The sequence below is a fragment of the Burkholderia sp. MSMB1498 genome (assembly GCF_001526245.1).
Taxonomy (GTDB): Bacteria; Pseudomonadota; Gammaproteobacteria; order Burkholderiales; family Burkholderiaceae; genus Burkholderia; species Burkholderia savannae.
Map to the genome: position 1 here is coordinate 56,419 of NZ_LOYJ01000059.1, position 57,270 is coordinate 113,688.

At 68.9% G+C, this 57,270-nt stretch carries 45 protein-coding genes and 2 pseudogenes (1 of these 47 only partly in view); 25 read left to right on the forward strand and 22 right to left on the reverse strand.

Translation table 11 applies throughout. The annotated features are described in order from the left end of the window. Window positions 1–683, forward strand: partial view of an L-histidine N(alpha)-methyltransferase gene (egtD, locus tag WS91_RS11225; protein WP_038747627.1) — the 3' portion only. Its footprint begins 292 nt before the window's first position; 683 of the gene's 975 nt are visible here — the last part of the coding sequence; the start codon falls outside the window, past its left edge; the stop codon is at window positions 681–683. A gap of 215 nt (window positions 684–898) precedes the next feature. On the opposite strand, the gene WS91_RS11230 is transcribed toward egtD, so the two are convergent. The 4 genes from WS91_RS11230 to WS91_RS11245 all read right to left on the reverse strand — a co-directional run bounded on the left by WS91_RS11230 (window position 899) and on the right by WS91_RS11245 (window position 4,687). After that, window positions 899–1,375 (reverse strand): DUF3455 domain-containing protein, encoded by a 477-nt coding sequence (locus WS91_RS11230; RefSeq protein ID WP_038747630.1) that lies wholly within the window; start codon window positions 1,373–1,375, stop codon window positions 899–901. 286 nt (window positions 1,376–1,661) lie between these two features. Beyond that, window positions 1,662–2,408, reverse strand: a complete 747-nt coding sequence (locus WS91_RS11235) for an immunity protein Imm33 domain-containing protein (protein WP_059670286.1) — start codon at window positions 2,406–2,408, stop codon at window positions 1,662–1,664. Window positions 2,409–2,565: 157 nt separating this feature from the next. After that, complete coding sequence (locus WS91_RS11240; protein WP_038747636.1) at window positions 2,566–3,381, reverse strand: alpha/beta hydrolase; 816 nt, start codon at window positions 3,379–3,381, stop codon at window positions 2,566–2,568. Window positions 3,382–3,394: 13 nt separating this feature from the next. Further along, window positions 3,395–4,687, reverse strand: a complete 1,293-nt coding sequence (locus tag WS91_RS11245; RefSeq protein ID WP_059670287.1) for an MASE1 domain-containing protein — start codon at window positions 4,685–4,687, stop codon at window positions 3,395–3,397. 691 nt (window positions 4,688–5,378) lie between these two features. Between WS91_RS11245 and WS91_RS11250 the strand changes: the two genes are divergently transcribed. The 12 genes from WS91_RS11250 to WS91_RS11305 all read left to right on the forward strand — a co-directional run bounded on the left by WS91_RS11250 (window position 5,379) and on the right by WS91_RS11305 (window position 16,016). Continuing rightward, window positions 5,379–5,822, forward strand: a complete 444-nt coding sequence (locus WS91_RS11250) for a MarR family winged helix-turn-helix transcriptional regulator (protein ID WP_059578596.1) — start codon at window positions 5,379–5,381, stop codon at window positions 5,820–5,822. 87 nt (window positions 5,823–5,909) lie between these two features. Then, window positions 5,910–6,467, forward strand: a complete 558-nt coding sequence (locus WS91_RS11255) for an isochorismatase family protein (RefSeq protein WP_059578591.1) — start codon at window positions 5,910–5,912, stop codon at window positions 6,465–6,467. Continuing rightward, window positions 6,464–7,930, forward strand: coding sequence for a DHA2 family efflux MFS transporter permease subunit (locus WS91_RS11260; RefSeq protein ID WP_059670288.1), 1,467 nt, complete (start codon window positions 6,464–6,466; stop codon window positions 7,928–7,930). The genes WS91_RS11255 and WS91_RS11260 overlap by 4 nt, the downstream gene beginning before the upstream one ends. A gap of 22 nt (window positions 7,931–7,952) precedes the next feature. After that, window positions 7,953–8,165, forward strand: a complete 213-nt coding sequence (locus WS91_RS11265; protein ID WP_226383212.1) for a helix-turn-helix domain-containing protein — start codon at window positions 7,953–7,955, stop codon at window positions 8,163–8,165. 348 nt (window positions 8,166–8,513) lie between these two features. Then, window positions 8,514–9,119 carry a TetR/AcrR family transcriptional regulator gene (locus WS91_RS11270; RefSeq protein WP_059578577.1) on the forward strand — a complete coding sequence of 202 codons (606 nt, stop codon included), beginning with the start codon at window positions 8,514–8,516 and terminating at the stop codon, window positions 9,117–9,119. 106 nt (window positions 9,120–9,225) lie between these two features. Further along, entirely contained in the window at window positions 9,226–9,699 is a 474-nt protein-coding gene (locus tag WS91_RS35780) for a hypothetical protein (RefSeq protein ID WP_059670289.1), read from the forward strand. 28 nt (window positions 9,700–9,727) lie between these two features. Then, window positions 9,728–10,408, forward strand: coding sequence for a type 1 glutamine amidotransferase domain-containing protein (locus WS91_RS11280; protein WP_038747649.1), 681 nt, complete (start codon window positions 9,728–9,730; stop codon window positions 10,406–10,408). Window positions 10,409–10,777: 369 nt separating this feature from the next. After that, window positions 10,778–11,875: an NADH:flavin oxidoreductase/NADH oxidase gene (locus WS91_RS11285; RefSeq protein ID WP_038747652.1), complete on the forward strand. Its 1,098-nt coding sequence runs from the start codon at window positions 10,778–10,780 to the stop codon at window positions 11,873–11,875. A gap of 1,074 nt (window positions 11,876–12,949) precedes the next feature. After that, window positions 12,950–13,711: an enoyl-ACP reductase FabI gene (gene fabI / locus WS91_RS11290; RefSeq protein WP_059670290.1), complete on the forward strand. Its 762-nt coding sequence runs from the start codon at window positions 12,950–12,952 to the stop codon at window positions 13,709–13,711. Between the two features lie 199 nt (window positions 13,712–13,910). Continuing rightward, window positions 13,911–14,339, forward strand: coding sequence for a GNAT family N-acetyltransferase (locus WS91_RS11295; protein ID WP_059670291.1), 429 nt, complete (start codon window positions 13,911–13,913; stop codon window positions 14,337–14,339). Window positions 14,340–14,444: 105 nt separating this feature from the next. After that, the gene (locus WS91_RS11300) at window positions 14,445–15,512 is read left to right on the forward strand and encodes an AI-2E family transporter (protein ID WP_059578559.1); all 1,068 of its coding nucleotides are present in this window, start codon (window positions 14,445–14,447) and stop codon (window positions 15,510–15,512) included. Window positions 15,513–15,641: 129 nt separating this feature from the next. Beyond that, entirely contained in the window at window positions 15,642–16,016 is a 375-nt protein-coding gene (locus tag WS91_RS11305; protein ID WP_038747662.1) for an outer membrane protein assembly factor BamE, read from the forward strand. 155 nt (window positions 16,017–16,171) lie between these two features. Here WS91_RS11305 and WS91_RS11310 read toward each other — a convergent pair whose 3' ends face one another. After that, the gene (locus WS91_RS11310; protein WP_059670292.1) at window positions 16,172–17,902 is read right to left on the reverse strand and encodes an alpha/beta fold hydrolase; all 1,731 of its coding nucleotides are present in this window, start codon (window positions 17,900–17,902) and stop codon (window positions 16,172–16,174) included. 296 nt (window positions 17,903–18,198) lie between these two features. On the opposite strand from WS91_RS11310, the gene WS91_RS11315 reads away from it, so the two are divergent. Continuing rightward, window positions 18,199–20,178 (forward strand): carboxypeptidase-like regulatory domain-containing protein, encoded by a 1,980-nt coding sequence (locus WS91_RS11315; protein ID WP_156432358.1) that lies wholly within the window; start codon window positions 18,199–18,201, stop codon window positions 20,176–20,178. A gap of 45 nt (window positions 20,179–20,223) precedes the next feature. Here WS91_RS11315 and pdxR read toward each other — a convergent pair whose 3' ends face one another. Continuing rightward, the gene (gene pdxR / locus WS91_RS11320) at window positions 20,224–21,732 is read right to left on the reverse strand and encodes a MocR-like pyridoxine biosynthesis transcription factor PdxR (RefSeq protein ID WP_059670294.1); all 1,509 of its coding nucleotides are present in this window, start codon (window positions 21,730–21,732) and stop codon (window positions 20,224–20,226) included. Window positions 21,733–21,836: 104 nt separating this feature from the next. Here pdxR and WS91_RS11325 point away from each other — a divergent pair, with 104 nt between their 5' ends. Then, the gene (locus WS91_RS11325; RefSeq protein WP_038747670.1) at window positions 21,837–22,556 is read left to right on the forward strand and encodes a pyridoxamine 5'-phosphate oxidase family protein; all 720 of its coding nucleotides are present in this window, start codon (window positions 21,837–21,839) and stop codon (window positions 22,554–22,556) included. Window positions 22,557–22,703: 147 nt separating this feature from the next. On the opposite strand, the gene WS91_RS11330 is transcribed toward WS91_RS11325, so the two are convergent. From WS91_RS11330 to WS91_RS11340, 3 genes are read right to left on the reverse strand one after another with little or no spacing between them, the layout of a single operon-like run. Continuing rightward, window positions 22,704–24,140, reverse strand: coding sequence for a heavy metal sensor histidine kinase (locus WS91_RS11330; protein ID WP_038747672.1), 1,437 nt, complete (start codon window positions 24,138–24,140; stop codon window positions 22,704–22,706). After that, window positions 24,137–24,835: a heavy metal response regulator transcription factor gene (locus WS91_RS11335; RefSeq protein WP_059578543.1), complete on the reverse strand. Its 699-nt coding sequence runs from the start codon at window positions 24,833–24,835 to the stop codon at window positions 24,137–24,139. Before WS91_RS11335 ends, WS91_RS11330 begins: the two co-directional genes overlap by 4 nt. Before the next feature lie 30 nt (window positions 24,836–24,865). Beyond that, window positions 24,866–26,632, reverse strand: a complete 1,767-nt coding sequence (locus WS91_RS11340) for an efflux transporter outer membrane subunit (RefSeq protein WP_231752013.1) — start codon at window positions 26,630–26,632, stop codon at window positions 24,866–24,868. A 130-nt stretch (window positions 26,633–26,762) separates the two neighbouring features. On the opposite strand from WS91_RS11340, the gene WS91_RS36780 reads away from it, so the two are divergent. After that, window positions 26,763–27,407 (forward strand): hypothetical protein, encoded by a 645-nt coding sequence (locus WS91_RS36780; protein ID WP_197422236.1) that lies wholly within the window; start codon window positions 26,763–26,765, stop codon window positions 27,405–27,407. Here the strand turns inward: WS91_RS36780 and WS91_RS11345 are convergent. The 4 genes and pseudogenes from WS91_RS11345 to WS91_RS11355 form a co-directional block, all read right to left on the reverse strand. After that, window positions 27,337–28,587 carry an efflux RND transporter periplasmic adaptor subunit gene (locus WS91_RS11345; RefSeq protein WP_059670295.1) on the reverse strand — a complete coding sequence of 417 codons (1,251 nt, stop codon included), beginning with the start codon at window positions 28,585–28,587 and terminating at the stop codon, window positions 27,337–27,339. The genes WS91_RS36780 and WS91_RS11345 overlap by 71 nt on opposite strands. Window positions 28,588–28,602: 15 nt before the next feature. Beyond that, the gene (locus WS91_RS11350) at window positions 28,603–31,821 is read right to left on the reverse strand and encodes an efflux RND transporter permease subunit (RefSeq protein ID WP_059670296.1); all 3,219 of its coding nucleotides are present in this window, start codon (window positions 31,819–31,821) and stop codon (window positions 28,603–28,605) included. A 209-nt stretch (window positions 31,822–32,030) separates the two neighbouring features. Then, window positions 32,031–32,201, reverse strand: a pseudogene (locus WS91_RS37285) (helix-turn-helix domain-containing protein); the annotation flags it as partial. A 100-nt stretch (window positions 32,202–32,301) separates the two neighbouring features. Then, window positions 32,302–33,087: a Crp/Fnr family transcriptional regulator gene (locus tag WS91_RS11355; protein WP_059578531.1), complete on the reverse strand. Its 786-nt coding sequence runs from the start codon at window positions 33,085–33,087 to the stop codon at window positions 32,302–32,304. A 154-nt stretch (window positions 33,088–33,241) separates the two neighbouring features. On the opposite strand from WS91_RS11355, the gene WS91_RS11360 reads away from it, so the two are divergent. After that, entirely contained in the window at window positions 33,242–34,903 is a 1,662-nt protein-coding gene (locus WS91_RS11360) for an acyl-CoA synthetase (protein ID WP_038747697.1), read from the forward strand. Window positions 34,904–34,936: 33 nt separating this feature from the next. On the opposite strand, the gene WS91_RS11365 is transcribed toward WS91_RS11360, so the two are convergent. Together WS91_RS11365 and WS91_RS11370 are read right to left on the reverse strand one after the other, a co-directional pair. Next, window positions 34,937–36,910, reverse strand: coding sequence for an APC family permease (locus tag WS91_RS11365; protein WP_038747700.1), 1,974 nt, complete (start codon window positions 36,908–36,910; stop codon window positions 34,937–34,939). Between the two features lie 161 nt (window positions 36,911–37,071). Further along, window positions 37,072–39,126, reverse strand: coding sequence for a methyl-accepting chemotaxis protein (locus WS91_RS11370; RefSeq protein ID WP_059670297.1), 2,055 nt, complete (start codon window positions 39,124–39,126; stop codon window positions 37,072–37,074). 885 nt (window positions 39,127–40,011) lie between these two features. On the opposite strand from WS91_RS11370, the gene WS91_RS11375 reads away from it, so the two are divergent. Next, a complete protein-coding gene (locus WS91_RS11375; protein ID WP_038747703.1) occupies window positions 40,012–40,341 on the forward strand; it encodes a hypothetical protein in 330 nt (109 codons plus the stop codon). A 157-nt stretch (window positions 40,342–40,498) separates the two neighbouring features. On the opposite strand, the gene WS91_RS11380 is transcribed toward WS91_RS11375, so the two are convergent. Beyond that, complete coding sequence (locus tag WS91_RS11380) at window positions 40,499–40,993, reverse strand: 2,4'-dihydroxyacetophenone dioxygenase family protein (protein WP_059578520.1); 495 nt, start codon at window positions 40,991–40,993, stop codon at window positions 40,499–40,501. A gap of 540 nt (window positions 40,994–41,533) precedes the next feature. Then, entirely contained in the window at window positions 41,534–42,484 is a 951-nt protein-coding gene (locus tag WS91_RS11385) for a LysR family transcriptional regulator (protein WP_059578515.1), read from the reverse strand. A 58-nt stretch (window positions 42,485–42,542) separates the two neighbouring features. Here WS91_RS11385 and WS91_RS11390 point away from each other — a divergent pair, with 58 nt between their 5' ends. From WS91_RS11390 to WS91_RS35790, 4 genes and pseudogenes are all read left to right on the forward strand, one after another. Beyond that, the gene (locus tag WS91_RS11390) at window positions 42,543–43,946 is read left to right on the forward strand and encodes an aspartate aminotransferase family protein (RefSeq protein ID WP_059578510.1); all 1,404 of its coding nucleotides are present in this window, start codon (window positions 42,543–42,545) and stop codon (window positions 43,944–43,946) included. Window positions 43,947–44,136: 190 nt separating this feature from the next. After that, entirely contained in the window at window positions 44,137–45,654 is a 1,518-nt protein-coding gene (locus WS91_RS11395) for a CoA-acylating methylmalonate-semialdehyde dehydrogenase (protein ID WP_038747714.1), read from the forward strand. 636 nt (window positions 45,655–46,290) lie between these two features. Next, window positions 46,291–46,653, forward strand: a pseudogene (locus WS91_RS37290) (murein hydrolase activator EnvC family protein); the annotation flags it as partial. 500 nt (window positions 46,654–47,153) lie between these two features. Beyond that, window positions 47,154–47,369: a hypothetical protein gene (locus tag WS91_RS35790; protein ID WP_059670299.1), complete on the forward strand. Its 216-nt coding sequence runs from the start codon at window positions 47,154–47,156 to the stop codon at window positions 47,367–47,369. Here WS91_RS35790 and WS91_RS11415 read toward each other — a convergent pair. Both WS91_RS11415 and WS91_RS11420 read right to left on the reverse strand, forming a co-directional pair. After that, window positions 47,338–47,709 (reverse strand): COG4315 family predicted lipoprotein, encoded by a 372-nt coding sequence (locus WS91_RS11415; RefSeq protein ID WP_038747721.1) that lies wholly within the window; start codon window positions 47,707–47,709, stop codon window positions 47,338–47,340. The two genes, WS91_RS35790 and WS91_RS11415, sit on opposite strands and share 32 nt — an antisense overlap. Window positions 47,710–47,938: 229 nt before the next feature. Next, a complete protein-coding gene (locus tag WS91_RS11420) occupies window positions 47,939–48,739 on the reverse strand; it encodes a helix-turn-helix transcriptional regulator (protein WP_038747724.1) in 801 nt (266 codons plus the stop codon). 122 nt (window positions 48,740–48,861) lie between these two features. Between WS91_RS11420 and WS91_RS11425 the strand changes: the two genes are divergently transcribed. Next, complete coding sequence (locus tag WS91_RS11425) at window positions 48,862–50,268, forward strand: APC family permease (RefSeq protein WP_059670300.1); 1,407 nt, start codon at window positions 48,862–48,864, stop codon at window positions 50,266–50,268. Window positions 50,269–50,297: 29 nt separating this feature from the next. Next, the gene (locus tag WS91_RS11430; RefSeq protein WP_059670301.1) at window positions 50,298–51,428 is read left to right on the forward strand and encodes a DmpA family aminopeptidase; all 1,131 of its coding nucleotides are present in this window, start codon (window positions 50,298–50,300) and stop codon (window positions 51,426–51,428) included. On the opposite strand, the gene WS91_RS11435 is transcribed toward WS91_RS11430, so the two are convergent. The 3 genes from WS91_RS11435 to WS91_RS11445 form a co-directional block, all read right to left on the reverse strand. Continuing rightward, window positions 51,419–53,062 (reverse strand): histidine-type phosphatase, encoded by a 1,644-nt coding sequence (locus WS91_RS11435; RefSeq protein WP_059670302.1) that lies wholly within the window; start codon window positions 53,060–53,062, stop codon window positions 51,419–51,421. The two genes, WS91_RS11430 and WS91_RS11435, sit on opposite strands and share 10 nt — an antisense overlap. Window positions 53,063–53,235: 173 nt before the next feature. After that, the gene (locus WS91_RS11440; protein ID WP_038747735.1) at window positions 53,236–53,454 is read right to left on the reverse strand and encodes a hypothetical protein; all 219 of its coding nucleotides are present in this window, start codon (window positions 53,452–53,454) and stop codon (window positions 53,236–53,238) included. 126 nt (window positions 53,455–53,580) lie between these two features. After that, a complete protein-coding gene (locus tag WS91_RS11445; protein ID WP_059578499.1) occupies window positions 53,581–55,845 on the reverse strand; it encodes an FUSC family protein in 2,265 nt (754 codons plus the stop codon). Between the two features lie 211 nt (window positions 55,846–56,056). Between WS91_RS11445 and WS91_RS11450 the strand changes: the two genes are divergently transcribed. Further along, the gene (locus WS91_RS11450) at window positions 56,057–57,067 is read left to right on the forward strand and encodes a LysR family transcriptional regulator (protein ID WP_038747741.1); all 1,011 of its coding nucleotides are present in this window, start codon (window positions 56,057–56,059) and stop codon (window positions 57,065–57,067) included. Window positions 57,068–57,270 lie beyond the last annotated feature (203 nt).

Below are 57,270 nucleotides of genomic sequence, written 5' to 3' on the forward strand. Positions count from 1 at the left end.
TCGATGCGTGCGCGGCGTCGAATCCTCCGGCGCGCTATCTGCCCGTCGACATCTCGGCCGAGCATCTCGCGCAATCGGCCGCCGCGCTGCGCGACGCATATCCGTGGCTCGACGTGCAGCCCGTCGTCGCCGATTATCTGCAGTCCGAGCAAATGCACGCGATCGAGTGCGCGAAAGGGCGGCGCGTCGGGTGCTTTCTCGGCTCCACGATCGGCAACTTCTCGCCGGACGAGGCGCAGGCGTTCCTGCGGCGCGCGGCTTCGCTGCTGAAGGGCGGGGGGCTGTTGATCGGCGTCGATCTCGTGAAGGACGTGTCGATCCTCCACCGCGCATACAACGACGCGGCGGGCGTGACGGCCGCGTTCAATCTCAATCTGCTCGAGCGCGCGAACGCCGAGCTCGGCGCCGACTTCGCGCTCGACGCGTGGGCGCATCGCGCGTTCTACGACGTCGAGCATCAGCGCATCGAGATGCATCTCGTGAGCCGGCGCACGCAGACGGTGCGCGTCGCCGGGTACGCGTTCCGGTTCGAGGCGGGCGAGACGCTGCATACCGAGAACTCGCACAAGTTCACGGTCGACGGGTTCCGCGCGCTCGCGCGGGGGGCGGGGTTCACGCCGGGGACGGTGTGGATCGACGACGCGCGCTTGTTCAGCGTGCATTGGCTCGAGAGTCGCGCCTGACGCTTCGGCGGGCGGCGCGGCGATCCGGGCGTGCGCCCGCGTGCGGGGCGCGTGCGGTGGCGCCGATCGATCGCGTGCCCGTCTTCGATCGCGTGTCCGTCAACCGCGCGTGCATCGAGCGCGCACGTCCTCCCATCACATGCGCGTCGCTCGCATGTGCGCCGATGCCGACATCGCGTGAAGCGGGCGTCCGCTTGCTCGCCGCTTCGCTCGCGTTACTTCCAGAAGACGTATCGCGCGTAGTACGGCGAACTGCCGAGTTGATGCTCGGCCGTGCACGGCGTGGCGGGCGCGGCGCCGCCTTTCGTGTCGAGACGCTGCACGTAGCGCACGGACGCGAGCGAGCCGCTCGCGGTCGCGTGCGTCGACAGCAGCAACTGCGGAATGCTGTCCGCGTTTGGGCTGGGCGCATCGGCGATCTTCTCGCCGACGATGCGGCTGCCGTCGCGCGCTTCCCATGACGGGCCCGCGCCGTGCCGGATCGCGGCAGTGCCGGAGGCGTCGTAGAGCGTGGCTTCGGGGTGCTGGAAGGTCCATGCCAGACGGTGGTTGGCGTCGTACTCGCAGGCGTAGATCTGAACGCCGGCGGCGGTTGTGGTCTGGGCTTGGGCGGCGTCCTGGGGAATGAGGTTCGATGGAGGCGGGGCCGCGTGGGCGGCCAGGGGCGCCAATGTCAGCAGCGCCGTCGTCATTCGACGAGCGATGCGGTTCCGGATTTTCCTGTTGGCCTCGCGCGTTGCGCACCGGCCGGAACGGCGCATGGATTCGGCGTTTTTTCGCATGGTGTCGATCGTGGTAGGGATAGGGCAAATCAAGCGTAGCCGATGCGCTGTCGTATGCAAGCCGTTCCAACGCGGCGACGTCGGGCCATCAGCGGATCACGCGTGCCGGCGGGCGGCAGACCCGATGGGTAAACGCATCGAGCGATCGGGATGACGGAAATCGGCTTGCGGCGGGCGAAGCAGCTTTCGGTCGCGGTCATTCGACGTGACGTCGCGCACGGAGCTTGTTCAACGCATCCAGATACGAACCGGGTGCAGGTCGAATCTCGCCTTCAGGTCCCATCACATGGATCGTCGGATCGCCGCCGACCACTTGGAGGCCGGGCGGCAACGCAAGGAATCTGATCAGGTCGGGTCTGTCGATACCCAATTGATAGAGCGAAATCCTGACGAACCGCGCGGGATCTTGCGAACCGGCTTCGTCGGCCAGATCCGTGAGCGACCAGCCCGAGTCCGTATCGCAAGCAGCGGCGCGCGTCATCAGCACGCGGCCGGCACGCTTGTATTCGACGTGCGCCACGGCGCTTTGTCGTAGCGACGGAAAGTCCGGTTGCCGATCCGCGGCGATGCTTTCGGCGACGTCTTTCTGACTGCGCAGGTGCTTCAGCGTGTTGTCGGCCGAATCGACGAACTTGATCGGAATCGCCTTCATGTCGGGTTCCATGACGCGCAGAAAGCCGCACGCCCCGGCCTCGATCATGGTCAGCATCCAGCCGATTTGCCGCGTTTCTCCGGCGCGGAACCGCTCGCCTTCGGCGACGCGATGCTCGAAATGGCGTAGCAGCCAATTGACGTCCTGAGCCGGGATCGCGCGGTCGTCAACCTGAATCCGGAATTCCGGATGGCCGAACTGTTTGCAACCGACGGTTCGATGAACGGCGGCGTTTGAGCGCCGCGCAGCTTGTTGCGAGCCGGGCGCCCGGAACAGCGAGCGAAAGTCCATCGATCGTTTTCCTGGATGGCGAGCGGTGAATTGCCGACGATCCGGCTTGCGGCGTCGAGCGACTGCGTGCCGCCGGGTTCAGGCGCGCAAGGGGGCTCGACGCGGCGCCGCGGCCCGACCGGCACGTGCCGAGGAGAGGGCACGTTCGCGCTCACGTTCACGGTTCGACCCGCCGCATCCTGCGCGCCATCGCCGGGCTCGCCGCGTGCGACGGATCGAAGCCGAAAAACGTCAGAACCTGCCGGGCGACTTCATCGCGATCGTTGTCCGCGCAGATCATGTGGTAGCTGTTCTCCAGCACGATCCCGCGCGCGTCGGGCAAGTGCTTCAGCAGGAAGTCGGCCGAGCGCAGGCTCGTTAGCTCGTCCTCGCGCGCGTGCAGCACGAGCGTCGGGCATTGCGTGTCGGCTGCGGCCGCGTGCGCCCAGTTGCGCATCCGGTCGACCTGGCGAATGCACGCAAGCGGCACCCATGGGTAGTGGAAATTGTCCTGACGCTCGAACTTCTTCTTCACGATCGCGCGAATCGTCGGATTCTTGATGCCGAACGGCTCGCCCTCGTCGACGCGTAGCCGCTCCGACACGCCCGGCACGCGATACAGCAGATGTCTGAGCGATCGATACCAGGGCGTCGACCAGCCGTCGATGAACATCGGCGTAGCCAGCAACGCGAGCCGCCCGCGCGCATGCCGCACGCGCTGGCACAGCAGCAGCGCGACGAGCGCGCCCATGCACATGCCCGCGACATGCAGGGTCTCGTACTCGCCCTCGAGCGCGCGATACTGCTCGGCGACCGCGTCGAGCCACGCTTCCGCGCGCACGCCGACGAGATCCTCGGGGCGCGTGCCGTGCCCCGGCAGCGTGATCATGTGCGTGTCGCCGCCCGCCCGGCGCATCGCCTTGTGCAGCGAGCCGAGATCGTACTGCGTCCCGCCGAGCCCGTGGATCAGCAGAATGCCTGTCTGGCCGGTCATGTCGCCCGCTCGCTCATTCGTCCGCCGGCCACACGCGCTCGATTTGCCAGACGCCCGCGACGACCGTCACGTCGACGTTCGAGTCGAGCAGCGGCGCGCCGTGATCGGTGATCGTCTGCGTGCCGCCGTCGCGCCGCACAACGCGCAGCGACAGCGACGCGCGCTCCTCGCCCGCGATCTCGGCGCGCCAGTAGTCGCGCAGCGCGTCGCGGTCGCCGGGGTGCACGCGTTCGAGCACGCGCGACACGCTTGCGATCTGCGAGGCGTCGACGCCGACGCCGAATACGCGCTCGACGTCGCCGCTCCAGTCGATTCGCCCGGATTGCGGATCGAGCACGTACGCGATCTGGCCGGCGCTCGCGAGCGCGAGCTCCATGTTGTTCTGCAGTACCGCCGCGTGTTCGTGCACGCGTTCTCGGGTCGTTTTCAGCGTACTCACCGTCAGCACCAGCAGCGACGCAACCGCGAGATAGAGCTGCGCCTCGAGCAGCGAACGGCCGTGATGCGCGTCGAGCGACGCGAACGGGCCGTCGCCCTGCGCGGTCTGCATGATCACGATCAGCGCGAGCACGAGCACCGACGATGAGCCTGCGCGGCCGCCCAGCAGCAGCGCCACCGCGACGGTCAGGAACAGCGGGATGTAGGTCATCGCGAAGCCGGCGCCGATGCCGAATTTCGACGCGCTGTCGCCATCGAAGATCGCGAAGGCGCCGATCACGACCAGCGCGAACGCGACGAAGCCGAGCATCAGGTCGAAGCGTTCGTGATCGCCCGAGCGATGCGCGCGGAAGCGCGACCACGACGCGAGCACCGGCGTGACGAGCAGCACGCCGACGAAATCGGACGCGGCCCACACGAGGCCGACGTCGATGAACGACGCGCCGTTGACGAGCGCGTACCAGGCCGCTCCGCCGATCGCGCCGAGCACGCCCGCGATCACGCCGGCCAGGATCACCGAGCGCAGGAAATACAGGCCTTCGAGCGAGAAACGGATGCGCCGCACGAACCCTACCGCGAGCGCGGCCGCGCCGACCTCGTCGATCGTGAACAGCGCCGCGTTGAACAGGTTGCCGTGCTCGATGCCCGTCAGCGCGAGCTGCGCGGCCAGGAACGCGGCGGCCAGCGTCGGCCATTCGCGCACGGGGCGCAGCATGAACGCGCCGATCGTGACGCCGGCCGGCAGCCAGATGTAGCCCGTCTGCCGCACGGGGCCGTTGAACGCGTGCGAGATGTAGCCGGTCGCGAGATACAGCGCCGCCCAGAGCAGCGCGGCGACGAGTTCCGTCCGGTAACGCTTGTTGTTCATCGAGGATTCCTGTGTGCTGCGCCGCGCGGGCGAGCGCGCCGCCCCTTCCGTTGGAGGTGGCGCGCCGGCGGCCCTGCAAATGCGCGATGCGCGAATGATATGCGTCTGGCCCGCGGGTTGGAATACCTGGGCGAAGTTCGTGAGGCGTCGCGGCATCGGGCTTCGACGTGCGGATGACCGCCGGCGGACTCGCAGCCTGGTGCTCGCGGCCGTGAATGATATCGTGCTGACCGGATAGGTTTCTCGTTGCCTCTTGTCTCCATTCGGCAAGAGGGCGCTTTTCTCGCAACGACAAGGGGAGAAGAACACGCTGAATGATCGGTCCGCCGGCGTAGCGGATCATCCAGGCCTCGCCGCGCGCGCGAGACGGCGCGCCATCCGACTATTCAACGAGCGCGATCATGGCATGGGGCAGCGCGGCTGGATCAAGCGAAGGTGCGTGCGTCCACGGACGATCGACCTCGGGGCGTGCGATCGGCGCTTGCCGATCCGTCGCTGCCGCTCGGACTCACGCCGCAGGCTTGTCCGCTTACGCGCAGGGAACGGCCTTTTTGCCAACAAAGCCAATTCGCGATTGCAAGCTCGATGAAGAGCGTCTCGCCCATCCAACCTTTGGGCGGTCAATCTTTGCGGACCGGCAATTTAGGCAGTTTAACTTGCAAGTTTAGCTGTCGTATTCTATGCTCCTCTCATGACTCGTTCACCCATATCCGATCCTTCGCTGGAACTCACCGTCACTGACCTGACGTTGGCGATTGGCCAACTGGTGCGCAGGCTTCGCTCGGAAGCCAATCCCGGCGAACTCAACTTGTCCCAGTCGAGCGTGCTGGCGCGGCTGGAACGTGAAGGCCCGATGACGACGGCCGATCTTGCACGCGCGGAATCGATGAAGCCCCAGTCGATGAAGTCGATTCTGGCCGGCCTCGAAGAAGAGGGGAGCGTCGAGCGCCGGCCTCATCCGACCGACGGCCGCCAGATACTGTTCGCGGCCACTTTGAAGGGTCTTGAAGAGCGTCGGCGGCATACCGTGGCCAAGCGCGAATGGCTGATCGCGGCGCTTGCGGGCTTCGACCGGACGGAGATCCAGACGCTCGCCGCGGCTATTCCGCTTATCAGGCGGCTCGGCGACTCTTAACGTTCCGAACGGCGCGCAGTACGTCCGGCAGCGAAGTGCCGCCGGCATGCGGTTCCTCTCATCCGCATAAAATCAGGAGTGCATATTATGAGCGTAACGACCCTCGACCCGAGAACGGCACTGGTCGCCATCGATCTTCAGAAAGGCATCGCCGGGCTGCCGGTCGCCCATCCCATCGGCGGCGTCCTCGCGTGCGCCGCTGCCTTGACCGCCGCGTTCCGGAACCGCGGTTTGCCGGTCGTGCTGGTCAACGTCACGGGCGCCGCACCCGGCCGGACCGAACGAAGCTACAGCCTCGAAGGCTTGCCGGCGGATTGGGCGGATCTCGTGCCTGAGTTGAACGCGCAGCCTGACGACCTGCTGGTGACCAAGAGGACGTGGGGCGCTTTCACCAATACCGATCTCGAGGCACGGTTGAAGGCTCTTGGCGTTACCCAGTTGGTGCTGGCCGGGGTCGCCACCAGCATCGGCGTGGAATCGACCGCCCGCCACGCCTATGAACTCGGGTTCAACGTCACCCTGGCGCTGGACGCGATGACCGACATGAGCCTCGAGGCGCACGATAACAGCGTCGCCCGGATATTTCCGCGATTGGGCGAAACGGGCTCCACGCAGGCGATCGTCAGCCTTCTTGATCGCGTATGAGTTTGCCGCCGAAGGACAGCCCCCCGGTGTCGACTGCGGGCGACGGTCAAGCCGATCGCCTCGCTTCCGGCGTGTGGAAAGTGGTCTGTGTCGCGGCCATCGGCTCCTTCATGGCGCAACTCGACGCTACTGTCGTCAACGTATCGCTCGCGAGCCTTGCCGCCGATCTGCACGTCAGCCTTTCTGCGATCCAGTGGGTGACGAGCGGCTATCTGCTGGCGCTCGCGCTGACGCTTCCGCTCAATGGCTGGCTCGTCGATCGCATCGGCGCCAAGGCCCTCTATCTCTGGTGCTTCGCGGCCTTTACCCTCTCTTCGACACTGTGCGGGCTGGCATGGTCCGCGAATTCACTGGTGGCCTTCCGTATCGTCCAGGGCATGAGCGGCGGCCTGCTCGCGCCGATGGCGCAGATGATGATCGCCCGCGCCGCTGGCAAGCAGATGGCGCAGGTGATCAGCGTCGCCGCGTTGCCGGTCCTGCTCGCGCCTCTCTTGGGGCCCGTCGTCGCCGGCGCGATCGTCCAATTCGCCTCCTGGCGTTGGCTTTTCCTCATCAACCTGCCGGTCGGCGTCCTGGCGCTCGCACTGGCGGCGGCATTCCTGTCCGATGATCGGCAGGAGACGCGGCCGCGCGGCCTCGACCTGTTCGGGCTGACCCTGCTATCGCCGGGGCTGGTGCTGTTCCTTTACGGTTCGGATCATCTGGGCGAGCGCGTCGGTGTCGTCGCCCTGGCTGTCTCCGTCGTGATGTTCGCGCTGTTCTGCCGTATGGCGCAGGCCAAGGGTGACGCCGCGCTGATTGACCTTCGGCTGCTCAAGGGCAAGGTGTTTTCCACGTCGATCGCCACCATGTTCATGGTCAACGGCGTCTCCTTCGCAGGCCAGATGCTGATTCCGGTCTATCTGGTCCGCGCCTGCGGTCTGTCGCCAGGCCGAACCGGCTGCCTGCTTGCGCCTCTGGGATTGGGCATGATGTGCACCTATCCATTCATGGGCCGTCTCACGAAGCGGTTCGGCATTCGCAAGCTCGCGGCCTGCGGCGCGCTCACGGCTCTGGCAGGGACTCTGCCGCTCGTCTTCCTGTCCCGGCACGGCCTGGTCGTCTCCGTCCTGGCGGCGAGCCTCTTCATTCGGGGTGTCGGTGTCAGCGCCATTGGCATTCCGTCGATCGCGTCGGGCTATGCGTCAGTGGCGCGCCAGGATCTGCCGATGGCGACGACCGCCATGAACATCGTTCAGCGCCTGGGCGGCCCGACGTTGACGACACTCTGCGCGACCTTCCTGGGATGGCGTTTGTCGGGCGCGCCCGATACCGCGACGACGTCCGGCGCCTTCGTCGCGGCGTTCAGCCTGCTTTGCGCTCTGCACGCGCTGCTGTTCCTCGTCACTCTCCGGCTGCCCTGGATGGTTCCTCACTCGGGCGCGGCGCTCCAATCTTCCGCCGCGGATTCGCGGCCTGCCTGAAGAACCCGGTATCGATCGGTACCTGACGCGTTGGCGCATGGGCATTGCTGCACAGCTGCTGGAGGAAACCGAGCTACGGCTGGGTGAAATCGCGTCGCGCGTTGGTTATGGGTCGGAATTTTCTTTCAGCCGCGCATTCAAGTTGGCGCGCGGCGTCTCGCCGGTCCAATACCGTCGGGAACGGCAAGGCTACATGGCAACCGGCGAGCACGAGCTTGGATCGGTTGCGCCATAGTTGATCGGCGCAACGCATGAGCCTCGGTCGTTCATGCAAAATCAGCAGACGGTCCGCTGCTCGAGCGAGGCAGCCGCTTGATTGATCGTGCGCCGACCATGGCTAACGACGGAAACTGGCCGATCTCGGACAACGCACCGCACGACACGACAAAGTTGCGCCCGCCGCGCGATAGGCGAGCAGCCAACGGGCGACGGCGCGATCAAGAACGCGAAGCCCGGACCGCGCCGACGTCGCCGATTTGTCCCGCCGTTTTCAGCCGTGCGGCCAAGCGCATCCCGCGCCGGCCTCAGGGCCAATTTCCGGTTGCTAGACGACTGGTCTAATCTCGCGCTATCATCCACCCTCATGAACGCAGCAGCCACCACCGCCGACGTCCGGCAGCACATCCTCGACACCGCCAAGCCCATCATGCTCTGCAAGGGCTTCACGGGCGTCGGCCTGAACGAGATTCTGGCGGCGGCCGGCGTCCCGAAGGGGTCGTTCTACCACTATTTCGGGTCGAAAGAGGCATTCGGCGAGGCGATCCTCGAGTCCTACTTCGCCGACTACCTCGCGCACCTCGACGCGTTGCTCGTGCGCGGCTCCGGCCCCGCGGCAGACCGGCTGATGCGCTACTGGGGCCAGTGGCAGCAGATGCAGGCGGGCAACGACCCCGAAGGCAAGTGCCTCGTCGTGAAGCTCGGCGCGGAAGTCTGCGATCTGTCCGAAGCGATGCGCGTGGCGCTCGAGCGCGGCACGTCGCAGATCGTCGCGCGGCTCGCCGCGTGCATCGCGGCGGCGTTCGAAGACGGTTCGCTGAAGGTCGATCTCGACCCGCGGCAGACGGCCGCGATGCTGTACGAGCTGTGGGTCGGCGCGACGCTGATCGAAAAGATCTGGCGCAGCGGCGAGCCGCTCGCGATCGCGATGGCGACCACCCGGCGCATCCTCGGTTTGCCGGGAGCACGCTGAACGCGAATTGCGATGCGCGGCGGCGCGTACGATGAAAGTCGAAATCGCGCCGCCGCGTTTTTTGCGGTCATTTTATAGACGACTGGTCTATTAGAGGGCATGCAACATGCGACAGTTCGACGATCGCAACGCGATCCGAATCCGGTTCGACAAACGGATCGATGCACGATCGATCCACGCTTGCCGAGCGCCGAAAGCGCCCGACGCGAAGCCGCGTCCGTTCGACGATGACAGGCGGGGCGACGAACGCGCCGATGAACGCGCCGAGGAATGCGCCCGCGGGCGCGTCGACGAAGCCGTGCGGCGGGACATTCGGGCGGTGGGAAGCGCGCACGGTGCCGGCGTGCGATGCGCGCACGCCGCGTCGAGGCCCGATTGCTCCGATACGGACCGAAGCGATGCGGCGCACGACATGACGCACGACATCACGCGAGCCGCGCAACGCGACGTGGCCCGGCAGCGGGGCGGCACTCGATGCACGCCGCGGCGAAGCCCACGCTATCTCGCGGCGCGGGCAAGCAGGCGGCCGGCCGCCTCGGCGGCGCACGGCCGGCGGGCCCGCCTGGGCCGCGCCGCCTGATTCTCAAGACATCAAGGAGGGCATCCAAATGAAGATTCTCGTAGTCCTGACTTCGCACGACGAGCTCGGCGCGACCGGCAAGAAAACCGGCTTCTGGCTCGAGGAGCTGGCCGCGCCGTACTACGCGCTGAAGGACGCGGGCGCCGAGCTGACGCTCGCGTCGCCGCGCGGCGGGCTGCCGCCCGTCGATCCGAAGAGCAGCGATCCGGCGTCGCAGTCCGACGCGACGCGCCGTTTCGACAAGGACGCCGAAGCGCAGGCCGCGCTTGCGTCGACGCGCAAGCTCGCCGACGTGTCGATCGACGATTACGACGCCGTGTTCTACCCGGGCGGCCACGGCCCGTTGTGGGATCTCGCCGAGGACCGTCATTCGATCGCGCTGATCGAGCGCGCGATCGCGACGGACAAGCCGGTCGCGGCCGTTTGCCACGCGCCCGGCGTGCTGCGCAACGTGAAGGGCCCGTCGGGCGCGTCGCTCGTGAAGGGCCGCAACGTCACGGGCTTCTCGAACAGCGAGGAGGCGGCCGTCGAGCTCACCGAGGTCGTGCCGTTCCTCGTCGAAGACATGCTGAAGTCGAGCGGCGGCCATTACTCGCGCGCGGCCGACTGGGCGCCGCACGTGGTCGTCGACGGGCTGCTCGTCACCGGGCAGAACCCGGCGTCGTCGGAGCCCGTCGCCGAGGCGCTGCTCGAGCTGCTCGAGCAGTAATACGCGGCGCGGGCGGCCGCGTTGCGCGTCGCCCGCGGCGTTTTCGTCGAGTCGATTCAACTCGCGTCGAGGCATCGAGCCGGATCGAGTCGCGTCGATTTGCATCGCGGTGCGTGCGCATCGCCGGGCGAGGTCGTCGCGCCGCATCACCGGCATCACCTGCGTCACGGAATCACCGAATTACCGCGTTACCGCGTTACCGCGTTACCGTGTCACCGCGTCACCGCGTCACCGCGTCACCGCGTCACCGCGTCACCGAATCACCGAATCACCCGAATCACCCGAATCACCCGAATCACCCGAGTGGAGTCACCCGAGTCACTCGAGTCACCTCACCGACCCTAAACACGAACATCGAAGGAGTAGTAGATGGCTGCATTGTTCGAACCGTTTCAACTGAAGGACGTCAAGCTGCGCAACCGCATCGCGGTGCCGCCGATGTGCCAGTACGTCGCCGAGGAAGGCGTGCCCAACGAGTGGCATCACGTGCATCTCGCGGGCGTCGCGCGCGGCGGCGCGGGGCTCGTGATCGCCGAGGCGACCGCGGTGTCGCCGGAAGGCCGCATCACGCCGGGCTGCACCGGGCTCTGGAACGACGAGCAGGCCGCCGCGTTCGAGCGCTCGGTCGATGCGATCAAGGCGGCGGGCGCGGTGCCCGGCATCCAGCTCGCGCATGCGGGCCGCAAGGCGAGCGCGAACCGGCCGTGGGAAGGCGACGATCACATCGCCGCGGGCGACGCGCGCGGCTGGCAGACGATCGCGCCGTCCGCGGTGCCGTACGGAGCGCATCTGTCGAAGGTGCCGCACGAAATGACGCCGGACGACATCGCGCGCGTGAAGGCCGATTACGTCGCGGCCGCGAAGCGCGCGCGCGACGCCGGCTTCGAATGGCTCGAACTGCATTTCGCGCACGGCTATCTCGCACAGAGCTTCTTCTCGGTGCATTCGAATCGCCGCACCGACGCATACGGCGGCTCCGCGGAGAATCGCGGGCGCTTTCTCGTCGAGACGCTCGCGGCCGTGCGCGAGGTGTGGCCGGAGCGCCTGCCGCTCACCGCGCGCTTCGGCGTGATCGAATACGATGGCCGCGACGAGGAGACGCTCGCCGAATCGATCGGGCTCGCGAAGCGCTTCAAGCAGGAAGGGCTGGATCTGTTGAGCGTGACGGTCGGCTTCTCGACGCCCGACGCGCGCATTCCGTGGGGCCCCGCGTTTCTCGCGCCGGTGGCCGAACGCGTGCGCCGCGAAGCGCAACTGCCCGTCGCGTCCGCGTGGGGGATCGATACGCCGGCGCTCGCCGAGCGCGTCGTGAAGGACGGGCAGCTCGATCTCGTGATGGTCGGCCGCGCGCATCTCGCCGATCCGCACTGGCCGTATCGCGCGGCGCTCGAGCTCGGCGTCGAGCGCGCGTCGTGGACGCTGCCCGCGCCGTATGCGCATTGGCTCGAGCGTTATCGCGCGGCCTGACGGCGTGCCGCGCCGCGCTACCGGGCGGGGCGCGGGCGCGCAGGGACGGGCGGCGAGGCGTTCGGGGCGGCATGCGGGGCGGCGTTTTGCGCGGCGTTCGGGGCGGCGGATGCGGCCTCGATCGGTCGGTGCCTCGATGTCGCGTGCTTGAATGCGTGTTCGCTCGCGAAGCGGGCTCGCGCGAACGAGCTTTCGCCGCGCGACATCGTCACGGCGCGGATGACCTGATAGCGGGCGGACGGCGAGATGTCGTCCGCCCGTTTTTCGTTCGGCGCTCGCGATCGGCATCGGGTCGAGGCTGCGTGAAAATGAAAACGCACGCCGAACGCGCCAGTCGAGAGAGTCGACCGTTCAGATCGCGCGGTATTGGCTGCGTGACAGCGCGGGAAGGGTAAAGCGACACTCGACAACCGAGTGGATTTGCGTTTTCACGCCGCCTCGGTCGGCGGGAGGCGTTCAACGTCGACGCTTGCGCGGCGCGGCGTTCGTCATGTGTCGCGCGATAGGTTCCTTCGACGAAACGCGCGTTGTTTTTTGAGGCAGGAATGGACGGCTTCGGATCGGCGGGCGTCACTTGGCGTCGCCATTCGCCATTCGCCATTCGCCATTCGCCGCACGCTGCTCATCACGCACCCCGCACCCCGCACCCCGCACCCCGCACCCCGCACCCCGCACCCCGCACCCCCGGCTGCTCGCCGCTTGCCATTCGCCATTCATCGCTCGCCCATCGCCCATCGTGTGCGCACTCGTCGCGCGGCGTTCATCATGCGCCGCGCATGGCCGTCCCGCGATGAAGCGCGCGCCGATTTCAACAGGCGCAATGCGATTTGCGCTCCCGCATCCTGTTGACATCGATCAACACGCGAACCGCATCGATCCCCGACAGTCGACGGGCGGAGCGACGCGCATCCGCCCGCTCGGCCAGCATCGAAGGCGGCCGGGCATTCGCGGCGCGAATACGCCGGCCCGCATCCACCGGCCGCCGACGCGCCCGCGCCGCCGGCATACCGCTTCGCGCGGCGCGATCCGGCCCGTCGCTCGGCGGCTCATGCTCGACCGTCGAAGGAGATCCCTATGCGTCTTCCGAACAAGCGTGGCTTGATCATCGGCATTGCAAACGAAAGCAGCATCGCGTTCGGCTGCGCGCGCGTCATGCGCGAGCAGGGCGCCGAGCTCGCGATCACCTACCTGAACGACAAGGCCGAGCCTTATGTCCGGCCGCTCGCGGAGCGTCTCGGAAGCGGGCTCGTCGTGCCGTGCGACGTGCGCGAGCCCGGCCAGCTCGAAAGCGTGTTCGCGCGCATCGAGCGCGAATGGGGGCGGCTCGACTTCGTGCTGCATTCGATCGCGTACGCGCCGAAGGAGGACCTGCATCGCCGCGTGACGGACTGCTCGCAGGCGGGCTTCGCGATGGCGATGGACGTGTCGTGCCATTCGTTCATTCGCGTCGCGTATCTCGCCGAGCCGCTGATGGCGAACGGCGGCTGCCTGCTGACGGTCACGTTCTACGGCGCCGAACGGGCAGTCGAGGACTACAACCTGATGGGGCCCGTGAAGGCGGCGCTCGAAAGCTCGGTGCGCTACCTCGCCGCGGAACTCGGGCCGCGGCGCATTCGCGTGCACGCGTTGTCGCCGGGGCCGCTGAAGACGCGCGCAGCGTCCGGCATCGACCGCTTCGACGCGCTGCTCGAACGCGTGCGCGAGCGCACGCCCGGGCATCGCCTCGTCGACATCGACGATGTCGGCCATGTCGCCGCGTTCCTCGCGAGCGACGATGCAACTGCGCTGACAGGCAACGTCGAATATGTCGACGGCGGCTATCACGTCGTCGGCTGACGGCGCGGCGCGCAACTTGCAGCGGGCAGCTGCGTAACGGGCACCTGCGTAACGGGCGTGCGCGGCGGGCGCTCGCGCGCGTTTGCACGTATTCGAGCATGTTCGACGGTGTTTGAGCGCGTCGCGCCTGCGCGATAAGATGGCCGTCTCGATTCGACTCGCCATCCCGCTCGCCATCCGCCACGCCCGAAGGACTGCCATGCCGCCCGTCACGCTCGTCGTCACCGATCGCCCCGAACCCGCCCAGATCGATTTCATCGATGCGGGCCTCGCCGCGTACAACGTCGAGCGCGCCGGCGTGAACGACGAGCGTGCGCTCGCGGTGTTCGCGAAGGACCCGGACACGGGCGCGCTGCTCGGCGGCCTGACGGGCCGCACGTCGCTCGGCCTGATGTTCGTCGATCTGTTCTATCTCACCGACGCGCTGCGCGGCGACGGCATCGGCCGCGCGATCCTTCGGCTCGCCGAGGAGGAAGGGCGCGGGCGCGGCTGCGGCGCGGCCGTGCTGTACACGATCAGCTTCCAGGCGCCCGCGTTCTACGAGAAGCTCGGCTGGCGCCGCTTCGGCGAAGTGCCGTGCGATCCGCCCGGCACGAGCCGCGTGTTCATGACGAAAACGCTGCGCTGAGCAGGCGCGCGCGACGGTCGGCCGCCGCACCGGCATCGTCGTGCGCGTCCATTAAGATGGCGATGTCGCGGCGCGCCGCGCTTTCCCAATTCGCCAAGAGTCCTCATGGTCCAGAACGCACCTGTCTCGCCGGAGCCGTCCGGCCGCCCGAAGGCCCAGTCGATCGCGCTCGGCGCGCTGTATGCGGCGCTCGTCGCGCTCGCGTTGTGGGTGATTCGCGATTTCATTCCCGCGATCGCATGGGCATGCGTCGTCGCGATCGCGCTGTGGCCGGCGTTGCGCCGCATCGACGCGCATCCCGCCTTTCACGGCCGCGCGACGCTCGTCGCCGCCGCGTTGACGACGGCGATCGCGCTGCTCGTCGTCGTGCCGATCGCGGCGGGGCTCGTCGAGGCGGTCGACCAGAGCCACGAGTTGCTCGGCTGGCTGCATCGCGCCGAGCAGGCGGGCATTCCCGCGCCCGACGCGCTGTCGCGTCTGCCGTTCGGCTCGCAGCAGGCGAGCGCGTGGTGGCAGGCGAATCTCGCGAAGCCGCTGCATCCGGCGGCGGTGAAGGGCGTCGATAGCGGGACGGTCGTCACGTTCGGCCGCCACTTCGGTTCGCGCGTCGCGCACGCGGCGGTGCTGTTCGGCTTCATGCTCGTCACGCTGTTCGTGATCTTCCAGGCCGGCCCGCGCCTGTCGGGCGCGCTGCTGACCGGCGTGCGGCGCGCGTTCGGCGACAACGGCGCGGCGCTGCTGCAGCGGATGGCGGCCGCGGTGTACGGGACGGTCACGGGGCTTGTCGTCGTCGGCTTCGGCGAGGGCGTGCTGCTCGGCATCGCGTATGCGTTCGCCGGCTTGCCGCATGCGGCGCTCCTCGGCCTCGTCACGGCCGTGGCCGCGATGCTGCCGTTCTGCGCGCCGCTCGTGTTCTGCGGCGCCGCGCTGTGGCTGTTCGTGCAAGGAGCGGCCGGCTGGGCGATCGGGCTCGCGGCGTTCGGCTTCGTCGTCGTGTTCGTCGCCGAGCACTTCGTGCGGCCGGTGCTGATCGGCAGCTCGGCGCGGCTGCCGTTTCTGCTCGTGCTGTTCGGCATTCTCGGCGGCGCGGAGACGTTCGGGCTGCTCGGCCTGTTCGTCGGCCCGGCGCTGATGACGGTGCTGACCGTGCTGTGGGCGGAGTGGGTCGATTGACGGCGCACGTCGAACGAACGGTGCGTTGTTTTTCCGACTGTTTTAAGAAAATTCAACAAAAAGACAGCGAAACGTCGATTAGCATGCAGTTTTCCACTGCGACGGCATCGCGCCGCACGGTTGAGCCGCATGCCATTCCAGACGACGAACCGCACCGTTCCCGCCCTCGCTTTTCCGCTCGCCGCCGCGCTGCTGTTGAGCGGCTGTTCGTGGTTCAGCGGCTGGTTCGATTCGTTCTCGTACGCGAGGCTGCCGCTGCCGAAGGCGGCCGCGCAGCCGGGCGCGACGCAGACGCAGATCGTGGCGGCGGGCGGCAATCCGGCGAGCGTCTGGATGGTGCGCAACGGCTCGGGCGTCTGCTACAACTACGATTTACGCCACGGCAACGACCATCGTCCGTACTACGTCGTGTTCGATCGGCGCGGCGTCGTCTCGCGGCACGGCTTCGCGACCTGCTCGGAAGCCGACCGCGGCGGCTTGCTGCGCGGCTCCGCCGTTCGCTGACCGGCGCGGCGTCCGGGCGCGGCGGGCGGCTCTTGCGGTGGACCTACTGGCGGACCTATTCGTCCGCGCACGCATGACGCGCGACGGATTGCCGGATCGAACTCAGAATGTCCCGCCAGTGCGAATAGATCAGAAAGTGCCCGCCATCCGCGATTTCATGCAGACGGGCGCCCGGAATGCGCGCCGTCAGCCGACGCACGGCGTCGATCGAGATGTGCCAGTCCAGGCTGCCGTGAAAGAGCTCGACGGGCATCGGCGAAGCGCTCGCCGTCGATTTGCCAGCCATGGACGTTCAGCAGCGTTTCGGCGACGAAGTGCCGTGTGCCGTGCCTCACGCCGGCCAGCAATTCGCGCGCGTAGTTTTCGCGAAATTCCGCATGCTCGAACACCCGGCGATCCACTTCCGGCATCGATTGCAGGATGGATTCGATATAGCCGTACACGTCCTTGCGAATGCTGCGTATCACGACTTGCGGTAGCGGCGGCAGCAGGTTGGGCGTGTAGCGCGCCACCATCAGCGCCATGCGGAAATGGGCCGAGTATGCGCGGATATCCTCGAAGCGCTCGACGGGAGGCGTCGCGCCCACGACGAACAGCGCATCCACGCGGTCCGCCATCGCTCGCGCGGTGGCGAGCGCGTAGGGCGTGCCCGCCGAATAGCCGAGCACGGCGAAGCGCGTCAGATCGAGATGATTCGCCAGGGCCGCGACGTCCGCCGGCCAGTCCGACACTCGCCGCCCCGGCATCGGATCGGAATCGCCCGTGCCCGGACGCTCGGGAATGATGAGCCGGATGGATGCCTCGCGAAGCAAGGCGTCGTCCGGATGCCGCAGGTGCCGTGAGCACGACAGGCCGTGCATCAGGATCAGGGGAAGGCCGTCCGGATCGCCGCTGTCGGACCACGCTAGCCACCGGCCGTCGGGCAGGCGCAGGCGCCCGTCCTCTTGCGCGGGCGAACGCGCGGCGGCCGCGGGTGGCCGGCGCAGGCGAGACCATGGTTGCGCCGTTCCGGTTTGATCGAGCCAGAGAGGCGTCGACCAGATCGCCTGAACCAGTTCCGGTTGGCGCCGCACGCCCAGCTTCGCGAACACCGATTTCAGTTGGGTCTTGACCGTGTTCACGCTCGTACCGAGATCCTGCGCGGCGTTCTCCAGCGTCATCCCGCGCACGAGCCGCTGGGTGAGCCGCGCTTCCGCCGCGCTCAGGTCGAAGAGCGCGCTCAGGCCGGCTTCCGGCACGAGCGGCGCATCCGAGCTGGCGACCCAGACCATCGCGTGCGCGTTCGTTCCCGCTTCCCGCGCGACGCGGCTCACGAGCACGGACAGCGCCGCTTGCCCGCCGTCGAGCCGGAATGCGGCCTGCGTTTGCGCATGCTCGGGCGCGTCGCGCAACGCGTCGTCGAGAAGCCGCCGGGGCCGCGATTCCAGGCGGCCGGCGACGATCGCCAGGCCGCCGTGGCCATTCAGGATCGATCGCATCGCCCGGTTCATGTGGACGATCGCGCCGTTACGCGCCACCAGCGCGATGCCGACCGGCAGCCGATCGAGCACGCTTTCGCTCAGGCATCGCTGCCCGTCGGAATCGGTCAGCCGCTGGCGCATGTCGCAAGCCCGGACGAAGTGCGGCGCGAGAAGCGTGAAGATCTGGCGTTCGGCCGCCGTCGCGCTCGTCGGCAGCGGGTTGCCCATGCCGTCGAACCAGCTCGCGACCATGCGGTCAGTCTCGTGCCGCGGAATCGGCAGCGCGTCGTGAACGCGGGCGTCCGACAGGAAATCCGCCATCGCCTGCAGCAGATGCGGCCACAGGTCGTCGTCGTTCGCCGTCTCATAAATCAGGCCAATCAGGCTCGACAGCGGCCCGGCCGGAAATTCAGTGCGTTCGTTCATCCCGCCCCCCTCGACGCGGTGCCGCCTCGAGCCTCGATCATGACATGCCGCCGCGCTCGATCGATACCTCGAACGGGTGATGCGCCGCGATCGCATTCCGACCACGATGGGTGCCGGATCGAAGCGCGGCGTCGACGCGATTCGGTCCAGGCGCCACTCGGTGGCTCTTCCTGAAAATGATACGCACGGCTAAGGGGACGATGATGAAAAATCAGATCAGGCTACGGCTTGCCGCGATGGGTGTCGCGACGGCCATTTCGTCGATGCTGGCGGGTTGCGGCGCAGACGGAAATTCGGTGGGCGGCGCAAACGCCAATTCGGGCCCGGGCGGCGCGGCGCAGGACGCGACCGTGAGCGGCACGGTCGCAAGCGGCAGTCCGGTGCCGAACGCGGTCGTCACCGCCGTCGACGTGAACGGCAAGACCGTGACCACCCAGGCGGGGGTGAGCGGCGCGTATACGCTCGACGTGACCGGGCTCGCGCAGCCCGTCGCGCTCGTCGCGACCGATCCGGGGGGCCAGGTCGGCCCGTTCGTCTCGGTGCTCGCGAGCACGCCCGCCGCCGGACAAAGCGCGACGGCCAACGTCACCACGCTGACGACGGCCGTCAGCGCGCTCCTCACGCCCGGGGGCAATCCGCTGGAGCTTGCGATACCGGCCAATTTGAGCGCCGAGGTCACGCCGGCCAAGGTGCAATCTGCCACGCAGGTGCTCGACACGTATCTCACGCACTTCCTGAGCGCTGCCGGCGTGTCGAACCCCGCCGCATTCGATCCGATCGGCGCGCCGTTTTCGGCGAACCATGCCGGCGCCGACGCCGTGATCGACATGTTCCGGATCGTCGCTCAAGGTTCCGCGACGTATCTGACCTTCATCGGCGCGACGTCGGCGCAAGGAAACGTCGACCTGACGCTCAACGCGCAGCAGTCGCCGGGCAGCGTGCCGCAACCGCCCGTCCCCGAGGCCGCCGCGACGGTTGCCTCGCTGAACGCCGGCCTTGCGAGCCTAGTCGCCGACATGCAGGCATGCGTGGCCGCGGGCGGCACGGGGGCCGCCTGCAACGTGGTCGATCCCGGCTACATGGACAACGGCTATGCGCGCATTTCCCGATACGATGCGAATCTGCAAAGCGCCACCGTCGTGTTCGGCACGCCGTCGATCGTCGAGACGGTCGGCATTCCGAATGCGACCGGGGGGCAAGGCGCCACCGGCGCGTTGATCGGCATTCCTTATGCGTTGACCGCGCCCGCGCAAGGGCAACCGCAGGCGTATCCGTACACGCTCTATACGACGGTGCAACCGTCGGTTCGAACCCGCTATGGCTGGGACATCGTCGGCAACCAGCTGCCCTTCGATATTTCGGCGACGTCGCGCGCGACCTATCGCAATTTCCACGACAGCTTCGTCAATTCCACGGGAAGCCACGATGCGAGCTTCTTCGATGCGGGCGTCACGTTGGGCGTGAACCTGGGCGGCCCCGGCGGTCGCAACATCGATGCCGCCCACGTGACGGGGCCCGGCCTGCCGAGCGCCGGATTGTGGCTCGTGCATTCGACGGTCACGGGGGACGGTTCGCTGGCGATCATGGCGAAGCAGCCGTCGTCGCAGCCGGCGCCCGGAACCACGACGGGCAGCAATACCAACGAATATCGCTGGTCGTGGGCCACGCTGCCGGGCGGCGCGTTCACGCCGCCCGCCAAGGGCTTCTGGAGCACCGGCAAGCTCGACGGCTCGCTGCCGTTGTACGGCGCTTACACGTTCACGCTATACGACGCGACGGGCGCGGCGCTCGGCACTTACAGCGTGTTCAATCCGACGCCGCTCATCGATGCGCAGGCGGGGCTCAACGCCTACGGGCAGGGCAACGACGCGGCCCATCCGCAAGGCGCCTGGCCGGTGCTGGGCGCCGACGTGGCTGCGGGTTTCCTGTCGGCCACGGGCGCGTACGCCGGCGCGCAAGCCGCGTTGAACGTGGACTTCACGCCGCCGCCTTCGCCTTCGCCGAACCCGGCGCAATTGACGCTCGGCAAGATCAACGTTCAGAGCGAGGACCAGAACAAGGCCGGATGCGAAGCGACCGTGCCGGTCACGAGCGGCGCGACTTCGGTCGCGGTGGCGGCGCCCACGTCGCCCATCGCGTGCAGCTTCCTGGCCGTCGACAATGCGTCGGATGCCGCCTATCGCATCGTGCAGTTGCGCAGCAAGAATACGCAGGGGGTGCAGTTCTACCTGAATGAAACCTACCGCAGCGGCCAGAACGCGCCCGATGCTTCGTAGCCCGGAGCCGATGGCGAGCGGGCTCGCGCCCGCGCGCCATCCGGCTCATCTCGCGGCGTCTCGCGCCGGTTTTCGCGCGCCGCGCCGCGCATCGTCGATCGCGAGGCCGAGCCGCCGCACGCATGCGTCGATCTGCTCGGTCGGCACCGCGCCGTAGCCGAGCACGAGGCCGTTGTACGCGGCGCGATCGGTGCCCGGCAGGCAGAAGCGCGACAGCGGCCGCACCGTGATCGCGCGGGCGAGCGCCGCGCGCGCGACGTCGACGTCCGCGACGGGCGCGTCGAGCCGCGCGGACAGGTGCATGCCGCCCGCGCCGCCCGACACCGTCAGCGCGCCGCCGAGATGGCGCGCGAGCGCGGCTTGCAGCACGTCGCGCCGCTCTTCGTAGAGCCGGCGCATGCGGCGCAGATGCCGCGTGAAATGCCCGGCCTCGATGAAATCGGCGAGCGCGAGCTGCTCGGCGAGCCGGCCGCGCGGCGCGAGCGCGCCGATCGTGCGGCGCAGCTCCGGCGCGAGCGCCGCCGACGCGACAACGAAGCCGATCCGCAGCGTCGGAAACATCGTCTTGCTGAACGTGCCGAGATAGACGACGGGCGCGTCGTCGCCGAGGCTTTGCAGCGCGGCGAGCGGCGCGCCGAAGTGGCGGAACTCGCTGTCGTAGTCGTCCTCGATGATCCATGCGCCGGCCGCGCGCGCGTTCGCGACGAGCGCGATGCGCCGCTCGACGCTCATCACCGCGCCGAGCGGATACTGATGCGACGGCGTGATGTAGACGAGCCGCGGCGGAGCCGCGCGCCAGTACTCGGCGCTCGGCGCGAGGCCGTCGGCGTCGACGGGGATCGGCACGAGCCGCAGGTCGGCCGCCTGGAACGCCGAGCGCGCGCCGACGTAGCCGGGATTCTCGATCCATGCGGTGTCGCCCGCGTCGGCGAGCGTGCGCGCGCACAGGTCGAGCCCGTGCTGCGTGCCGTCGGTGACGAACACCTGCTCCGCTTCGCAGCCGATTCCGCGCGACACGCGCAGATATTCGGCGATCGCCTGCCGCAGCCGCAGGTTGCCGCCGAGCGGCGCATGGCCGAGCTGCGCGGGGCCGATGCGCCGCCACGCGCGTTCGGTCGCGCGGCGCCACGATGCGAGCGGAAACTGGTCGAGCGCGGGCATGCCCGGCAGGAACGACAGCGGCTCGCGCTCGTCGTCGACATCGGTGTCCGGCAGATCCGCGGTGCGTCGCGACAGCACGGGCCGCGCGTGCGCGGGCGATGCGGCCGCGCCTGCCGCCGGCAGGCCGACGCGCGCGACCATCGTGCCTTGCCGCCGCGCGACGACGAAGCCCTCGGCGGCGAGGCGCTCGTACGCATAAAGCACCGTGTTGCGCGCGATCCGCAGCGTCTCGGCGAGCGCGCGCGACGACATCAGGCAGGTGCCGGGCTCGAGCGTGCCGCTCAGGATCGCCGCGCGCAGGCAGGCATAAAGGCGATGCTGCTGCGACGCGCGCGCGAGCGCGTCGTGCGCGTTGTCCCGCTCGAAGTTCGACAGCAGCACGCCGTAATCCATCGTGGCTCCAAAAATGATCGATCTCATGGATCTATTCATGGTGCCACAGATTTTCTATCGTCGAGCCTGTCGAAACGATCATGTCCATCCAGGAGCCACGCCGAATGACCTCGACCGCAGCCGAATCCGCTCGGCCCCCGACCGCGCCGAGCTCGCGCACCCGCGTGCGCCGCGTCGCCAACCGCGGCCGCTATGATCGCGCGACCCTCGAAGCGATTCTCGACGACGCGTACGTATGCCACGTCGCGTTCGCCGACGAGTCGGGCGTGCACTGCATTCCGACCGCGTGCTGGCGCGAGGGCGATCATCTGTACATCCACGGCTCGAACGGCAGCCGGATGCTGAAGCTCGCGGCGGCGGGCGCGCAGGTGTGCGTGACGGTCACGCATCTCGACGGCCTCGTGCTCGCGCGCTCGGCGTTCAATCACTCGATGAACTACCGGTCGGCGGTGATCTACGGCGAGTTCGAGGTCGTGCCGGATGCGCGGAAGGCGGCCGTGCTCGATGCGTTCGTCGAGCGGATCGCGCCGGGCCGAAGCCGCGACGCCCGGCCGGGCGACGCGAACGAGCTCGCGGCGACGACCGTGCTGCGCATCGCGCTCGACGAAGCCGCGACGAAGATCCGCGCAGGCGGCCCGAAGGACGACGAGGCGGATCTCGGCTTGCCGGTGTGGGCGGGCGTGCTGCCGATGCGCGACGCGCACTTCGCGCCGATCACCGACGCCGCGCCGGCGGGCGTGCCCGATTACGTGCGGCGCTGGCAGGACGCGGTGCCGCTGCGCGAGACGGACGACGAGGAGGCGAGGCGCGTCGCGGTGCGCTGAGTCGCATGCGCGCTCGCATGCGCTCGGCGATGGGGCGGGGCGGCGGCTTTCGGCGACGGGGGCCGCGGGCGCCGCGCGCATCGACGCGCGCGGGGCGGCATGGGCGGCGCGGCGTCGGCGACATCGAACGCGCCGGCCGCCGGCCGCTCAAGTCGTCTTCAGCGTAGGCCGCGGCCCGGCTGCCGCCGTGCGCGCGTCGTGCGCCTGCGGCGCGGCGTCGGCGGGCCGCGCGGCGACCGAGAACCCGATCGTGTTCCAGCCGCGTTCGCACGACACGAACACGGCGCCGCCGTGCATCTCGGCGACGGCCTTCACGATCGACAGCCCGAGGCCGTGATTCTCGTTGCTGTTCGCGCGCGCTTCCTCGATCCGGTAGAAGCGCTCGAACAGATGCGCGCGCGCGGTCGCGTCGATCGGCTCGCCCGGGTTCGACACCGCGATCTCGACGGTTTCGCCGCGCGCCGCGATCGTCACGCGGATCGTGTTGTCCGGCCGCGTGTGCTGGATCGCGTTGATCAGCAGGTTCGTCATCGCGCGGCCGAACAGCGACGGATCGACGCTCGCGCGCGCGTCGCCGGCGAGCTCGGCGCGCAGTTGCGCGTCGTCGAACGACATGTCGAGAAACGCGAGCATGCGCGTGACCTCGGCCGCGAGCGACACGTCGGCGAGATCGGTCGCGCGCTCGCCGCGGTCGCGGCGCGCGAGGAACAGCATGTCGTTGACGATGATCCGCAGCCGCTCGAACTCCTCGAGATTCGATTCGAGCGTCTCGCGCAGCCGCTCGGCCGAGCGCTCGCGCGCGAGCGCGACCTGCGTCTGGCCGATCAGGATGCTCACGGGCGTGCGCAATTCGTGCGCGACGTCCGCATTGAACGATTCGAGCCGCTCGTGCGCGTGCTCGATCCGTTCGAGCGCGCCGTTGAACGAGCTCGCGAGATCGTGCAGCTCGCGCGGCAGCGCGTCGGTGTGCAGCCGCCGGCGCCGGTTCGCGGGGCCGAGCGACGCGGCCTCGCGCGACAGCCGCGCGAGCGGCGCGAGCCCGACGCGCGTGACCGCGCGGCTCAGCAGCAGCGTCGCGAGCGTCGCCGCCGCGATCAGCGCGGCGAGCGTCAGCATGATGTGCCGCAGCATCTTCTGCGTGCGCTCGCACGCGGTCGACACGACGAGCGTGAGCGCCGGGCGCTCGCCGCTCGCGGGCAGCGCGACGGTCTTCGTCATCACGTCGTATTCGCTGCCGGGCGGGCGCAGCCGCAGGAAGCCGTCCGCGGCGGGCCCGTCGGGCTCGCCTTCGACCGGCTTGCCGAAGCGGAACGCCGGATCGGCGCTGTCGACGTGATAGCGGGTCGAGCCGTCGGGCGGCTCGAGATCGGCGAGCTTGTCCTGCGTGATCTTGAAGCGCGCGGCCGTCGTGCCGTGCGACACGATCATCGCGGCGATCTTCGTGCGCGTGTCGAGCGTCGCGCGCAGCTCGGCGAACAGTTGCCGCTCCATCATCGCGAACAGGCCGACGCCGACGAGCGTGAACACGAACAGCGACGCGACGCCGAACAGCACCGACAGCCGCCTGGAAATCGAGCGCGTCATGAGCGTTTGGCCTCCGCGTCCTCTTCCGCGCGTTCCTCGAGCACGTAGCCCATTCCGCGGATCGTGTGCAGCAGCTTGTCCGCGAACGGGCCGTCGAGCTTTGCGCGCAGCCGCTTGATCGCGGTCTCGACGACGTTCGCGTTGCTGTCGAAGTTCACGTCCCAGACGAGCTCGGTGATCGTCGTCTTCGACAGCACCTCGCCGCGCCGGCGCGCGAGCACGCCGAGCAACTGGAATTCCTGCGCGGTGAGGTCGAGCCGCACGCCGTTGCGCGTCGCGCGGCGGCTGATCAGGTCGACGCGCAGATCGCCGATCGAGATCAGCGTCGATTCCTGCACGCGCGCGCGGCGCGTGAGTGCGCGCAGCCGCTCGACGAGCTCGAGGAACGAGAACGGCTTCGTCAGGTAGTCGTCGGCGCCGCCGCGCAGGCCGCGTACGCGGTCGTCGACGCGGTCGCGCGCGGTCAGCATGATGACGGGCGTGTCCTTGTGCGCGCGCAGCGCCCCGAGCACGCCGAAGCCGTCGAGTTTCGGCAGCATCACGTCGAGGACGACGACGTCGTAGTCGTACTCGAGCGCCATCCATGCGCCTTCCTCGCCGTCGGTCGCGGCATCGACGATCCAGCCCTCGTCGGCGAGGCCGCTCTTCAGGTAATCGACCACTTTCGCTTCGTCTTCGACGATCAGTACTTTCATGTGTTGTCCCGTTGTGCCGGTCGCGTGCCGCTATGCCGCGCCGGCCGGCGTCGCCCCGGCGTTCGCCGTAGATTGTGCGCCCATCCCGGCGGATCGTGCGGATTCGGCTGGCGTGACGGCGAGCCATGCGGATGCGGCCGGCGCGGATGCGGTCGACGTGGATGCGGCCGACACGGAAACGGCCGATGTCGCAGTGGCCGACGCGGCAGTAGCCGGCACGAAGGCGGTCGACGCGGCGGCTTCGCCTGTTCCAGCCTCGTTCCCGACTCCGACTCCGACTCCGACTCCGGCTCCGGCTCCGGCTCCGTTCGCCGCCGCGCGCGTCGCGGCATCCCGCGACGCAGCGGCCGGCATCGGAGCGCCGCCTGCCGGCCGCTGCGCCTCTTCCGTCTCCACCGCGCTCCACCCGCCGCCGAGCGCCTTCGCCAGATACACGACGAGCGCCGCGCGCTGCCCGCGAATCTGCACTTCCTGCCGCTCGCTCGCGAGCAACTGCTGCTGCGCGCCGATCACGTCGATGTACGCGGTCAGGCCGCCCGCGTAGCGGTCCTGCGCGAGGCCGACGAGCCGCTGCGCATCGTCGACGGCCGCCCGCGCGCGGCGCTCGGCCTCGTCGAGCACCGACAGCCCGGTTACCGCGTTTTGCACTTCCTCGAACGCGGTCAGCACGGTTTGCCGGTAGTTCGCCTGCGCGGCCGCGTAGCCCGCCTGCGCGTACGCGACGCCTGCCGCGAGCCGGCCGCCCTCGAACAGCGGCTGCGCGAGCGACGCGCCGACCGACCACAGCAGGCTCGGCGCCGTGAAGAGGCTCGCGAAGCGGGTCGCGTCCCAGCCGAGCGCGGGCGAGAGCGTGATGCGCGGGAAATACGCGGCGCGCGCGACGCCGATTTCGGCATTGGCGGCCGCCATCGCGCGCTCGGCCGAAGCGACGTCCGGCCGGCGCTGCAGCAGCTCGCTCGGCAGCCCGGCGGGCAGCGTCGGTGCGGCGAGCGTCTGTACGCGCGGCGGGATCGAGAACGCCGGCGCGGGCGTGCCGGCGAGCGTCGCGATCGCGTGCTCGAGCTGCGCGCGCTGATTGAGCAGCAGTTGCGCCTGCGTGCGCGTCGCGTCGAGCTGCGCCTTCTGCTGCATCAGATTGAGGCCGGACACGGCGCCCAGGTCGTGCTGCGCGGACACGAAGTCGAGCGCTTTGCGCTGCAGCGCGACCGAGCGGTTCAGCACGTCGATCTCCGCGTCGGTCTCGCGCAGTGCGAGGTAGCTCGTCGCGAGGTTCGCCGTCATCACGAGGCGTGCGTTCGCGAGGTCGTCGCGCGCCTGGTCCGTCGACGCCTGCGCGGACTCGACCGAGCGGCGAATCCGGCCGAACAGGTCCGGCTCGTAGCTGACCGTCGCGCCGATCTGCATGTCGTTCTGCACGGTCGAATGATTCGCCTGCGCGTAGTTCGTGAGCGGGCGGTCGGCCGAGATCCGCGCGCGCGACGCGCCGGCGGCGAGGCCCGCGCTCGGCCATTGCGCGGACGCGACCGACGCGAGCGTCGCCTGCGCCTGGTCGTAGCGCGCGGCGATCGCCTGCACGCTCGGGTTGTGTGCGAGCGCGCGGGTTTCGAGCTCGTCGAGGAGCGGATCGCCGAACGCGCGCCACCAGTCGGGCGCGAGCGATGCGCGCGCGGGCGCGGCGGGCCGCCAGTACGAATCGGCCGGGTCGATGGACCAGGCGGCGGGCGTGTCGACGGGCGGGCGGCGGTAGTCCGGGCCAACCGTGCAGCCGGCGAGCGCGAACGCGGCTAGCGCGAGCAACGCGAGCGGGCGGTGCGGCCGGCGTGAACGCGATTCGGGCGGCGGCAGATCGGGAGAATTCGGCGAATTCGGCGCGCCGCTTGTATACGGCGATTGAAGCGAGCAGCGAATTTCGGGCGAACTGGCGGGGGTGGCTGAATCGGCGGAGGTGCGCGAACGGGCGCGGGTGGGCGAACCGGTGAGGGTGGACGAATCGGCGAAGGTGGGCGAACCGGTGAGGGTGGACGAATCGGCGAGGGTGGCCGAATCGGCGAAGGTGGGCGAACCGGTGAGGGTGAACGAATTGGCAAAGGCGGACGAATCGGTGCAAGCCGGCGAAAGGGCGAAGTCCGGCGCTCGCGACGGTTTCCGCGTGCCGGTCGATCCGTGCGGCTTGATCGCGACAGACGTATCGACCGCACCGACTGCACCGACTGCACCGACTGCACCGACTGCATCGACTGCATCGACCGAACCGATCGAACCGATCGCACCGATCGCACCGATCGGCGAGATCGGCGAGATTACCGGGATCACCGGGATCACCGGGACAACCCGGACCACCCGGATTGCCGTCCTGATCGAGTGGACCGCCCGGATCATCGCCCGAACTGCCCGAACCGCCCGAACCGCCCGAACCGCCCGAACCGCCCGAATCGATCCCGACGACGCGAACGGCCGAAGCCCCCCGCGCGGACCGCGCGCGCCGAACGCGATGCGCGTGCTCACGTCCGCGCTCCGGCCGCCTGCGCGGGCATCGGCGCGGCCCGCCCGCTCTTCGGCGGCTGCGCGATGATCACCGCGTCGCCGTTCGCGAGCGAATCGCTCGGATTCAGCACGATCCGGTCGGCCGGCGCGAGGCCGCCGTCGATTTCGAGCGTCTGCCCGAGCGTACGCGCGATCGTCACGCGATGCAGCCGGATCTGCCCGTTCGCCTCGACCACCGCGACGCTCGGCCCCTCCGCGCGGAACAGCAGCGTGTTCGCCGGAATCGTCAGGTTGCCGGCCGGCGCCATCGGCAGCGTCGCCTTCACGTAGGCGCCCGGCATCAGCTTGCCGTCGCCGTTCGGCAGCGTGATCTCGATTTGCAGCGTGCGCGTTGCAACGTCGATCGCCTGCGCGGTGTGCGTGATCGTGCCGTCGAACGTCTGCCCCGGCAGCTCGGGCTGCGCGACGCCCACGTGCTGGCCGAGCCGCACCTGTTGCGCATATGCCTGCGGCACCTGCACGTAGAGGCGCAGCCGGTCCGCCTGCACGACCGTGAAGAGCGCGCGGCCCGTGCCGCTGTTGCCCGCGTTGACGAGATCGCCGACGTCGATGTTGCGCTGGGTGACGATCCCGTCGACCGGCGCGACGATCTTCTGGAACGATTTCAGCTCGGTGAGGCGCCGCATGTTCGCCGCGGCGGCGGCGACGTTCGCGACGCCCTGGGTGTACGCGCCTTGCCGATCGTCGAGCTCCTGCTGCGACACCGCATCGCGCTCGCGCAGCTGCCTCGCGCGATCGAGCGACGTTTTCGCGAGCGCGAGCGTCGATTCGGCCTGCTGCCGCTGCGCGACCGCCTGCGCAAGCTCCTGATCGAGCTCGGGCGTGTCGAGCTCGGCGAGCAGCTCGCCCTGTTTCACGCGCGCGCCGATGTCCGCGCGCCAGCGCAGCACGTAGCCGCTCGCGCGCGCGTAGATCGGCGCCTCGACGTAGCCGCGCAGCGTGCCGGGCAGCGTGAGGCGGCTCGCGCCCGTCGCCGCGCTCGGCTGCACGACGCTCACGTACTGGCGCGCGTTCTGCGCGGCGAGCGCGTCGAGCCGGTTCGCGCGGCTCCAGTCGGCGACGAGCGTGCGGAGCCCGCCCGCCGCGAGCAGCAGCCCGACGGCGGCGAGCGCCCATTGCGCGCGCTTCCACATTTGCGCGCGCGCGGGCAGATCGAGACCGGATTCGTCTACGTGTATGACGACGGAGCTGTGATGTTTCTCTTCCATGGATTCAACCGGTTCTCAATTCGGGTCAACGGAACGGGGCGCGGCGTCGCCGGCACGCTCGGCCGCGGCGCGGCGCGCGCGGCGCTTCGCGAGCCGCTGGTGGACGCCCGCGAACACGAGCGGCACGAACAGCAGCGTCGAGACGGTCGCGAGCAGCAGGCCGCCGATCACCGCGCGGCCGAGCGGCGCGTTCTGCTCGGCGCCGACGCCCAGGCCGAGCGCCATCGGGATCATGCCGATGATCATCGCGAGCGCGGTCATCAGCACCGGGCGGATTCGCGTCGCGCCCGCCTCGAGCGCGGCCGTGAGCGGCGGCGCGCCGGCCTCGAGCCGCTGCCGCGCGAACGCGACGACGAGAATGCTGTTCGCGGTCGCCACGCCGACCGTCATGATCGCGCCCGTGAGTGCCGGCACCGACAGGTGCGTGCCGGTGATGAACAGCATCCACGCGATGCCGGCGAGCGCGGCGGGCATCGCGCTCACGATGATGAGCGGATCGAGCCACGACTGGAAGTTCACGACGATCAGCAGATAGACGAGCACGATTGCCATCGCGACGCCCGCGCCGAGGCCGAGATACGACGTGCGCATCGTCTCCACCTGGCCGCGCATCGTGATCGTCGTGCCGCGCGGCAGCGTCGCGCGCGCGTCGTCGATCGCGCGGCCGATCTCGGTCGCGACCGAGCCGAGGTCGCGGCCCTCGACGCTCACGAGCAGGTCGATCACCGGGCGGATGTTGTAATGCGTGACGACGGCGGGCGACACGCCCGGCACGATGTCGACGAGATTGCCGAGCAGCTGGTACGGCGCGCCCGCGCGGCCGCTCGCCGACACGGGCGTCGCGAGCAGGTCGCCGACCGAGCCGACCTGGTATTGCGGCGTCTGGATCGTCAGCGGATATTGCACGCCCGTCTTCGGATTCACCCAGAACGACGGCGCGGTCTGCGACGTGCCGGCGAGCGAGATCAGCAGGTTCTGCGCGACGTTCTGCGCGGACAGGTCGAGCTGTTGCATGCGCGTGCGGTCCATGTCGGCCGTGAGGCTCGGCTCGTCGTTGCGTTGCAGGACGTGCGCGTCGACGGCGCCGGGAATCGCGCGCACGCGCTTCATCAGCCGGCTCGCGATCGCCATGTTCGACGCGAGGTCGGCGCCTTGCACCTGCACGTCGATCGCGGCCGGCTGCCCGAAGTTCAGGATCTGCGTGACGATGTCCGACGGCTGGAAGAAGAACTCGACGCCCGGAAAGCGCGCGGGCAAGAGGCCGCGCAACTGCTCGACGTAGCGCTGCGCGCTCGCGTGGCCGGGCTTGAGCGCGATCAGGATCTCGCCGTCGAGCGTGCCGATCGTGCCCGCGTTGCTGTACGACAGGTTGATGCCGCTCACCGGCAGCCCGAGATTGTCGACGATCGTGCCGAGCTCGGCGGCCGGCACCGCTTCGCGGATCGTCTGCTCGACCTGGTCGGCGAGCCGCGCGGTTTCCTCGATCCGGTAGCCGGTCGGCGCGCGCATGTGCAGGCGGAGGTTGCCCGCGTCGACGCTCGGGAAGAAGTCGCGGCCGAGCGCGAACACGAGGCCCGTCGACAGCACGCAGAAGCCGAGAAAGAGCGACGCATGGAAGCGGCGGCGCACGAGCAGCACGCTCAGCAGCACGATGTAGCCCGCGCGCAGCCGCTCGAACGCGCGCTCGAACGCATGATGAAAGCGCGCGAAGCGCGACGGCCGCGCGGCGGGCGCGGCTGGGCCGATGCCCGGGCGGTGCTTGCCGAACAGCAGCATCGCGAGCGTCGGCACGAGCGTGCGCGACAGCACGTACGACGCGAGCATCGCGAACACCACCGCCTCGGCGAGCGGCACGAACAGATAGCGCGCGACGCCCGTGAGGAAGAACATCGGCACGAACACGACGCAGATGCAGAGCGTCGACACGAGCGCGGGCACCGCGATCTCGCCCGCGCCCTCGAGGATCGCCGTGCGCAGGTCGGAGCCCAGATGCAGATGGCGTTCGATGTTCTCGATCGTGACCGTCGCGTCGTCGACGAGAATGCCGACCGCGAGCGCGAGGCCGCCGAGCGTCATGATGTTGATCGTTTCGCCGAGCGCGGCGAGCGCGAGCAGCGACGTGAAGATCGACAGCGGAATCGAGATCGCGATGATGAGCGTGCTGCGCCAGTTGCCGAGGAACAGCAGGATCATCATCGCGGTCAGCGCGGCGGCGATCAGCGCCTCGTGAATCACGCCCTGGATCGCCGCGTCGACGAACACCGACTGATCGAAGAGCGGCGTGATTTTCAGATCCTCGGGCAGCGTGTTCTCGACCGACGGCAGCAGCGCCTTCAGCGTGTTGACAACGGCGAGCGTCGACGCGTCGCCGCTCTTGAGCACCGACACGAGCACGCCGCGCGCGCCGTCCTTGCGCACGACGTTCGTCTGCGGCGTGAAGCCGTCGCGCACGTGCGCGACGTCTGACAGATAGATCGTCGCGCCGCCCGTCGTCCGCACGGGCAGCCGGTTCAGCTCGGCGAGCGTGTCCGGCGACGCGTTCGTGCCGACGCGGTATTCGGTCTGGCCGATTTTCGCGGTGCCGGTCGGCAGCACGAGGTTCTGAGCGTTGACTGCATTGACGATGTCGGCGGGCGTCATGCCCTTCGCGAGCAGCGCCTGCGTGTCGAGATCGACGGAGATCACGCGCGTGCGGCCGCCGTACGGGTAGGGCACCTGCGCGCCGGGAATCGTGATCAGTTGCGGGCGCAGGAAGTTCATCGCGACGTCGGCGAGCTGCTGCTCGCTCATCGACTGGCTCGACAGCCCGAGCTGGATCACCGGAATGCTCGACGCCGAGTAACTGATGATGAGGGGCGGCGTCGCGCCCTGCGGCATCTGCCGCACGATCGCCTGCGCGGCCGACACCGTCTGCGCGATCGCCGTCTGCGTGCTCGCGCCGGGCTGCAGGAAGATCTTGATGATCGCGATGCCGGGCAGCGTCTGCGATTCGATGTGCTGGATGTTGCTGACGGTCGTCGTCAGCGTGCGCTCGTGGACGGACGTGATCCGGTCGGTCATCTCCTGCGCGGACAGGCCGTTGTAATTCCAGATCACGCTGATGACCGGAATGTCGATCGACGGCAGCACGTCGGTCGGCGTGCGCATCAGAGCGAGAGGCGTGGCCAGCAGGATCATGATGGCCATCACGATGAACGTGTACGGGCGCTTGAGCGCGAGATTGACGATCCACATGGAGGGCGGGTGCTCAGACGGGCGGGCGTTGCGTCGGTGGTCGGGATCGCATGATAAAAAAGCGCGCCGGACGTGTCGCTGACGCGAAGATGGCGGATTTGTCAGGAACGGATCGTCGGAGGAATCGGGCGGGGCGGGCGTCGGCGCGCAGGCTTTGCCGGACCGGCCGGATCGGGGTGGCGCATTCGGCTGATGATTGGCGGGCTTGGGGCGAAGCCCGCATCGAGCGCGACGTCGGCGATCGGCCGGCCGAGCTTCAACCGCGCGCGGCCGTATCGAATGCGCCGGTTCGCGAGAGACGCATGCGGCTTCATCCCGTAACGCGCGCCGAACGCGCGGACCAGATATGACGGTGACAACCCGGCCGCCGCACAGATAGATGTCGTCGAGCGGCGGCGCGTGCGTGCGACGCCCGTCGACGCACGGCTCAGCCGCCCTCGGGCCGCCCACAGGCCGCCCGAGCGTCGCGGCGGCCCTTCGTCAGATCTGCTCCATCCCGAACGCCGCGAGCCTCGGCAGATCGAGCACGTCGATCTGGTTGTACGCGACACGCAGTGCGCCGAGCCGCTCGAGGTGCCGGAGCGCCTGATTGATCCGCTGCCGCGACACGCCGACGAGCATCCCGAGTTCCTCCTGCGAGATCGCGAGCGTCGCGCCGGTGTCCGGATACAAGTCGGGATTGAAGAGCTGCGCGAGCGACTGCGCGACGCGCGCGTTCACGTCGAGCAGCCGGCTGTTCTGGATCGACGCGATGAACTCGCCCATCCGGTTGTTCAACTGGCGGATCACGAAGCCCGTGAACGGCAGGCTGCTGTCGAGGAGCGCATGGAACGTCGCGGTCGGCACGAACAGCACGAGCGAGCGCTGGACCGCGATCACGTCGTACTTGCGCAGCTCGCGCTTGATCACGCTGCCTTCGCCGAACCAGCCGCCCGACGGCACGCCGGAGAACGTGCAGCCGCGCCCGGACGCGTTGTAGATCGCGAGCTTCACGAGCCCGCGATGCACGCCGATCCAGTATTCGGTGGGCGCCTGCCGGCGCGCGACCCAATCGCCCGCGTCGTGATGCTCGGCGTGCGACTGCGCGACGACGAGCGCCTGGTGCTCGGGCGCGAGCGCGTTGAACCAGCCGCAGTGGGAGAAGAGCGCGCGAAGATCGCCGGGCCCGGTCGCGCCGGCCGTATCGGCTGGCGGCGCGTCGAGCGGCGGCGCGCGGCGAATCGTTTGGGCGTCGGCTTGAACCTCGGCTCGAGCGTCGTCTTGCATCACACAGGGTTTGCGAGGATAGGGAATACGCGCGGTCGCCGGCGGGGAGTCTGTCGCTTGGGTGACAGACGGCTCACAATGGCCGCGAGTAGGCTTGTCCAATTGGACCACAAACCAACGATATCGAGGCGCGAGCCTTGCAGGAGACGACATCATGACGCAGAGGTTCGAGGAGGGACTCGGCAAGCGCGACGCCAATTACGTGCCGCTCACGCCGATCGATTTCATCGCGCGCGCGGCCGAGGTGTACGGCGCTCGCCTCGCCGTCGTGCACGGCGACGTGCGCCGCACGTGGAGCGAAACCTACGCGCGCGCACGGCGGCTCGCGAGCGCGCTCGAGCGCGCGGGCGTCGGGCGGGGCGACACGGTCGCCGCGCTGCTGCCGAACATTCCGCAGATGATCGAGGCGCATTTCGGCGTGCCGATGGCGGGCGCCGTCCTCAACGCGCTGAACACGCGGCTCGATATCCCGTCGATGCTGTTCATGCTGCGCCACGGCGAGGCGAAGGTGCTGATCGTCGACACCGAGTACGCGGAGTTCGCGCACCGCGCGGCGCTCGAGGTGCCGGGGCTCGCGATCGTCAGCGTCGCCGACGCGATGCCCGCCGATCCGGCCCGTTTCCGTGGCGCGACCGACTACGAGGCGTTCCTCGCGGGCGGCGATCCCGCGTACGCATGGAAGCCGCCGTCCGACGAATGGGAGGCGATCGCGCTGAACTACACGTCGGGGACGACGGGCGATCCGAAGGGCGTCGTCTATCACCACCGAGGCGCGTACCTGGCCGCGATCAGCAACATCCTCGAATGGGACATGCCGAAGCACGCGGTCTACCTGTGGACGCTGCCGATGTTCCACTGCAACGGCTGGTGCTTTCCGTGGGCGGTCGCGGCGCGCGCGGGCGTGAACGTGTGCCTGCGCAAGTTCGACGCGAAGCTCGTGCTCGACCTGATCCGGCGCGAGCGCGTCACGCACTACAGCGGCGCGCCGATCGTGCAGGGCGCGATCGCGAACGCGCCCGCGCAATGGCGCGAGGGGATCGCGCACAAGGTGCATGCGTTCGTCGCGGGCGCGGCGCCCGCGCCCGCGGTGATCGCGAAGATGAAGGAGATCGGCTTCGATCTCACGCACGTCTACGGGCTCACCGAGGTGTACGGCCCGGCGACGGTCTGCGCGAAGCAGTCGCACTGGGAATCGCTGCCCGACGAGGAGCTCGCGCAGCTGAACGCGCGGCAGGGCGTGCGCTACCACCTGCAGGCGGGCGCGACGGTGCTCGATCCCGACACGATGGCGCCCGTGCCGGCGGACGGCGAGACGCTCGGCGAGATCATGTTCCGCGGCAACATCTGCATGAAGGGCTATCTGAAGAACCCGCATGCGACCGACGAGGCGTTCGCGGGCGGCTGGTTCCACACGGGCGACCTGGGCGTGCTCACGCCCGACGGCTACATCCGGATTAGGGACCGCCGCAAGGACATCATCATCTCGGGCGGCGAGAACATCTCGAGCATCGAGGTCGAGGACGCGCTGTACCGGCATCCGGCCGTCGCGGTCGCGGCGGTCGTCGCGCTGCCGGACCCGAAATGGGGCGAGGTGCCGTGCGCGTTCGTCGAGCTGCGCGAAGGGATGAGCGCGACCGAGGAGGAGATCATCGCGCACTGCCGGCTGCTGCTCGCCGCGTTCAAGATCCCGAAGGCGGTGCGGTTCGGCGAGCTGCCGAAGACGTCGACCGGGAAGATCCAGAAGTTCCAGTTGCGCGCGCAGGTCGGCTCGAGCTCGGCGATCGATCTGGCGGGGAGCGCCGGCAAGAAGCCCTGACGCGCGGCGCGGCGACGCTCCGGGGCGCGCCGCTTACCCGACATTCATCGGCAACAACACCATCTGCCGCCCCTGCTGATGCAGCCGCGCCTGCAATTCGACGGGCGTCTGGTTGTGCAGCCACGCGGTCAGGAAATTCACGCGCCGGAAGATCAGCTTGCTCGCGAAGCAGACGCTGTTCGGAAACTCGTCCATCGTCTCGTCGGCGAGGCGCATGAATTCCACGATCGGATGCGTGCCGAACGCGATCCGGTAGTCGGCCGCGATCCCGTGGCGCCGGCAGTGCGCGACGTAGTAGTCGAGCGACGACGTGATCGCGTGCCGCAGCCGTTCCAGATGCTCCTCGCCGTCGTAGCTCTTCGCGTCGACTTCGCCGACCGCCAGAAAAATCACGTTGCGGAAGTGCCCGGGGAAGAGCCGGTTCACCCACAGCAGCGCGTGCATGCTCGCGCCGCGATGCTTGCCGACGAGCAGCACCGCGGTCGGCTGCGCCGGATCGGGCTTGCCGGGCGCGGCGCCCTCGTCGACGGCGGGCGGCTCGCCGGCGAACAGCGCGTCTTCTTTCGCGAGCTGCGCGCGCGTGTCCGAGTAGTGGCGGTGGATCAGCAGGCACGCGGCGATCACCGCGCTCGTCACGAGCACCGTCAGCCAGCCGCCCGCCGTGAACTTCTCGACAAGCGTGATCACGAGCACGACGCTCGTCACCGACAGCCCGAGCGCCGACAGCGCGAAATGCCTGAGCCAGCCGGCGTCGTCGCGGCGGCGCCGCCACCAGTACGTGCAGAGGCCGAGCAGTGACATGCTGAACGTCAGGAACACGTTGATGCTGTACAGCACGACGAGCACGTCGACGTTGCCGTGCGTCCAGAGCAGGATCAGAAAGCTCGCGACGCCCATCACGACGATCCCGTTCTGCCGCACGAGCCGCGTCGACAGATCGCGGAAATGGCGCGGCACCCACGAATCGGAGGCCATGTTCGACAGCACGGCCGGCCCGTCGAGAAAGCCCGTCTGCGCGCCGACCAGCAAGAGCCCCGCCTCGAATGCGAGCACGGCGGCCAGCAGCGCGTGGCGCGCGAACGACGAGCCGAGCCCGAGGTGGTCGATCACGCTGCCGAACACGACCGCGTTGAGCGTCTGCCCCTCGACGGGCTTCGCGTGCCACAGCATGTAGAGCAGAATGATGCCGCCTGCGGTGAACGCGAGCGACGTCGCCATGTAGAACATCGTCACCTTGCCGCTCGGCACGCGCGGCTCGGCGAGCATGTTGACGTTGTTCGACACCGCTTCGAGGCCCGTGTACGTGCCGCCGCCGAGCGAGAACGCGCGCATCAGCAGCGCGATCATCACGAGCGGGCCGAGCGTGTGCGACATCCCGCGCGCCTCGCCGAACGCGTCGGGCACGACGTTCGCGAGGTTGCTGCCGTGCGCCGCGACGCCGTAGACGATGAGGCCGAAGTGCAGCACGACGAAGCCGACGAAAATCGGCAGCAGCACCATGATCGATTCCTTCATCCCGCGGAAGTTCAGGCCCGTCATCAGCACGATCAGCGTGAGCTCGGTCGTGAGCTTGAACGCCTGCGCGCCGACGGGCAGCAGGCTGAAGAACGCGTCGACGCCGCTCGCGAGCGACGTCGCGACGGTCAGCACGTAGTCGACGAGGAGCGCCGCGCCGGACACGAGCCCGGGCTTCGGCCCGAGCAGCGCGGTCGACACGCGGTAGCCGCCGCCGCCCGTCGGGAACAGCTCGATCACCTGGTTGTAGCCGAGCGCGATGATGAACACGGTCGCGGCGGTCGCGAGCGCGAGAAAGAGCGCGAGCGGCGTGTGCTGGCCGAGCGCGAGGAACGCCTCTTCCGGGCCGTAGCACGACGACGACAGGCCGTCCGCGCCGAGCCCGACCCACGCGAGAATCGGCGTGACCGCGATCGCGTGCCGCGTGCGCGGGTCGAGCGGATCGAGCGGCTTGCCGAACAGGAATTGCCACATCTTGTCGAGCGAGGTCATCGGTTCCCTCCGGTGCGATCGCATCTGGCCATGCATCCATGCCGCGAGCACAAGGTAAGGGAGCCGCGCGCCGTCTGTCAGTCGGCGTTATCCATGAGACGGATGCGCGAGCTTTCGGATGCCTGACGATTCGCCCGAAAGCTTACGAACGGCGTACGCGCTCAATGCGCGGCGACGCGGGCCGATGCCGCGCGCGTTTCGTCTCGCGCATGCGCGCGTTCTTCCGCCGCGAGCTTGAACACGCTGACCGCATGCGCGAGCTGCGCGGCCTCGTCGCGCAGCGCGGCGGCCGCGCGCTCGGCGTCGGCGATCAGCGTCGCGTTCTGCTGCGTCGCCGCGCCGATCTGCGTGACCGCGAGATTCACCTGCTCGATGCCGCTCGACTGCTCGCGCGACGCCGCGCTGATCTCGGCGATGATCGCGCGCACCTGGTCGACGCGCGCGACGATGTCCTGCATCGCCGCGCGGGCGTCCTCGGCGATCCGGAAGCCGTGCTCGACCGTCGTCGCCGATTCGCCGACGAGCGCGTCGATCTCCTTCGCCGCCGCTGCGCTGCGCTGCGCGAGCGCGCGCACCTCGGAGGCGACGACCGCGAAGCCCTTGCCGTGCTCGCCCGCGCGCGCCGCCTCGACGGCCGCGTTCAGCGCGAGGATGTTGGTCTGGAACGCGATTGCCTCGATCACGCCGGTGATCTCGGCGATCTTGCGCGCGACGCCCTGGATGTCGCCCATCGTCGCGACGACGCGCTGCACGGCCGCGCCGCCCGTCGTCGCGGCGGACGACGCGCCCGTCGCGAGCGCGTTCGCCTGCGCCGCGTGGTCGGCGTTCTGCTGGACGGCCGCGGTGATCTGCTCCATGCTCGCCGCGGTCTGCTCGACGCTGCTCGCCTGCGTCGCGATTCGCGCGGCCATGTCGCTGCTGCCCGCCGCGATCGTCACGGTGCCGTGCGCGATGTCGGCCGCGCCTCGGCGCACCTGCGCGACGATCCGCGCGAGGCCGTCGCCGATGCCGTCGACCGCGCGCACGAGCCGGCCGATCTCGTCGCCGCGCCCGCTCGCGTGCGGATCGGCCGCGCCGTCGTGAACGCCGCGCGCGGCGATCCGCACGCTGAGATCGCCCGCCGCGAAGCGCTCGGATGCGTGCGCGGCCGCGTCGAGCGGCCGGCTGACGACGCGCTTGACGACCGCGACGAAGAGCGCCGCGAACGCGAGCACGAATGCGCAGCCGATCGCCGCGAAGCGGTTGCGGGTCGCGCGCATGCCGGCCATCACTTCGTCGTCGATCGCGATGCCGCCGACGAGCCATTGCCACTGCGGGATTGTGACGAACGACACGAATTTCGCGCGCGGGCCGCTGTCGGACGCGGCCGTGTCGGTCGACGTGTAGGACAACTGGCCTTCCTTCGCGGCGAGCATCTGCGCGTACGGCGCGGCTGCGTCGTCGGCGCGCTGGCCCGCGCGCTGCGGATGGACGATCAGGTTGCCGCGCGTCGGGCCGTTCGATGCGTCGAGCACGAAATAGTAGCCGTGCTCGCCGATCTTCAACTGGCGGATGCCGTTCTCGACGAGCCGCATTTCCGCGCCGACGTCGATGCCGACGAACAGCGCGCCGACGATCGCGCCGCTCGCGTCCGCGATGGGCTTGTATTGGGTGATGTAACGTTTGCCGAACAGCGTCGCGAGACCGGTATACGTGTTGCCGGCGACGAGCGGCGCGTACGCGGGGCCCTTGCGGTCGAGCAGCGTGCCGATCGCGCGGCTGCCGTCCTGCTTTTTCAGCGACGTCGTCACGCGGACGAAGTCGTCGCCCTTTCGCGCGAAGATCGTCGCGATCGCGCCGCTCTTCAGCAGGAACTGGTCGGGGATCGAGAAATCGAGGTTCAGCGTCTGGCCGCCCGCGGTGAGCGCGGGCGTCGCGACGCCCGCGACGTCGACGGTCCGCGCGGGATCGAGCGCGTAGCCGGGCGGCAAGAAGCTCCCGAGGAGCGTCATCGCGCGGCTCGCCTCGGCGGTGAGCGCTTCGTCGAAGAGCGCGATCATCGCGGCGATCGAGCGATCCTTCTCGTCGATGCGCGCGTGAACCTGGCCGGCGATCTGGCCGGCGGCGGCGTGGGTCAGCGCCCAGACGAACGCGGCGAAGAGAAGCGCGAAGAGCGCGCTCGACAGCGCAGCGAGGCGTGCGCCGACGCTCGCGCGCCGCAAGAATGGCACGTTCATGAATGACTCCGAGTGCGGTGGCGGGGACGTTGGCGGAACGCACGCGTCACCGCTCTCTGATGGCGTGGTTGTCGGCAGGCGCGGGGGATTCTTTAGGATTTTGTAAGGGGTTGATCCGGGTAGGGCGGCGAGGCTTCACGCAACGGCGAGCGGCGGGTTCAGGGCAGCGGCGCGCTCGGGGCGCAGGCGGCGCTCGGGATGAGCAACCGCGACACGCGGGCGGACCGGGAGCCGGCGATACGGAAGGCCTGAGCCGCTTTTTCAGGTCGAACTTCCGGCCGAACTTCAATGATCCATTGGCTTTTCGCCGGAACAATCGAGCCCATTTTGCTGAGGCGGGTCTGTCGCGGGGCCGCGCGGTTCGATCCGGCAATCGCGGAGGGCAATCGGGCGGGATCGGGGGGAATCTTGCGCGAATGGCCTGCCGGCCGATTGCGGTGCCGTCGGCCGCGAGCCGCCACAGAGATCGAACGGCGGATTTCGCGTATCCGTTGTGGCGGAGAAGGGGGCGCGAAAAGCGTAGGGGCGTTGAACAGGTCGCCGGCGTATCGCGTATTCTCGCTCGTGGTTTCCCCGCTTCAACGCCATGCGTTACGTAACATTTTTGAATCGTTTTGACGCCGTCCGTGCGTTTGGGCCGACGCGGCGCGGAGCGGGGGTGCCGCAGGCACCATGGGACACGCTGCCTCGGACGGCCTGTCGACGGCCCTGACGGCTCATCTCCGTCCTTCCGTCGCGTGCGCCGCACTTGACGTTGTCGACGCTGGCACGGTTTCTGCGTCGCATCGAATACGAGGGCCGCGCCGGCCGAACGGCGCGGATTCAGGCAAACTGGTCGGGCGCATCCGCAAGATCCGCTCGTCCCCAAGCAGCACGGTGCAATACATGGACACGCTCCCGAACCAGTCCGACGCGCAATTCCAGGCCTTCCTGGCGAAGCTGCTCGAGCAGCCGCAGCCCGCCGTCTGGACCGAAAAGCAGCAGATCGAGCTCGACATGGCGCGCGAGCTATCCACCGAGATGCTGCAACTCGCGGAACGCATGCAGGCGACCGACAAGACGGATCTCGAAAGCTGCCTCGTGCTGCTCAGGCACGCGAAGGTGCTCGACTTCATCCTGTCGTCGCTCGCCGCGCGCCGCGACATCCATCCGCGGACGCTGCGCACGATCTTCAAGCTCGCGAAGCTCAAGGTTCACGATTCGTATCCGGAGTGAGCGGAGCTCGATCGAACGACGCGAGCGGGCATTCGCCGCCGGCAGTGCGCGGCGGCCTTGATGCGGCGGCCGTCGTCGCGCACGCGCAGCGCACGGCTGCCGCAACCGCACGCCGGTGTCGCGCGATGGGCGCGATGGGCGCGATGGGCGTGTGCGCTCAGCGCGTGACGAAAGGCGGCGCGACATCCGGCTTCGCGCGCGCGAACTTGCGTTCGCGCAGCAGTCCGACCCGGCCGTTCTCGCGCGCGGTCTCGTTGCCCGCATCGTCGAGCAGCACGAGATCGCCGCGCATCACGTTGAACGTGACGACCGCGCCCGTCTCCGATGCGATCGCCTCCGGCGTGTGGTGCGAGCCCGCCGGCTCGAGCAGCGTGCTTCCCGGCCGCGCGATCCAGTCGTATTCGCGATAGCGCCACTCGCCCTGCAGCGTGTAGACGAACACCGCGCCGTCGTGTCGATGGCGCGGCAGCGCGAGCCCGACCGGCATCCTCAGCAGCACGGTCATCTCGTCTTCGGCGACGTTGATGTGCAGGTACTTGATCGCGAGCCCGGGCAGGCTCGCGTCCATCGGCAGCCACGGACGTTCGTCGTCCTGCAGGCACGAGATCGGCGGCAGCGGCGCGGCGGGGGCGGTCGGCAACGGTGAATTCATGGCTTGGCGCGGCGCCGCATCGGCGCGGAAGTATGCGGGAAAGCGCGATTATCGCAGAGCGGGCGGCGGTGGACGTCGGCATCGTCGGCGCGGCGCCGCGCATGCCCGTAACGGTTTTCGCGCTTTCCCCGCGACGGCGTTCGCCGGCTTGTCATCGAGCGGGCGCGTGGCGTTGCGCACCGCGCCCGGCTGAGGCCGCGGGTCGATTGAAGCTTGATTGACCGGCAATGGCGGGCGTCAGGCACGCAGTCAACGCGTCGTTGCGGTTTGAATGTGCTGCGGCGGCGGGCCGTAGCGACGGTGCTCGTTCGCTTTTCATTCGCATGAGTGGGTAAAAGCCAGGCTGACGCGAACGGACGTCGACACGGGCAGCCTCGCGTTCGACGGCGGCGCGGAGAAATACAACGAGATATCGCAGGCGTGGACGGTTCCGTATCGTCTCGACAGGCGGCAATACATCGCGTGGGTCGATGGGCGGCGGCGGCATGGAAATCAGCGGCCCCATGGACTCACCCTCCAACGGTTCGATCGTCGTCGCGCTCACGCCTTCGCCCGCGCCGCCGCATGCGCGATTTCCAGGCAATCCTGAAACAGCAGCGCCGCGCGCGAAGGCCGCGGCGAGCGCCGCAGCAGGCTCACGAACCGGCACGAGTAATGGAACCGCTGCGGTGCGACGGGCCGCATCAGCCCCTTCGCCTCGAAGCTCTGCGCATAGTGATCGGGCAGGAAGCCGAGATACCGCCCCGACAGGATCAGCGTCGCGATCGACTCCTGGTCCGACGCCGTCGCGCTGCGCGTGAGCTTCGCGCGGTGGCTCAGCTCCATGTTCGGCGAGTGGTAGCCGAGGCCGGCGAACGCGTAGCCGCGCACCTGGCGCCACGTGAGCTTCGCGTGCGGCGCGTCGAAGAGCGGATGGCTCGCGCCGCAGTACAGCAGCATCCGCTCGTCGAACAAGTCCATGTAGACGAGGCTGCCCGAGCTGCGGTGCGCGGGGATGATCCCGACCTGATAGCTGCCGTCGATGATCCCGCGCTCGACCTCGTTGATCGACGCGACGTGCAGGTTCAGCGCGACGTCCGGCGCCTCGTCGTGAAAGCGCCCGATCGCGTCGCCGAGCCGCGCCTTCGGGTTCGTCGCGGTCTTGTCGAACACGGCGATGTGCAGCTCGCCGCCCATCCGGTCGTGAATTCCGTCGACGCGGCTCCTGAACGCCTCGACCGACGCCAGCAGCCGCAGCGTTTCCTCGTAGACGGTCTGGCCCTCGGGCGTCAGCGTGAAGCCGGCGCGGCCGCGCCGGCACAGCACGAGGCCGAGGCGCGTTTCGAGATCCTTCACGTGCCGGCTGATCGTCGAGATCCCGATGTTCAGCTCCAGCTCGGCCGCCGCCATGCCGCCGCACTGGACGACGCTCCTGAACACGCGCAGCAGGCGCAAGTCCATGTCGGTCAGCTGGCCGAGGAGCGCGCGGCTCTTCGGTTTTCTTGCTTGCATAAATGCTCAAGTAAACATTGATATTGCGATATTCAAAAGACTATTCGTCGACTCGACAATGCGCAACATCTTCATTCATCCGCGCCGCGCCGCGCTGCCGACCGACATGAACGCTCTGACCGAACCCACGACCCCCGACACGCCGCTGCGCACCGATGCGCAGTGGCTCGACGCCCACTGGATGCCGTTTACCGCGAACCGCCAGTTCAAGCAGGACCCGCGGATCATCGTCGAAGGCAAGGGCGCGTACTACACGGCAGCCGACGGCCGCAGGATTTTCGACGGACTGTCCGGCCTCTGGTGCTGCGGGCTCGGCCACGGCCGCACCGAGATCTCGGACGCGGTCGCGCGCCAGGTCGCGCGGCTCGACTACTCGCCCGCGTTCCAGTTCGGTCATCCGCAGTCGTTCGAGCTCGCGAACAAGATCAAGGCGCTCACGCCGGCCGGCCTCGACTACGTGTTCTTCACGGGCTCGGGCTCGGAGGCGGCCGACACGTCGCTCAAAATGGCGCGCGCGTACTGGCGCGCGAAGGGCAAAGGCACGAAGACGCGCCTGATCGGCCGCGAGAAGGGGTATCACGGCGTGAACTTCGGCGGCATCTCGGTCGGCGGGATCGGGCCGAACCGCAAGCTGTTCGGCCAGGGCCTCGATGCGGACTTCCTGCCGCACACGCAACTGCCGGAAAACAGGTTCTCGCGCGGGCTGCCCGAGCACGGCGCCGAGCTCGCCGAGCGCCTGCTCGACCTGATCGCGCTGCACGACGCGTCGAACATCGCCGCGGTGATCGTCGAGCCGTTCTCCGGCTCGGCGGGCGTCGTCGTGCCGCCGAAGGGCTATCTGCGGCGGCTGCGCGAGATCTGCACCGCGCACGACATCCTGCTGATCTTCGACGAAGTCATCACGGGCTTCGGCCGCGCGGGCGCGATGACGGGCGCCGATGCGTTCGGCGTCGTGCCGGACATCATGAACGTGGCGAAACAGGTGACGAACGGCGCGCAGCCGCTCGGCGCGGTGATCGCGAACCAGGACATCTACGACACGTTCATGGCGGCGGGCGGCCCCGACTACATGCTCGAATTTCCGCACGGCTACACGTATTCCGCGCATCCCGTCGCATGCGCGGCGGGCGTCGCGGCGCTCGATCTGCTCGAGAAGGAAGACGCGATCGGCCGCGTGCGCGCGCTCGCGCCGCATTTCGAGGCGGCCGTGCATGGCCTGAAGGGCGTGCGCCACGTGGCCGACATCCGCAACTGCGGGCTCGCCGCGGGCCTGACGATCGAGCACGCGCCGGGCGAGCCTGCGCGGCGTCCGTACGAGATCGCGATGCATTGCTGGAAGAACGGTTTCTACGTGCGCTACGGCGGCGACACGATCCAGCTCGCGCCGCCGTTCATCGCCGAGAGGCACGAGATCGACAGCCTTGTCGGCGCGCTGAACGACGCGCTGCTCGCCACCGCGTGACGACGCGGGGCCGCCGCGCGCGCGTCGGGCGGCGGCCGAAACGGCGTTCGCCGCGCCGGGGCGGCGCGACGGCAGTTCGCCGCCGAAGCGGTTCGGCCGCGGCGCGATGCGCTCCGGCTTGCGCGGCGGCGCGCGTTCGCCGCATCGACGAAACACACGAACGAAACACACGAATTCAGGAAACACCGCGATGAAACACGACAGCAACGTGACCTCCACCCTCGGCCATCTGATCGACGGCAAGCGCGTCGACGGCGGCGAGCGCGTCCAGCCGGTGTTCGATCCGGCGACGGGCACATCGACGACGAGCGTGCGGCTTGCCGACAAGCCCACGGTCGAGGCGGCGATCGCGGCCGCGCAGGCCGCGTACCCGGCGTGGCGCAACACGCCGCCGCTCAAGCGCGCGCGCGTGATGAGCCGCTTCAAGACACTGCTCGAGGCGCACGCGGACGAGCTGTGCGCGCTGATCACGGCCGAGCACGGCAAGGTGCTCGCCGACGCGATGGGCGAGCTTCAGCGCGGCATCGAGAACGTCGAGTACGCGAGCTACGCGCCGGAGCTGCTCAAGGGCGAGCACAGCAAGAACGTCGGCCCGGCGATCGATTCGTGGAGCGAGTTCCAGGCGCTCGGCGTCGTCGCGGGCATCACGCCGTTCAACTTCCCGATCATGGTGCCGCTGTGGATGTGGCCGATGGCGGTCGCGTGCGGCAACACGTTCGTGCTGAAGCCGTCGGAGCGCACGCCGTCGTCGACGCTGCGCATGGCCGAGCTCGCGCTCGAGGCGGGCCTGCCGCCGGGCGTGCTGAACGTCGTGAACGGCGACAAGGAAGCCGTCGACACGATCCTGACCGACGCGCGCGTGAAGGCGGTGAGCTTCGTCGGCTCGACGCCGATCGCCGAAACCATCTACACGACGGGCTGCGCGCACGGCAAGCGCGTGCAGGCGTTGGGCGGCGCGAAGAACTTCGCGGTCGTGATGCCGGACGCCGACATCGGCAACGCGGTGAACGCGCTGATGGGCGCCGCGTACGGCTCGTGCGGCGAGCGTTGCATGGCGATTCCGCTCGTCGTCGCGATCGGCGACGAGACCGGCGACAAGGTGGTCGAGGGCCTCGCGGCCGAGATCGCGAAGATGAAGGTCGGCCCGGGCACGGGAGAAGGCGTCGACATGGGGCCGCTCGTCACGCGGCAGCACTTCGAGAAGGTGGCGGGCTTCGTCGAAGCCGGTGTCGAAGCGGGCGCATCGCTCGTCGTGGACGGCCGCGGCGTGAAGGTCGACGGCCACGACGGCGGCTACTACCTCGGCCCGTGCCTGTTCGATCACGTGAAGCCCGGCATGCCGATCTATCAGCATGAGATTTTCGGGCCGGTGCTCGGCGTCGTGCGCGTCGCGTCGCTGGCCGAAGCGATGGCGCTCGTCGACGCGCACGAGTACGGCAACGGCACGTGCCTGTTCACGCGCGACGGCGAGGCCGCGCGCTTCTTCAGCGACAACATCCAGGTCGGGATGGTCGGCATCAACGTGCCGCTGCCCGTGCCCGTCGCGTATCACTCGTTCGGCGGCTGGAAGCGCTCGCTGTTCGGCGATCTGCACGCGTACGGCCCGGACGCGGTGCGCTTCTACACGAAGCGCAAGACGATCACGCAGCGCTGGCCGTCGGCCGGCGTGCGCGAGGGGACGGTGTTCAGCTTCCCGTCGAGCCGCTGAGCAGCTTTGTAGTTGGCCCATCCAGGCCGTTCGGCGAAGCGTTTCGTCGACGGCCTGTTCGAAGCCCGCGTAACGCGGGCTTTTTCTTTTGTGCTCGTGCTTGCGTGTGTGCGTGTGTGCGTGTGTGCGTGTGTGCGTGTGTGCGTGTGTGCGGAGTGCGGCTTGCCGCTTGCGCGGCGTACGCGCGCGATACGCATCGTCTCCGGTTGGACCACGGCGCGCCGCGCGCGACGGCCGGCGGCCGCGGCGGTCCTGCGCCGCATCGGGATGGCGCTGTAAGAATATGCAAGGAAATTGTATTGAATGGATCGTGCGTGGTATCTCTTCCCGGCGTCGCGCGCCGGCCACGGCACGCGCGCGACGTGCCCAGATCCATTGCAACAGAGAAGTGAGAAGCCGATGCCGATGATGTCGTATACGAAGCCAACCAATCTTTCGGACAAGTCCTTCACGGTCACGCTCGCGCTGCGCGCCGCATGCGCCGCCGCCGTCGCGGCGCTCGCCGCCTGCGCGACGCAGCCGGGCTCGACTCCAGCGGCGGGCGCCGCGGATGCGAAGGGCGCGGTCGCAAGGCAGTCGCAGCAATCGCAGCAGCCGAGGCAATCCGCTGCGTCCGCCGCGTCGGACGCAGCCGCGCCGAGTTTCGCGTGGCCGGTGCGCGGCCCGATCCTGAAGAATCCCGACGATGCGAAGCATCCCGGCATCAACATCGGCGGCGCCGCAGGCGAGCCGGTGAAGGCCGCGGCGGACGGCGTCGTCGCTTATGCGGGCGACAGCCTGCGCGGCTACGGCAGCTTCGTGATCGTCAAGCACGACGACGTGTATCTCAGCGCCTACGCGCACAATCGCAAGCTGATGGTCAAGGAGGGCGACAAGGTCGCGAAGGGCCAGACGATCGCGGAGATGGGCGACAGCGACGCGGATCGCGTGATGCTGCATTTCGAGATTCGACGCAAGGGCGTGCCGGTCAATCCGTTGACGTATCTGCCGGCTCCGTGAGCGCGTGGAGGGCTGGCCGGGCCGCGTCGGCGGCGCGCAGACGCTGATGCGCGCGCTTGCGTGCGATGCGATGTTCGGGTTGCGGTTGCGATCGCCGGCGCGATCGCTGCCGGCGCTGCCGGCGCATCGGCAGCCGTGACGCGAGCGGTTCGTCGTCTCGTGTCGACGCACTTCACTCGTGTCGCTCAAGAGTGCGGCTCAAGCGCGAAGCACGCGCGAATCGAGCGCCGCGAAGCATGCGCCGCGAGCCTCGGCCGCACGGTGTTTGCGAGGCGCGCGCACGGCTTCGCGGGCCGGAATAGTTGCAGGAACGCGCAAGTATCGAGGTGTTTGCTGACGAGTTCGTCCTCTGCGATCGCGATGCGTAGGCGGCCCGCGCGGCGAGTGCGTGCCGATCGTGCAATCCGTCGGCGCATCGCGCGCTGACGCAACGTACGCACCGCGCTCGATCGGCTCGCGCTCAAGCGGCCGCTGCAAACGACGTCGCGGCGGTTGACGCGATGCGGGCGAAGCGCCACGCTGCAATGCTCGTGCTCGTGCTCGTGCTCGTGCTCGTGCTCGTGCTCGTGCTCGTGCTCGTGCTCGTGCTCGTGCCCGTGCCCGTGCCCGTGCCCGTATCCGCGCTCGCGCCCGCGCGCCAAGCGCCGCGAGACGCCGTCACGTCCCGCCGCGCCGCCCGCGCGCCTATTCCTTCACCGCGTGCCAGACGTCCTTGAAGCCGTCGCCTTTCTTGTCGCCCTTCGCGGCATCCTTTGCGAAGAAATAGAGCGGCTTGCCCTGGTAGGCCCATTGCAGCGTGCCGTCGTCGCGCTTGATGATCGTGTAGCCGCCCGTCGGCTGATCGGTCGCGCTCGCCTTGTACGGCGGCCAGTTCGCCGAGCATGGGCCGCTGCACATGCTCTTGCCCGAGTTCGGGGTGTCCTTGTCGAACGTGTAGAGCGTCATGCCGTTGGCGGCGACCAGCATGCCGCCGCTCGGCATCGCGGGCGCATCGGCGAGCGCGGCGCTCGAAGCGAATCCGAGCGCGAGCGCGCATGCGACAAAAGCGGTTCTCATGTGTGTCTCCTTGTTCCGGCGGGCGCGGGGGCCATTCGAACGACGTGAGCGATTGATGCGAGCGCCGTGGCGTTGTTCTCGCACCGCTGCGGTGTCGCATCCGTTTCGCACCCTTTCAAAACATAGGCGGTTTTGCGCACGGAGGAAAGGCGATCGTCGCCGGCGAATTCGATGCATCGCCGGCCGCTTTGCCGCTTCACCGCCGCCTCACGGCGGTTTCATCGCGGCGTCACCGCGGCGCGTCGTGCCCGAGCGCCTGCAGGAACAGCGAGAACAGCTCCGGCTGCGACGAAATCCCGAGCTTCGAATACAAGTGCCGCCGATGCACCTTGACGGTCTCGGGCGAGATCGCGAGCCGCTCGGCGATTGCCTTCGACGAGTTGCCGCGCAGCACGAGCCGCGCGATCGCCATCTCGCGCTCGGTCAACAGTTCCTCGCCGAAGCTCGCGAGCGCCCGCTCGACGCGTGCGGCGAGATCGTCGTTCGCGCCCGTGCGCGATGCGTCGCCTTGCAGCCGGCGATGCTGGCGGATCGCCGCGAAGAGCCACGGCGAGCATGCGGCGAGGCGGCCGAGCGCGCCGGTGTCGAAGCGCGCGTGCGCGCCGAGCGACAGCGACAGCATCTCGTCCGGCCGCGTGCGCACGATGATCTGCAATTCGTCCTCGCCGACCGCGTCGCGAAAATAACTGAGGAAATACTCGCTTTGCCGGAACAGGTCGGGCGCGACTTCCTCGAGCCGATAACAGCCGTCCGCGAGGCCGTCGTGCGCGGCCTGCAGGAACGGATCGAGCAGATAGAGCCCGTCGAGATACAGCGGCACGGGCGACGGCCCGCTCGCGCCGCCCGTGTCGTATTCGTCGAGCACGACGGGCACGCCGTCGCGGCCGAGCGCGGTCGCGAGCGCGTTGTCGAACGGCACCATCTCGTTGAGAAACAGAATCAGAAAGCGCCAGAAGCGCGGCTCGCCGAGGTGATCGAGCGCGCGTCCGAACGCTTGATGCATCGCTACTTCGCTGAACAGTCGATCCATGTGCGCCCCGATTTGGCGTAACCCCAAGGGGGAATGGCGGCGTGCAATTTGGCTTCCTAGACTGCGCGCCATGCGTTGCCCGAGTATGGGCGTTCAAAAAACCTGCGGCAAAGGAGAGCAAGATGGCGATGATATCGGAGTCCTCGAGCACGGCGGCCGCCGCGCCGGCCGAAACGCGCGCACGGGACACGCTCGTGCGCTCGCTCGGCGTGCGCGACGTCGTGATGATCACCGTGTCGGGCGTGACGCCCGCGAGCTCGATCTTCGTGATCGCGCCGTTCGCGATCCAGCAGGCGGGCAGCGGCGCGGTGATGTCGTTCGTGCTCGGCGGGCTGCTCGCGTTCGCGTTCGCGCTTTGCTACGCAGAACTGAGCGCCGCGCATCGCAGCGCGGGTGGCGAGTACGTGATGGTCAAGCGCGTGTTCGGCGCGCTGCCCGGCTATCTGACCTTCGTCGCGGTGCTCGCCGTGAACGTGTTCATTCCGGCCGTGCTCGCGAGCGGCGCCGCGCCTTACCTGAATGCCGCGCTCGGCACGCAGTTCGGCAATCAGTCGGTCGCGCTCGCGATCGTGCTCGCGAGCTATGCGCTAGGCATCCTGAACATTCGCACGAACGCGTGGATCACCGGCGCGTTTCTCGTGATCGAGATCCTCGTGCTCGCGCTGATCGCGTATCTCGGCTTTTCCGAACCGCATCGCCCGGCGCTCGCGCTCGTCAATCCGGTCGTCGTGAGCGGAGCCGCGCTCGTGCCCGCGACGCTCGCCGCGATCATGCCGGCCGTCGGCACCGCGATCTTCTGCTACAACGGCTTCGGCGCGGCCGTGTTTCTCGCCGAAGATCTCGAAGGCGGCAACCGCGACATCGCGAAGGCCGTGATCTGCTCGCTCGCGGTGATCCTCGTCGTCGAACTCGTGCCGCTCACCGCGATCGTGCTCGGCGCGCCGTCGTTCGTCGAGCTCGCGAAAAGCGCCGATCCGATCGGCTACGTCGTGCGCGCGCTCAGCAATTCGGGCGTGTCGCGCGTCGTGAGCGGCGGCATTTTCCTGTCGGTGTTCAACGCGATCATCGCGATCGTCATCATGGTCGGGCGCTTCCTGTACAGCAGCGGGCGCCATGCATTGTGGTCGCGCGCCTGCAACGGCGCGTTCACGCGCATCCATCCGCGCCTCGAGTCGCCGTGGATCGCGACGCTCACGCTCGCGGTGCCTTCGACGCTGCTCGTGTTCGTGTCGAGCCTCGACGAGCTGACCGCGTTCACGGTCGATCTGCTGCTGCTCATCTATCTCGCCGTCGGCATCGCGGCGCTTGCGAGCCGCGTGACGCGGCGCGACGTCGATCATCATTACCGGATGCCGTGGTGGCCGCTGCCGCCCGTCGTCGCGATCGCCGGAGCGGGGTATACGCTCTATACGACGATCGCCGCCGCGACCAAGCCGACCGACCTGTACATCATCGCCGGGCTCGCCGTCGTATCGCTCGCGACTTATGCACTCTGGGCGCGCCGCAGCGCGGCGTTCCGCGAACTCTGAACCACGAACCGAAAGAGAGGACCATCAGCATGCGCACACGAGATCTGGGCATTCGCATCGGCCGCGGCAAGCCGGGGCGCTTCAACGCGATCACCGACGTCGCGGGCGTGCGGGTCGGGCATCGCACGGTGCACGTCGACGCGGGCGACGCGTCGGCGCATACCGGCGTGACGGTGATCGAGCCGCGCGCCGGCCGCGCGCGCGACGAGCCGTGCTTCGCGGGCGTTCACGTGCTGAACGGCAATGGCGACGCGACCGGGCTCGAATGGATTCGCGAGGCAGGGCTTTTGACGACGCCGATCGCGTACACGAACACGCACAGCGTCGGCATCGTGCGCGACGCGCTGATCGCGGCCGAGCGCGCGCAGGGCGGCGCGCGCGATCGCGAGCACGTGTACTGGTGCATGCCGGTCGTGATGGAGACGTTCGACGGACTCCTGAACGACATCTGGGGCCAGCACGTGCGCGTCGGGCATGTCGCGCAGGCGCTGGCCGCCGCGCGTTCGGGCGCGGTCGAAGAGGGCTGCGTCGGCGGCGGCACCGGCATGATCTGCCACGAGTTCAAGGGCGGCATCGGCACCGCGTCGCGTGTCGTCGCCGACACGGCGGGCGGCTGGACGGTCGGCGCGCTCGTGCAGGCGAACTACGGGCAGCGCGCGGCGCTGCGCGTCGCGGGCTATCCGGTCGGCGAAGTGCTGCACGAGATCCATTCGCCGTTCCGCGCGCCGGGCGCGGCGGGCGAGCCCGGCATGGGCTCGATCGTCGTGACGCTCGCGACCGACGCGCCGTTGCTGCCGCATCAATGCACGCGGCTCGCGCAGCGCGCGAGCGTCGGGCTCGCACGCGTCGGCGGCGGCACCGACAACTCGAGCGGCGACATCTTCGTCGCGTTCGCGACCGGCAACGCCGGCCTGCCGATCGCGAGCTACGGCCGACCGGGGCCGACGACGGTTGGCGTGCGGATGGTCGCCGACGAGCACATCTCGGCGCTGTTCGATGCGGCGGCGGAAGCGGTCGAGGAGGCGATCGTCAACGCGCTCGTCGCGGCGACCGATCTATCGGCGCGCGGCGTGCAGGTCGAGGCGCTCGGCGCCGCGCGGCTCGTCGACGCGCTGCGCGAGGCCGGCTGGCGGCCGCGCGCGGGCGACGCTCAGCGATAGCCGTGGCAGCGTTTCAAGCCCGCGTAGTCGTAGAAGCGGCTGCCGGGCGCGATCCGCGCGTCGTCGCACGCGGGCTGGAAATCGGTTTCGCGCTCGTTGTACAGCATCTTCACGATGAGCCGTGATCCGTTGCGATACACGTCCCACTGCAGGTTCGCGGCCATCGGCGACACCGTCTCGCCGCGCCACGGGTTGCTCGCATACGTGTAGGTTTGCGCCTGCGGCACGGGGGCGAACACGTTCCCGAGCTTCAGGATCGACGCGAACGGGATCACGACCTCGGCGTGCGTGAAGCGCAGCTTCGCCGCGTTCGTCAGGTCGCCGCGTGCGATCGCGTCGATCTCGCCGAAGAAATCGTCGACGAGCGCCTGCGCCATCCGGTACGTGACGGGATTCGCTTCGGCGACGCCCGGGCCTTTCCCGTAGAAATCCTCGGCGTCCTGAAGATACGCGAGGTGCTCGGCCTGCGGCGCGGCGATGTAGCGCTCCATCGCGACGCCGCCTGTTTCGGCCGTCATCGCGGGCGCGACCTGCAGCAGGTTGTACAGCACGTTCGCGGCGTCGGCGGCCGATTTGATCTTCGTCTTGCCGTCGCCCTTCACCGTGTTGGCGAATTTGCCGTCCGCCGACGCGAACGCGTAAGCGCCCGTGTTCGAGAACGTGTAGCCCGCGGTGCCGAGCTTCGCGACGAACTCGGGCGCGACGAGCCCGGCGAGCACCGCTTGCGCTACCTGCCCCGTTTGCGGCGATTGCACGATCGCGTCGAGTTTCGCGGCGGCGACGGGATCGCCTCCGTAGGCCTGATACGCGAGGCTGTCGCGATAGGTCGCGTAATACGGATCGGCCGTCGACGCGACGAGATCGGTGGCGGGCTTCAGTGCATGGAAGTAAAGCAGGAAGCGATTGACGCCCGCGGCTTGCGCAACCGGCGCGCCTTCCGGATAGCCGGCGGGCGCGGGCGGCAGCGTGATCGCCGGCGCGAGCGCGGGGCGTGCGGCCACGAGCGCGCCGGAAAAGAACGTCGCGCTGTCGACCGCGCGATCCTGGCCGGAACTCACGACGACGATCTTGCGCGCCGCGTTGCCCGCCGCCGCGCCGGCAGCCGAGTCGAACAGCGCGGGCAGCCGCGTGAGCAGCCGCGCGGCGAGCTGCCGGTGCTCGCGGATGCCGACCTGCGTGAGATTGCCGTAGCCGGGCGTCGAGATGCCCGCGACGCCATAGCCGAGCAGCGCGTTCGCCCTCATCATCGCGAACGTGTCGGCCTTCAACTGCCGGCCGAGCGGCGTGAGCGCGCCGTCGGCGTCCGCCTTCTGCAGCATGTCGTAAATCGCGCCGTCGTACTTGAAACCGGACAGCCCGCGCGAGCCGTGGCGCGCGACCATCTCGGTATAGACGGGCGCGTAGCCCGCGGGAGGCGCTTCGTACGTCGAAGCGTCCTGCTGTGGACGATAAGGCGTCTTCGTCTGATAGTAGGTGGGCGCGGCGGGCGCGGGAGAGGGCGCCGGCGCTTCGGGCGCCGGATTCGGCTGCGCGGCGGGCGGCGTGCCGTTGTCGTTCACGTCGCCGGCGCCGCAAGCGGCAAGCGCGGCGCACAGCAGGGTCGGGGCGAGGAGGCGGGCGAGGCGGCGTTTCATCGAAACGGAGGAGCGAGGAAGAATCGGCTGGAAGGCACCGCCGCTCGTCGGAGTGTTGCGCGTGCGGTGAGTCGAGCGCGCAGTCTCGCAAATGAATTTGACAGCTTGAAGTCATGAAACGGAAAGCTCGTGTCGAGCTTTCCGTTCGGTCCCGAGCGCGGCGCGCACGACGCTTAGCTGCCGAAGTAGATGTTGCAGAAGCTGACCGGGCCGACGCATGCGTTCGGTTCCTGGCCGTCTTGATGAGCGGCGGGGACGCGGCCGGCGGCTTGCACGGCCTCGGTGCGGTTCGCCGGTTGCCGGCCCGCGTCGGCGGCGGCGGGTTGCGCATGAGCGGCGGCCATGACGGCGGACAGCGACAGCGCGACGACGGCGATTTGCAGCGACTTCATTTGATTTTCTCCTTGAGGGTTTCCGTCTTGCTCGACGGTGATGAAACTATATGACCCGAATCGGATTGAATTAATCGCCGGGCGTGGGGAGCTTCTTTCCATTTCGCACAACGATCGTTTCGCGTGTCAGCCGCGCGAGCCGCGTCTTGCGCGCACGCGTTCACGGGCGCGCGAGCCGCGATTGAAAGGCGCGTCCCCGTCGATCAGCGCGCTGCGGATGAAGTGCAGGCAACTGACGATGCGCTGCATCTGACGACGCTCGGCGGGCACCGCGGACCACAGGTGCTGCGTGTGCCGGACCGCACGGATCGCGAGATTGACGGACTTCAGCGCACGCGCGAGCCGATGCGCGTCGGGTGTCTCGAAAAGCCGTGGCAGCGCATCGCGCACCGCGTCGATCAACGCGCGCCAGCGCAGCGCCTGTGCGGGCTGCGCGGCCGTGAACGCCTGCATCTCGCGGCGCAAGTCGATCACCGCATGGCCCACTTCGAGCGTCGCGAGCATCCAGCGCAGCGCGTCGCGATGCCGTCGCGAGCGCTTCGTGAGCAGGTTGCGCAGTTGCGACATCAGATCGTGCGAGCTCGACTGGAAGCGCTGCTCGAGGCCCGACAGCGGGCCGTCGCACGCGAGCGTGATCTGGCGGCGCAGATCGCGCGCGATTCTGCCGGTGAGCCAGGGCATCTCGGCGGGGAACACCACCGCGAACGCGATCGATGCGGCGAGCATCGACACGACGAGCGCGAGGCCGTTGTTGATCAGCGCATCGGGTGCATAGACGATCACGTTGTCCGGCCCCGCGAGCAGGCAGAAGAACACGACGAAGCCGATCCCGTAGCCGGACTTGCCGGGGCGCGTCGCGAGATACGCGCCCGCCGCGAGCGCGGGGGCGAGCGCCGCGCACAGGAGCGGGAAGCCGTCGATGCGCGGATACGCGTAGCAGACGTACAGATAGCCGGTGAGCGTCGCGAGCGCCGCGCCCGCGGCCATTTGCGCGACGAAGCGGCTCGCGCGCGGCGCGGTCGAGCTGAGCGCGCACGCGATCGCCGTGCCGATCACCGCGAGAGCACCGCTCGACCATTCGGACGCGATCCAGAACGCGCTCATCGCGCCCATCGCGACGAGCGTGCGCAGGAACGTGAAGCCGACGAAGTAGCGGTTCGTCTTCACCGCGTAGCGCGTGACCGAGCGCTCGAGCACGTGGCTGTCGAGCGCGAGCGACGCGTGCGTTTCAGCGTAGCCGAGGAATTCGTCGACGAAGCGGTGGAGCAGCTCGATCGCGGTGTCGAAGTCGAGCGCGCAGGCCGGGGCGAGCGTCTCGACCGCGCGGCGCGACGCGCGCGCGCGTTTCGGCAGCGCGGCGAGGTACGCGCTCAGCTCGACGAGCGCGGGCGATGGTGAAGGTGAAGGGGAAGGTGAAGGTGAAGGCGACCGCGACTGCGTCGCGCGCCGTTGGGCGGAGTCGCCGCGCAGCGCGGACAGCGCGGCCGACAGCGCGTCGACATGCGGACCGATCGCCGCGAGCACTTCCACCGCGTGACTCGCGCGCAACCGCTTGAGCAACTGATGGAACGCATGAAGCCGCGCGCACGCGTTCATGAATTCGCTGTTCAGCCGCGCGAGCCGCCGGCTGCGCGCACGGATGTGCGGGTCCTCGAACGACGCGAACGCGCGCGTGGCCTCGAAGCCGACGATGCCGTCGACGAAGTCGGCGAAGCGCCGCTCGAAATCGCCGCGCTCGACCGCGCCGGCGAGCGTGCTCGCGGCGAACGCGACGAAAGCGGCGTGCCGCGCATTCAGCGTGCGCATCAGCGCGTCGCTCGAGCTGAGCGGAAACACGAGCGCGCTGACGGCGCCGGAGCAGAAGATGCCGACCGCGACTTCGGCCGCGCGCGTGAGCGCCGACAGGAACAGCGTGTTCGGCGCCATCACCGCGGGCAGGCCGATCAGCGCGGCCGTGTAGCCGGCGAGCACGTAGCCGTACCAGCGAAAGTGCCGGTTGCGCACGGCGGCCGCGATGCAGCCCGCGACCCACAGCGTGATGCCCGCCATGTACAGCTCCGGCTGCTGCGCGAACAGGCCGCCCAACGCGAGCGCGGCCACGAGCCCGACGCCCGTGCCGACCACCCGATAGAAGCTCTTCGCGAGCACCATCCCGCTCATCGGTTGCATCAGCACGAACACGGTCGTCATCGCGATTCTCGGCTGCGACAGGTCGAGCAGCATCGCGATGCCCATTGCGGCGAGCGCGGCCGCGATCGTCTTCGCGAGATGCAGCCAGACGAGGCCGTCGCGGCCCGCCCAGTCGCGCGCGAGCCTGGCGACGCTGCGCAGCCGCTCCTGCCATCGTTGCGGATCGATGAGGAATCGCTGTAGCGCGGGCTCGTGCTTCATGGCTGGTGCTGGTGGCGGTGCTGGTGGCGGGCGCGAATCGGGGCCTCCGGCCTCGCGCGACGACGCCAGTCCGACCGGAGAGGCGCCGATTGTAGGAGCCGCGCGCACGCGCATTAACGCAACCGCAGGGAAACCATAGTTGCCGTGGCGGCAACAATGCGCAGGTTCCGCTGGAGGACAATATCGGCTCTACGACAGGTTTCGAACGGGAATGGATACGCTACAGAACATGCGGGTGTTCGCCCGCGTGGTGGAAGCGGGCAGCTTCACGGCGGCCGCTCAATCGCTGAATTCGACGACGGGCGCGATGTCGCGCGCGGTGTCCGAGCTCGAGGCGCGGCTGCGCACGCGGCTGATGAACCGCTCGACCCGGCGCCTTGCGCTCACGCCCGCGGGCGAGCGCTATCTGCTGCGATGCCGGCAGATCCTCGCGGACGTCGATCAGGCGGAGGAGGAAGCGAGCTGCGCGCACGAGCGTCCGGCGGGCGTGCTGCGGATGCACAGCTTCGCGAGCATCGGCCAGCATTACGTATTGCCTGCGCTCACCGCGTATCGCAGTCAGCATCCGGACGTGTCGATCGAGCTCACGCTGTCGCAGCGGATGCCCGATCTGTTCGACGGCTCGAGCGACATGGCGGTCGTGACCGCGTCGTCGCTGCCCGATTCCGAGCTCGTGTCGCATCTGCTCGGCTCGACGTTCAGCATCCTGTGCGCGACGCCCGCGTATTTGCGTGCGCACGGCGCGCCGCGCACGCCGCGCGATCTCGCGCGGCACGCGTGCCTCACGCTGCGCACGCCCGCGTTTCCGACGCACGAATGGCTGCTCGAAGGGCCGAACGGCACCGAGGAGATCAAGGTCGACGGCCCAGTGCAGACCAATACCGCCGAGTCGCTCGCGGTCGCGATCCGCGCGGGCATCGGCATCGGCATGCTGCCGCTTTATGCGGCGATCGAAGACCTGCGCTGCGGCAAACTCGTGCGCGTGCTGCCCGCGCACCGGCTGCAGAAGATGAACGTCTATGCGCTCTATCCGTCGCGCCGCTTCATCGACGCGAAAGTGCGGACCTGGGTCGATGCGCTGCGCTTTCACATGCCGAAGATGATCGCGCGCGACGAAGCGATGCTGTCGGCGATCGGCGCGGAGGCGTCCGATGCGACGCAAAGCGCGATCGCCGCGTCGCTCGAAGTCGGGCTCGAAGCGGCGCACGCGCTCAGTCACTGAGTGAGTCACTGAGCGAATCCTCCGATATCGACGCGATGCGCGGCCGCGCTCGACGGGCGGCCGCGCGTTGCGTGTCGCGCCTTGTTTTTTTTCGGGCGTCGCGGGTGTCGGGCAGCGGAGATTGCACGGCGTGGCGGCTTTTATCGAGATGATGCGCACGTTCGCGGGGGCGCCGCGCTTCCCTTCGGCCACGCGCGGCCAAA

Bases quoted from the DNA above. Each gene is read 5' to 3' on its own strand.
- WS91_RS11230 (WP_038747630.1), bottom strand. From the start codon at position 1,375: ATGACGACGGCGCTGCTGACATTGGCGCCCCTGGCCGCCCACGCGGCC.
- WS91_RS11235 (WP_059670286.1), bottom strand. From the start codon at position 2,408: ATGGACTTTCGCTCGCTGTTCCGGGCGCCCGGCTCGCAACAAGCTGCG.
- WS91_RS11240 (WP_038747636.1), bottom strand. From the start codon at position 3,381: ATGACCGGCCAGACAGGCATTCTGCTGATCCACGGGCTCGGCGGGACG.
- WS91_RS11245 (WP_059670287.1), bottom strand. From the start codon at position 4,687: ATGAACAACAAGCGTTACCGGACGGAACTCGTCGCCGCGCTGCTCTGG.
- WS91_RS11250 (WP_059578596.1), top strand. From the start codon at position 5,379: ATGACTCGTTCACCCATATCCGATCCTTCGCTGGAACTCACCGTCACT.
- WS91_RS11255 (WP_059578591.1), top strand. From the start codon at position 5,910: ATGAGCGTAACGACCCTCGACCCGAGAACGGCACTGGTCGCCATCGAT.
- WS91_RS11260 (WP_059670288.1), top strand. From the start codon at position 6,464: ATGAGTTTGCCGCCGAAGGACAGCCCCCCGGTGTCGACTGCGGGCGAC.
- WS91_RS11270 (WP_059578577.1), top strand. From the start codon at position 8,514: ATGAACGCAGCAGCCACCACCGCCGACGTCCGGCAGCACATCCTCGAC.
- WS91_RS35780 (WP_059670289.1), top strand. From the start codon at position 9,226: ATGCGACAGTTCGACGATCGCAACGCGATCCGAATCCGGTTCGACAAA.
- WS91_RS11280 (WP_038747649.1), top strand. From the start codon at position 9,728: ATGAAGATTCTCGTAGTCCTGACTTCGCACGACGAGCTCGGCGCGACC.
- WS91_RS11285 (WP_038747652.1), top strand. From the start codon at position 10,778: ATGGCTGCATTGTTCGAACCGTTTCAACTGAAGGACGTCAAGCTGCGC.
- fabI (WP_059670290.1), top strand. From the start codon at position 12,950: ATGCGTCTTCCGAACAAGCGTGGCTTGATCATCGGCATTGCAAACGAA.
- WS91_RS11295 (WP_059670291.1), top strand. From the start codon at position 13,911: ATGCCGCCCGTCACGCTCGTCGTCACCGATCGCCCCGAACCCGCCCAG.
- WS91_RS11300 (WP_059578559.1), top strand. From the start codon at position 14,445: ATGGTCCAGAACGCACCTGTCTCGCCGGAGCCGTCCGGCCGCCCGAAG.
- WS91_RS11305 (WP_038747662.1), top strand. From the start codon at position 15,642: ATGCCATTCCAGACGACGAACCGCACCGTTCCCGCCCTCGCTTTTCCG.
- WS91_RS11310 (WP_059670292.1), bottom strand. From the start codon at position 17,902: ATGAACGAACGCACTGAATTTCCGGCCGGGCCGCTGTCGAGCCTGATT.
- pdxR (WP_059670294.1), bottom strand. From the start codon at position 21,732: ATGGATTACGGCGTGCTGCTGTCGAACTTCGAGCGGGACAACGCGCAC.
- WS91_RS11325 (WP_038747670.1), top strand. From the start codon at position 21,837: ATGACCTCGACCGCAGCCGAATCCGCTCGGCCCCCGACCGCGCCGAGC.
- WS91_RS11330 (WP_038747672.1), bottom strand. From the start codon at position 24,140: ATGACGCGCTCGATTTCCAGGCGGCTGTCGGTGCTGTTCGGCGTCGCG.
- WS91_RS11335 (WP_059578543.1), bottom strand. From the start codon at position 24,835: ATGAAAGTACTGATCGTCGAAGACGAAGCGAAAGTGGTCGATTACCTG.
- WS91_RS11345 (WP_059670295.1), bottom strand. From the start codon at position 28,587: ATGGAAGAGAAACATCACAGCTCCGTCGTCATACACGTAGACGAATCC.
- WS91_RS11350 (WP_059670296.1), bottom strand. From the start codon at position 31,821: ATGTGGATCGTCAATCTCGCGCTCAAGCGCCCGTACACGTTCATCGTG.
- WS91_RS11355 (WP_059578531.1), bottom strand. From the start codon at position 33,087: ATGCAAGACGACGCTCGAGCCGAGGTTCAAGCCGACGCCCAAACGATT.
- WS91_RS11360 (WP_038747697.1), top strand. From the start codon at position 33,242: ATGACGCAGAGGTTCGAGGAGGGACTCGGCAAGCGCGACGCCAATTAC.
- WS91_RS11365 (WP_038747700.1), bottom strand. From the start codon at position 36,910: ATGACCTCGCTCGACAAGATGTGGCAATTCCTGTTCGGCAAGCCGCTC.
- WS91_RS11370 (WP_059670297.1), bottom strand. From the start codon at position 39,126: ATGAACGTGCCATTCTTGCGGCGCGCGAGCGTCGGCGCACGCCTCGCT.
- WS91_RS11375 (WP_038747703.1), top strand. From the start codon at position 40,012: ATGGACACGCTCCCGAACCAGTCCGACGCGCAATTCCAGGCCTTCCTG.
- WS91_RS11380 (WP_059578520.1), bottom strand. From the start codon at position 40,993: ATGAATTCACCGTTGCCGACCGCCCCCGCCGCGCCGCTGCCGCCGATC.
- WS91_RS11385 (WP_059578515.1), bottom strand. From the start codon at position 42,484: ATGCAAGCAAGAAAACCGAAGAGCCGCGCGCTCCTCGGCCAGCTGACC.
- WS91_RS11390 (WP_059578510.1), top strand. From the start codon at position 42,543: ATGCGCAACATCTTCATTCATCCGCGCCGCGCCGCGCTGCCGACCGAC.
- WS91_RS11395 (WP_038747714.1), top strand. From the start codon at position 44,137: ATGAAACACGACAGCAACGTGACCTCCACCCTCGGCCATCTGATCGAC.
- WS91_RS35790 (WP_059670299.1), top strand. From the start codon at position 47,154: ATGCGGGCGAAGCGCCACGCTGCAATGCTCGTGCTCGTGCTCGTGCTC.
- WS91_RS11415 (WP_038747721.1), bottom strand. From the start codon at position 47,709: ATGAGAACCGCTTTTGTCGCATGCGCGCTCGCGCTCGGATTCGCTTCG.
- WS91_RS11420 (WP_038747724.1), bottom strand. From the start codon at position 48,739: ATGGATCGACTGTTCAGCGAAGTAGCGATGCATCAAGCGTTCGGACGC.
- WS91_RS11425 (WP_059670300.1), top strand. From the start codon at position 48,862: ATGGCGATGATATCGGAGTCCTCGAGCACGGCGGCCGCCGCGCCGGCC.
- WS91_RS11430 (WP_059670301.1), top strand. From the start codon at position 50,298: ATGCGCACACGAGATCTGGGCATTCGCATCGGCCGCGGCAAGCCGGGG.
- WS91_RS11435 (WP_059670302.1), bottom strand. From the start codon at position 53,062: ATGAAACGCCGCCTCGCCCGCCTCCTCGCCCCGACCCTGCTGTGCGCC.
- WS91_RS11440 (WP_038747735.1), bottom strand. From the start codon at position 53,454: ATGAAGTCGCTGCAAATCGCCGTCGTCGCGCTGTCGCTGTCCGCCGTC.
- WS91_RS11445 (WP_059578499.1), bottom strand. From the start codon at position 55,845: ATGAAGCACGAGCCCGCGCTACAGCGATTCCTCATCGATCCGCAACGA.
- WS91_RS11450 (WP_038747741.1), top strand. From the start codon at position 56,057: ATGGATACGCTACAGAACATGCGGGTGTTCGCCCGCGTGGTGGAAGCG.